Here is a 57,281-nt window from a genome sequence, read left to right as displayed (position 1 = left end):
TGTGGCGTCCGCTGCCGACCTCTTCGTCGTCGAGCAGGAAACGCGCGCCGGCGTTGGGGCCACGCATCGCGATCAGCAAAGCGGTGCCCGGGCGCAGCGCATCGACCATCGCCTGGTCGGACTGCGAAAGACGCAACTCGCCGACGAACTCAGCCGGCACGACAGCGTCGCCGCCGACGGTGAAGCGCGCGGTGGCGTCACCGGCCGGCTGGCCGTTGCCTGGGTACTGCTGATCGTTCATCCTCGAAGCCTAATCGATCGAAGGAATGTGCTCAGTTGAGCGACGATTTGTACGCCTCGACGTCCTGCAGGTCGTTCACGGACGAAGCGTCGGCGAGCCTCAGCTCGTACATCCAGCCCTCACCGTACGGGTCGGAGTTGACCAGCTCCGGCGTGGCGTCCAACTGCTCGTTGACCGCCGTGACCTCACCCTCGACCGGGGCGTACAGATCGCTCACCGACTTCGTCGACTCGACCTCGCCGCACGAGTCACCTGCGGTGACGGTGTCGCCGACACCCGGCAGGCTCACGTAGACGACGTCGCCCAGTGCGTCCTGTGCGAAAGCGGTGATGCCGATGCGCACGACGCCGTTGCCCTGGTCCTTCACCCACTCGTGGTCGCTGGTGTAACGCAGGTCGGCGGGGTACTCGAGGTCGCTCATCATGCTCCTTGTGGACAGCGCACTGGGTTTACTCGGATGTTTCCGGCTGAGCGTATCCAGGCTCGCTCGCGGGCCGCAATGCGGTCACCGCAATTGACGTCTTCCTCTGCACTGTGGCGGGAATTCCCAACTGCCGCAACGTCTCCAGGACACCTCCGGGGATCGCCAACGCGGTGGACACGGTGTGCGGATCGCCGATGGCGCGCACGACGTACGGGGCCGCGATCGTCTTGCCGTCGACGATCAGCTGACCCTCCATCGACAGCCCGAACCAGGTGCTCGCGACCACGCGGACGTCGTTGATCTGGATCGCCTCCGCGCCGGCGTCGCGCAGCTCCTGGACGGTGTCGAGGATGTTGTTGGGCTGGATCCGGCGTTCGGAGTCGGGGATCCTCATCTCGATGCCCGGCCCCGTGGCGGGAACCGTGCCGGCCAGGATGCCCAGAGCCGCGAGGCGGTCCTCGGCGGCCTTGATCGCGGCCGCGTCGCCGCCACCGGCCCGCAGCGAGTCGCGAGTGCGGGTCAACCGGTTGATCTCCGTGCCGAGCTTGCCGCTCTGCTGGTTGACCCCGTCCAGGAGGGTGACGAGGTCCTCCTGGCGCAGGTTCTCCAGTCCGGACGCCCGGTACTGCTGCACCTGCGTCACCATGCCGAAACCGAGCAGGATCGCGAGCAGAGTGGCCAGCAGGTTCGCCTTCGTCAGGCGGGGACGTCCCATCCGCACCAGCCGGCCCCACCCCTGCAAGGGCTTGGTGACCGGACCTGGTGCGGTGGGTTCAGGTGTCTTGTCGGCGGGATCGCTCATGCGTGGAAGAGGTGTCGGCGGATGGAGGCGACGTTGCTGAAGATACGCAGTCCGAGGACGACCACGACGCCCGTGGACAGTTGCGAGCCGACCCCGAGCTGGTCACCGAGGAAGACGATGAACGACGCGACCAGCACGTTCGACAAGAACGACACGACGAACACCTTGTCGTCGAAGATGCCGTCGAGCACCGCACGGACTGCCCCGAAAACCGCGTCCAGCGCTGCGATGACCGCGATCGGCAGGTACGGCTGGAGCCAGAGCGGGACGTCCGGAGACAGCATGATGCCGATGACGAGACCGGCGACGAGGCCGAGTGCGGGAATCACTGGTTCTCCTTCAATGCACGTGCGTGGTTCAACGAGACCGACGGTGCCGCCGGAATCGTGATGCTCTTGTCGGTCTCGAACTTCGAGGTGATGCCGACCCCCTTGCTCAGGGTGGACAGGTAGTTGCCGCCGGCGTTCTTCTCGAAATCGGCCTTGATGCTGCCAGGGCCGATCACCGAGATCGCGTAGGGCGGCACCAGCGGCCGGAAATTGACCAGGATCGCTTGGCCGGCGAAGCGGACGGCGGTGAGTGAGGTGATCCGTTGACCGTTGATCGAGATGGCCTCCGCACCCGCCTGCCACAGGCCGTTGACCACGATCTGCAGGTCGCTGGAGGTCACGCGTCCGGTGTCGGAACCGGATGTACGCGGATCCCCTTGTGCATCCGTTCCGGCATTCTTGGCGTCGCTCACGGTCAGCACGAAGCCCGAGCCCTTGACGGCGACCGCTCCGGCGATCGCCTCGGCCTCGCGCAGGTCGTCGGTGGTGCCGGTGCGATTACCGCGCTGGAGGGCTGACTCCTGCAGCCGAGCGATATCGGCGTTGAGCGTCTTGACCGTGCCCGAGCGTTGGTCGATCAGCTTCTGGCCGGCGTTGATGCGGGTGACCAGTTCATCGTGCTGCTTCTCCGCGACGCCGAGTGGTACGCGCAGGGCCATGGCGCTGGTCGCGAGCCCGAACCCGATGAGGATCATCGTCAGGATCAGCAACGGCGAGCGATTCATCGGACGCGATTGCGCGCCCGACGCCCGCCGTTTGGCGGCCTCGGCCTCGTACGAGGGATCCAACGGATGCCGGATGACGTCGTTGATCAGGCTCATCGACGCAGCCGGGTCGCGCGGCGGCGCGGGCTCGTCGGGAGTGAGTTCGGGCAATTTGAGCTTGATCATGACCGCGCCGATTGTGGCGCATCGCGGCTGTCGCGCACCATCTGACGCACCTGGACCGCGTACATGATTCCCGCCACCCAGTACAGCGCGGTTCCCCACCAGACGAACGCCCAACCGAGCGGACGCGCCACGTCACCGACCGCGCCGGCCTGCTCCCCGAGCAGCACCAACGGGAAGGCGTAGATGAGGTTGAAGGTGGCCGATTTGCCGATGAATGACACCGGGGGCAGCGGCAGTCGGTGTCGCTGCAGGATCGGACCCAGGCACAGGATGAACAGTTCGCGTGCGAGCAGGATCCACACCAGCCACCACGGAATGATGTCGCGCATGGCGAGCGCGAGGATCGTCGCGAGGATGTAGAGCCGGTCGGCCGCCGGGTCGAGCATCTGGCCGAGCTTGGAGGTCTGACCGAGCATCCGAGCGAGTTTGCCGTCGAGGTAGTCGGTTAAGCCCGCGATCATGAGCACTGCCAGCGCCCACCAGTCGTACTCGGCGAGGATCAGCCAGAAGAACAGCGGGACGCCGAGCAGTCGCAGCAGCGACAGTGCGTTGGGCACTGTCCAGATGCGGTTGCTCACCTCGGCCGTGGTCACGCGCAGAGCCTATGCCGCCGCACCGGCGCGGCCTGCTCAGGCCTGGTGAACCGGCGAGCTCGGGATGAGCACGCGCTCCGGGTGAGAGCAGATCGTGAGTCGCTCGCCGCGGTTGAACGCGATCAGCGTCACTCCGGTCTCCGCCGCTGCGTCGATGGCCAGCTGGGAAGGCGCCGACACACAACTGAGTATGCCGACGCCGGCCATCGCGGCCTTCTGCACGATCTCGAACGAGGCTCGCGACGACACCATGAGGACGTCGTCGGTCACATCGCGATCGTTGATCAACGCCCACCCCAGCACCTTGTCGACCGCGTTGTGCCGCCCGACATCCTCGCGGACCACCACGGTCTCGCCGGCCGCAGTGAACAGTCCGGCCGCGTGGGTGCCCCCGGTCCGACCGAAGGTCTGCTGCTCCTCCGTGAGCTTCTGTGGCAGTGAACGCACCACCCGGACGTCGACCTCGCCACGGATCTCAATCGCACCGACACTGGCGGTGACCGCGTCGATGCTGGCTTTACCGCACAGTCCGCAGCCACCGTGCATCACCAGCGTCCGTTGCGCGTTGATCGGCAGCGGCCGGGGGCCTTCGGCGAGCGTCACGTCGATGACATTCATGGTGTCGGTGTCGGCGCAGTAACGGGCGACGAGGAGGTCGTCCCGGTGGTGGATCAGGCCCTCGCCGAGCAGCAGGCCGTGCACCAGTTCCATGTCGTCGCCCGGCAGTCGCATCGTCACAGTGAGGCTCGTCCCTGCGACCCGGATCTCCAGCGGCTCCTCCACGGCGACCGTCTGCGCGCGCGTCCGGGTGCTGATCTGCTCATCCGCGAAGGACACCTGTGTCATCCGTCGGCGGTCGGTACGCCGTCCCATCAGTTCTCCACATCCAGCGGGTCCGCGACGGCCGAGAGCGCAGCTCGCCTTAGGGTCGAGAAAGTCATGGGGCGAGCGTACGTCGGTGGAGGTTGGCAATCGTGACCGAATTGGAGATCACCTGGCTGGCGGTCGCTGCAGCCATACTCGCGATCTCGGTCGTCATCGTCGCCTGGTTGCGATGGCGGCGCCGTGACCAGGAGTTCGTCGGTCTGACACCCGGCTTGTTCCCGTCCCCGGAACAACGCGTCGGTTCACGTCGCGTCCGCGGCGGGCAGCAGTGGAAGGGCACGGTCGCCGTGTCGTTCACTCCCCCGGCCGGCATCGGGCCCGCGGTCGCTGGAACGATCGTCGACGGCAAGGTGGACGGACGCGACCTGGCCGCCATGCTGGTAGACCTCTCGCTTCGGGGTTTCTTCGCGATCGAACCGATGCAGACCCCCGACGCCGCGCCACTGCCTCAGCCGAACACCGCGACGAGCACGGCGCCGCACCCACCGGCCGGCACGGCGAAGCCGAAGGACTGGCTCTTCGTCAAGAACCCGCAGCAGCCGGCCGACCACCGCCTTTCGCCCGCCGAGCGTCGCATGCTCACTGCTGTTTTCGCCCACGGTTCCACCGTGCGAATGTCCGATCTGAAGGTCAACCTCGGGTTCACGTTGAGGGAAGCGCAGATCGATCTCTACCGCGAGATGATCGATCGTGGGTGGTATCGCAAGCATCCTCGTTCGCGTGCTCGGTGGACCGCAGTTTTCGGCGTGCTGCTGGTGTTCGTCGCCGCGTTGCTGGCCCTCGGCGCGTACGACGCGTGGGAACGCCACAACAGCTTCGTGCCGTTCGCGATACCCGGAGCGATTCTGATCTCTGCCCTACTGCTGCTGTTCACCGGTCCGGGGCGAAGCCCACGGACGGCGGCGGGTACGGCGGCACGGATCCAGACTCTCGGCTTCGAGAAGTACCTGGCCACCGCCGAAGCAGACCAGATCAGACACGAGGAAGCCATCGGGCTGTTCACCCGGTACCTGCCGTTCGCGATCGTCTTCGGACTGGCCGATCGCTGGGCGAAGGTCGTCGGCGAGGCCATCCGCAGTTCGTACGTCCAGGACGGCCTGGACGTCGCCGCTGCGTTCGCCATGGACCCGTGGGCCTGGTACGCGATGAGCGAGATGACCGGGCTCGCTGCCGATGGCATCGGCGCACTGATCGACGCCGGCTCCGCAATGGACGTGTCCGGTGCCGGTCTGATGGACATCAGCGGCGCCTTCGAGGCATTCACCGATTCGGCGTCCGGGATCTTCGACGAAGCAACCGGTTGCCTGGACGGCTGCGACGGTTGCGACGCCGGCTGTTTCGATTTCTGAGCCGCGTGTTCAGAGCCAGCCGCGCCGGCGGAACGACCACCACATGAGTGCCGACCCCACGGCGATCGCGATGGTGCTCCCCCAGACTCCGACCGGTTGGGAGAACCCGGGGTAAGGGACGTTCTGGCCGAACCATCCGGTGATGGCGGTCGGTACGGCGATGATGGCAGCCCAGGCAGCGAGCTTGCGCATCGTCGTGTTCAGCCGTGCGTCCTGCAACGACAGGTTGGTCTCGAACAGCGAAATCACCATGTCACGCAGCGATTCGGTCCACTCTCCGGCCCGCAGGATGTGGTCGTACAGGTCGTCGTACCAGCCGTCGAGTTCGGTGTTGGTGCGTCCGCCGTGACGCAGCAGCCCGTTGACCACCTCACGCATCGGCAGCACGACCCGGCGCAGCGCGACCAGTTCTTTACGTAACGAGTACACCTGCCGCTGGAATGTGTGACCGGTGCGGTCCTGGTCGAACAACACGTCCTCGAGCGACTCGATGTCGTCGTCGAGTTGCTGGATCGTGGCGAAGTGCCCGTCGACGATCGTGTCCATCAGCCCGTAAACCAGAGCGCGCGGACCGAATTTGAGCAGATCGGGGTTCTGGTCCCAGGCGTGCAGCACGGGCGCCATGTCGAAGTCGGATCTACGGAAGGTGACCAGCGCTGCCGGCAGGACGAAGCCGGAGATGCGTTTGATCTGCAGCCGATCCTCGGTGCTGTCCCCCAGTGGCCCGATCAACTTCGCCGTGTTCGCGGTGAAGAACAGATGGTCACCGTGACGAGTCACCTTGGGACGCTCGTTGGGGGCGAATGCGTCCTCGATCTCGGTCGGCGGCAACCGCAGTGCGTCGATCAGTTCGGCGAGGTCGGCAGGGTGCGCATCGACGAAATCGATCCAGGCAAGCCGGTCGGGCTCGTGCAGCGCTTCGATGATCTCGCTGCGGTGGACGGTCTCGGCGATCAGTTCGCCGTCGTGCCAGATCCGGCAGTTGACCTGCTGGCCGTTGCTCGTCGTCACGGGCGTCAGCCTATGACCCACCCGCCGGGACCGTTGCTCCGGACCGCGCTCGTAGGCTCGCCACATGGACTACGAGATCCTCACAAGCACACCGGAGCAGGCACGCCGTCATCGCACCAGCGTGAAGTGGGTCGCGTTCGAACCCGACGTCCTGCCGTTGTGGGTTGCCGAGATGGACGCCGAGCCGTGCGGGGCGGTGGTGGAGGCCATCACCGCCGCCATGCGTCGCGGCGACACCGGGTACGGCTGGGGACCGCGGTACGCCGACGCCGTCGCCGCGTACGCCGCCGACACCTGGCAGTGGTCGATCGACACCGCACGGACCACAGTCGTCGCGGACGTCATGGTCGGCGTCGCCGAGGTCATGCGCGAGGTGACGGATGTCGACGGCTCGATCGTCGTGTCCTCCCCCTGTTACGACTCCTTCCACGGGTTCGTCGACATGCTCGGTCGCCGGCCTCTCGACGCACCGTTGGATTCCGCCGGTCGGCTGGACTTCGAGGCGCTCGGTGCCGCTTTCGAACAAGCGCGTGGCCGCCGAAGCGCCTACCTGCTGTCCAACCCTCAGAACCCGACCGGCACCGTCCACACCGCTGACGAACTCACCCGGCTGGCGGCACTGGCCGCCGAGCACGATGTGACGGTCGTCTCGGACGAGATCCACGCACCGTTGGTGCACCACGGCTCGTACACCCCGTACCTGTCAGTGGACCGTGGGCAGCGCGGGTTCGCCGTGCTGTCGGCGTCGAAGGCATGGAACCTTGCTGCGCTGAAGGCGGCCGCCGTCGTCGCCGGATCGGAGGCAGCGTTCGCACAACTGCACGAGGTGCACACACACGCCGCAAGCCACTTCGGGATCATCGCCCATGTTGCGGCATTCACCGAGGGACGTGACTGGCTCGGTCGGCTGAACCGCGAGCTGGACGCCAATCGCCGATTGCTCGAGGTGCTGATCGCCGAGCATCTTCCGACTATTCGGTACACACCGCCGGCTGCCACGTATCTGGCTTGGTTGGACTGTCGTGCAACTGGATTGGGCGACGATCCGGCCGCCGTGTGGCGGCGTGAAGCGAAGGTGGGCCTGTCCAGCGGCACCAACTACGGACCGGAGACAGGCCGCGGTTTCGCACGGCTCAACTTTGCCACCTCACCGCAGATCCTCACCGAGGCGATCGAGCGGATGGCTTCACTGGATCGGGTCTGACACGCCGGGCAGCATGGACGCGCCTCGTGAGCCAAAAGGGCCCTAGTCTCAGGCGACATCCCTTTGGCCGGAAGGTTCCACATGTACGGGCGAGTCGTTGTAGGGCTCGCGGGCGTATTGCTGGTCGCGAGTACCTCCGGGTGCTCTCTCGGGAGCTCCTCAAGCGCTGCCACGTCGAGCAGGTCGTCGTCCGGCGCCTCCACGCAATCCACCGCGCCGAGACCTACTGCGAGCACGAGCAACACACCGCTGGCCTCGCGGATGGCGTCCGACCTCACGACGATGGTCGAGACGAGGACGATCGGTGGCGCAATCACACCGAAGTCCGTCGTGACCAGCGGTCACGGACTCGCCGTCGCGAACAACATGATGTATTCGCACTCGGCGACGTTCTACGACACACGAACGGGCACCCTCGCGGCAACCGTGGCCGACGACGTCGATCTCTCCACCTTCGGCTTCCCGGAGTTCCCCGGTCGCACGAAGGGTGCTCCGGTGGAGGCCGCCTGGAGCCCTGACGGCCGCTACGCGTATGTCTCGAACTACGTCATGTCCGGTCCGAACCATCGCGATTCCGCCCAGGATTTCTGCGGGCCCGAGAACGGGTACGTCGATTCCTTCGTCTATCGGATCGACACGCAGAAGTCGTTCGCCGTCGATCAAGTGATCCGCGTCGGCGCTGTGCCGAAGTACCTGACGGTGACGCCGGACGGCAGGACCCTGCTGGTCAACAACTGGTGCAGCTGGACGATGAGCGTGATCGACCTGGCCACCGGTCGACAGGTCAAGCAGATTCCATTGCCGAAGAATCCCCGCGGAATGGTTGTCCTGCCCGACTCCAAGACCGCGTACGTCGCCGCGTTCAGCACCCCGAACATCTATCGGGTCGACCTGGACGCAGGCACCTACACGCTGTTCGCGCATGTAGGCCAGGCGGCGCGCCACATCACCATGTCGCCGGACGCGAAGTTCCTCTACGTGGTCTCGTCGCGTGCCAATCACGTCACGAAGGTCGACCGGGATACCGGCGTCGTCCTGGCGACCACACCCACCGAGCGCGAACCCCGGACGATGGCCATCTCCCCCGACGGCAAGGCGCTCTACGTCGTCGACCACTGGGCGAACGTCGCGCAGAAGATCCGCACCAGTGACATGCGGGTGATCCAGACGGTGAAGACCTTCGCGAACCCGATCGGTGTCTCCTACGACTCGGTCACCGGCACCGTGTGGATCGCGAATTACTCCGGCCGGATCCAGGTGTTCGACGACACCTCCCCCGCTGCAGCGGCGTCCTCGGCAGCGCCAGACGCGACGAACTGAAGTAGGACATCTGCCTGAAAGGTCGGCGAAGTCGGGTCCGATTCGGCTCTCCCGCGACGGTCGGCTAGGATTCCGGAGGTTCGGAAACGAGCCGATCGGGCTGTGGCGCAGTTTGGTAGCGCACTTGACTGGGGGTCAAGGGGCCGCAGGTTCAAATCCTGTCAGCCCGACAACGCAAAGGACACCTATGTGTCCCGGAAATCCGGGACACATAGGTGTCCTGTTGCTTTCTCCACCGGTGTCTTTGAGTTGTGGGCCCGAGTGTTGTGGGCCCACAACCGGGCCCACAACGACCTCGGAGGTGCGTGTTGAACCGCGACGAGCCCACAACGACGCCGTCCGACGCGCGACGCCTGCGCCTTGACGGACACGACGGTCCGACGGTGGAGCGGTTTCGGTGGCGAGGTGTCGGACGGGACTCGTCGCACCGTCCGCCCATGAGTAACCAGACACCTTCCAAGAGCGTCATCCTCGCGACGATAGCTCGACTCCAAGAAGACCTTGAGCGAGTCACCAGCATGGTCGTGGCTTCCGTTCCAGACGAGACCGTTGGACCTCCGATCATCCCCCTGACCGACCCGGCGTACACCCTCGCTGATGCGTCAGCCCTCCTCGGCGTTTCCGAGCCGACCTTGCGTCGGCTGATCTCAGAGGGAGAAATCAGTCGCACCCAGGTCGGCCACTCCCCCCGGATTCTGCGATCGGACATTGAGGAATACCTCGAGCGCCACCGCGTCCCGTCCATCGGCCAGGCAAGCTGATGGCCCGCCCGATCAACCCCGAGGGGACATGGACGGTCACCGCCAACAAGAAGCGTCGCCTGAAGCAGTCGTTCCGCCTCGCCGATGGACAGACCGTGCGCAAGAGCTTCACGGCCACAACCAAAGATGCGTGCCGGGACCTGCGCGATGAATGGATGCTCGCCAATGGACTCGACCCGGTCCGACCGACGGCCCCGGCTCGGTCGATGCCGACGCTGGACCAGTGGATCGTCGAGGTCCGACGTACTGACGACCTGAACAACCTGGAGGCGGCTACCGTCTCAGCCGCAGCCAGCTTGTACCGGAACCACCTGAAGTCACAGCTCGGCAATCGTTTGATCGACACCATCACTGCGACAGACGTCGTCGAGCTGCAAATCCACCTCAAGGCCAAAGGCATGTCCGCCAGCACCGTTCGTGCAGTGCACGTCCAGCTCGCAAAGGCGCTCAACCTCGCCGTGCGCCGCGGACACCTCACACGAAATGTCGCGGCCGACGTCGCCAAACCGGCACCCGCCCAGCGTTCACCTCAGCCCTTCTCTCAGACGGAGTTGCTTGCCGTCTGGAACGTCGTCATTCGACACCGAGACTCCGCTCGTTGGGCCGCTCAGCTGATGACCGGGGGCCGCCAGTCCGAATGTCTCGGGTTGGCATGGGGCGACTTCAATCTCGAAGAGAACCGTCTGATCATCAAACGATCTCTGAAGCGAGTCCAGTGGCTGCACGGATGCGACCCGAAGGAGCAGGATCAGCACACCCCCGCGCAATGCCCCCACAAGACGAAGGCCAGCCAGTTCGGAAAGACCAAGTCGGCGGCTGGCGTTCGGGCGATCTGGCTTCCTGATCAGCTCGTTGAAGTGCTGCGAGACTGGCGCGTTGACTGGGAGCGAGCGGCAAAACGCGGAATCTTCGACACCTCGATCCTGTCCGAGCACGGTGGCCTGGTGTTTCCGTCGAGCACTACCGGTGGCGCCCGTGACCATCGCGCCGATGCTCGTCAGTGGCAGGCGATTCTGCACGAAGCCGAAGTGCTGCACCGCGGAACTCACTCCTCGCGTCACACGGTGGCGACACAGTTATTGACCGAAGGAATCGACCCGCGCATCGTGCAGGAGGCACTGGGCTGGTCTGACGGCTCTCAACTTCCCCGGTACCAGCACGTCACCACGTCGCTGACAAAGAAGGCCGGTAAGGCAATCGAAAACCAGTGGGATCAGATCATCGGCCGCGACGCCGACGTCCTGCCGATCCGTCGCGCCGGAACGACCGACGACTGACGGACCGACAAGCAGCGCCCCTCCGGGATTCCGGAAGGGCGCCGCTCTGTTGTCTGGAACGTCAGGCGGTCAGCAAGCCCATACGCCGCGCGATCTCGTAGGTGGTGACCGCGTCGGAGACGACGTACTCGCGCAGCTGCTTCCCGGTGAGCAGGTGCATCTTGGTGCGATCGACCTCTACGGGGTCCAGCCCGTACTCGCTGCGCGCGTGCATCTTGAGCGAGCACCAGCGGCCGGTCCGTTCGCGGGTGAGGAGGGCTACATCGACGTGGTTGGCGCCCAGACCTCGCACGTCGTAACCACCGAGGTAGCCCGGCGTCGGTTCGTACTTGACGGGGATGTCCGGGTTGTGGACCAGCGTCCACGGTGTCTGGATGCCAGGCAGGCCCATCCGCGCGTCAAGGAACGGGAAGTCGAACGCGGAGCCGTTCCAGGTGAGGACCGTGTCGGCGTCGCTGGTGCGCAGCCAGTCCGCCAGGTCGATCAGGAGTGACCTCTCCTCGCCAGACAAGACATGACTGTCGGTGCCGTCGTACATGCTGACGGCGGTGACGGCGGTGATGGCCGGGTCCAGTCCTCGAGAGGTGTAGCCGGCGGCTTTCTCCTTGTCGGTCAGCGGGGATGTGTCGGTCTCGATGTCGAGCGCAATCGCGTTTGCCATATGGGTACGGTGCGACGCACCTCACGATCGAACGAACCTCGGGAGGGTCCGTGCGACGGGATCGGATCTGCGGCAAGGTATGCGTCATGCCGTGCACGAACCAGCAGCCCTCTCTCCCCCGATCGGGAAGGAGGGGCCGGCGCCGGAACGCGACCCGGCCCGAACGACGGTTCGTCCCTGGACAGACCGTGCTGTGGCACTGCCAGCACCAGCGGTGGATCCGCAACTACCGCGCGCACTGATCCGTACCGGCCGTCGGCGAACCAAAGCGACGCTCAGCGGCCTGGCCGGCGCGCTCGAGGTTGAGGGGTGATCCGCCCGGACGGACTACGTCGCACCGTTGCGGTATGGCCGACAACACCAGCTCCGCGTATTACGAACAGGCTGCCGTCGAGGCGCTGGACCGCAACGACTTCGAGCGCGCGAACATCTACGCGCAACTCTCCCAGTCAGCTGCAGTCCGTGAACAGGCCGTGCGACTGATCCCTGTGCTGCGGGACATCCGACTCACCTTGCAGAATCTGCGATGAGTGCCACGATCACCGATGAGCGGCTCCTGGTGTTCTCCTACGCCAAGATCGCGCAGGACACCATCCGCGAGGACATGGTTCAGCGCCACGACCTTCCGTTGTCGGTGCTACTCATCGCGGGACAGGTCGCGCAACTACTCGCCTACGAGAACGACCTGTTCGGTCTCTACCCGAAGCGCGTGGCGCCGACCGGGGACCTGAACACCGTCGCCGACTATCTGCGCTCGGCCTGCGTCGACGCCCTGTTCGATGAGTCGCACCTGACCCACACCGCGATGGACGCCGTCCTTCGCCGCACAGAGGAGTTGATCGAGCATGGCCGCCCGTAACATCCCGATTCCTGAGCCGTACCTTCTCGCGCATTACGGTCGGGCCGTCGTCCTCGGACTGATCGGTGCTTCGGTCGCCCTGTCGCGCGTGCGCTGAGCAACCCGTCGCACCGTCACCGTCATGCGAACCATTCCGCTTCCGGACACCCTCGACGTCCCCATCCCCTACATCACCGAACGACAGGTCAACTGGTCGACATCGTTCAGTGATGGCGCGGCCTACCTGGCGACCTCGCCGATCGCCTGGGCTGTCGCTGTCGTCGTGACACTGGCCTTCTACCGGCTGCTGCGGTCCTGGTTCCGCTGGGCCCGCATGGTTCGTGCGCTGGTTGCTACCGCCATCTCGCTCGCCACGATGGCCGGCTACCTCGGAGTCACGTCGACGGTCGGCGACGGCATCGGCGTCCAGCCCTTCTCCTGGTCCACCGGCACACCCAAGATCAAACACACAGTCAACCAACCAGCCTTGGAGTACCGCGTGATCTCAGCCGCGCGTACCGGCTATGGCGACCGGGTCTTCGACGCCAAGGGCAACTTCAAGAAGGGCTGCACGCTCAAGACCATCGACACCGTCGGACGGAAGGAGGGCGTCGCGCAGGCGTTCAAGATCGCCGCCTACTGCGACGGCAAGCAGGTGCCGCCCAAAGGGTGACCCGGTGCCGTCGCACCGTTTCGGTATGTCCGAGTCTCGCCCCGCTCCCGCCACTCCTACGGGCATGTCTATTCGAACCCATGCCCCTCGCTCCGGCCAGCCGCCTCAGCGCACGACAAGCCGCGCCATCGACCGTGCCCGGCACGACGACGGACGCTTCGCGCCCGAGGTGAAGTCCGAGTCGTCCGCCGACCTCGACTACGGCCAGCCGATGTTGGACGACAGCTGGTCGGACGACAACTACGACTACAACGCCACCCTGCCCAGGTGGCCCTTCGTGAACCCCAAGGACGCCCCGTTCTGACAGCGGCACCACTCAGGCCTAGGTGTTCTGTCCGGAGAGGTTAGGCACGCGGTCGATGGGTGATTGGCCCTTGAGGCTGGTGTGGCCGCGGTGGTGATTGTAGTGATGGAGCCGTTCGGGGTAGGTCGTGTCCCGCGTCAAGAACACGGCCTTGCTCCCCGCCAGGCTTGAGCGCGGGATCCCAGGCGGATGGGCGCGTTCGGCCTGTGGAGATCGGGCGCTATTTCAACAGGACGAGGGCCCAGTGGACGGAGGCCAGGCTGCTGTGCCATTCTCACCGACGATGCTCTCCGACACCGGTGCCCGGGCCACCCCCCGCTCCCGACTCTTGCGTCACCCCGCGCAGACCGTGGTCGCGGCATTCGCGGTGGGCAACACCATCGGCACCCTGCTCCTCATGCTCCCGATGGCACGAACCGGTGATGGAGGCGCACCATTCGTCACCGCACTTTTCACCTCCACAAGTGCAGTGTGTGTCACCGGCCTCGTCACCGTGGACACAGCGACCTACTGGACCGGTTTCGGCCAGGCCGTCATCCTCGGACTCATCCAGGTCGGCGGGTTCGGATTCATGACGATGACCACTTTGCTGGTGCTGTTCATCGGCCGGCGGCTAGGTCTGCGCAGCCGAATCGCAGCGGCTGCCGAAACAAAGAGCGGGGTCGGCGACGTTCGCACCGTCCTAGTGGGAGTCTTCAGAATCACCGTCATCGTCGAGGCAGTCGTCGCTCTTGCCCTGACACTCAGGTTCTGGCTCGGCCACGGCTTCGGCTTCTTGGAGTCTCTGCGACTCGGCGGATTCCACGCAGTGTCGGCCTTCAACAACGCCGGGTTCGCGCTGTTCAGCGACAGCCTCATGAGTTACCTCACCGACCCCTGGATTCAACTCCCGATCGTCGTGGCCATCGTCATCGGCGGCCTCGGATTCCCCGTCCTGCTCGAACTCCTGCGTCGCCGTGCACGCAGGCACTGGTCGTTGCACACCCAACTCACACTTTTCATGACCACGATCCTTCTCGTCGGCGGAACCGTGTTCATGACGCTCAGCGAATGGGGTAATGACGCGACGATCGGAACACTGAATCCAGCGCAGAAGCTGCTGGCCGGCTTCGTCCACGCCGTGCAGCCGCGTACCGCGGGTTTCAATGCCTGGGACTACGGGCAGGCCACCGACGAGACGTTGCTCGGCACAATCATGCTGATGTTCGTCGGAGGTGGATCGGCCGGCACCGCCGGTGGACTGAAGGTCACCACGTTCGTCGTCCTATTCTTCGTCATCGTTGCCGAGGTTCGTGGCGAGCATGATGTGGTCGCGTTCGGCCGGCGGATCGGCGATCGCACTGTGCGGCAGGCCATCACCGTGGCTCTACTGGGGGTTGCTGCCGTTGTGGGATCGACCATGCTCCTCACTCAACTCACCGGTCTGCCCTTCCGCGACGTGCTTTTCGAGACGACGAGTGCCTTCTCGACGGTCGGGTTGTCCACCGGAATCACTGCCCAGGTGCCGGAATCGGGTCAGTTTGTATTGGCTGCCCTGATGTTCCTGGGGAGGTTGGGGCCGGTGACCCTAGTGTCGGCTCTGGCGTTGCGCAAGCGCGGACGCCGATACACCTACCCGGAAGGATGGCCCCTCATTGGCTAAGCGCATCGGAGCTGGCGGCGGAGTCGTCGTCATCGGACTCGGCCGTTTCGGCAAATCTCTTGCGCTGGAGCTAGAGAGTGATGGCATCGAAGTCCTGGGCATCGACGCAGACCCGCGCCCTGTCCAAGCTGTTGCAGGCAGGCTCACCCACGTCGTTCAGGCCGACGCGACCGACGCAGAAGCCATGCGCCAGCTGTCTGTGCATGAGTTCGACCGGGCCGTCGTTGCCATCGGGTCCAGCCTTGAGGCAAGTGTGCTCGCAGCCTTCGTCCTGCGCGGTCTGCACGTACCGCATATCTGGGCCAAGGCAACCACCAAGGCCCAAGCGCAGATCCTCGAGCAGGTCGGGGTTGAGCACGTCGTGCGCCCCGAACATGAAATGGGCCGTCGTACAGCTCACCTCGTGCGCGGCAAGATGCTGGACTACATCGAGTTCGACGATGGATTCGCCATCGTTCGTACACGCCCACCGCGCAGCATTCTCGGCAAGACTCTCGCGGAGGCAGCAGTCCGTTCGAAATGGGGCGTCACGGTCGTCGGCGTCAAGGCCACCGGCAAGGACTTCACCCACGCGACCGCCGAGACGGTGGTCGAGGACGGGCATCTCATCATCGTCTCCGGCGAGCGCCGCAAGGTCGAAGCGTTCTCCAACCAGTAGTGACCGCGAACAATGGACCCTCGCACATCACGTCTTTTCTCAGGTGGCGATGAGGAAAACGCCCGTGTCTGTGCTGTGACCTGCTGATTTGTCGTGGCAGTCGCGATCCGGCGTCCATTGCGCACCCCGCCACTCGCATCCGACACGCCGTAACACTGCGACTGAAACCGGTAGCCAGGTAGCCATACGACGCGTGCGGTAGCCGCTGGAACCGCATATGTGCAAGACGTATCGTACGCGTAGTACGTTCGGCTCACGCCATCAGAACCGGTCAGCTGGACAGATCCCGGCTGCAGCGTAGGTGAGGTCCGACAGTTCGTATCGACCGACGCGCGGGACCATCGCGCCTACCTGGTAGTGACAGGTTTCCCGCAGGTCGGCGGCGACGTCCTCCGCATCGCCCATGCCGTATGGGCGGACTGCTGCTCATAATCGGCCTAGCTGTTCTGTCCGGAGAGGTTAGGCACGCGGTCGATGGGTGATTGGCCCTTGAGGCTGGTGTGGCCGCGGTGGTGATTGTAGTGATGGAGCCATTCGGGGTAGGTCGCACGGCGGTCGGCTTCTGAGGTGTAAGCGCACGCGTAAGCCCATTCCTCCAGCAGGGTCCGGTTGAAACGTTCGACCTTGCCGTTGGTTTGCGGCCGGTAGGGGCGGGTACGGCGGTGTTTGATGCGCGTGCCGAGCGTCTTGGCCCATAACCGGCTGCGGTAGCAGGCGCCGTTGTCGGTCAGGACCGCTTTGACGGTGATGCCATGGCGAGCGAAGAACTGTTGGGCACGCTTCCAGAACGCTGCGGCTGTCTCCTTGCGTTCATCGCTGAGGATCTCTGAGTAGGCCAGCCGGGAGTGGTCATCGACGGCGTGGTGAAGGTAGACGTAGCCACGCGAGGATGATGCGCCCTGACGTGCGGCACGGTCACGGGCCACGCCGGCACGTCGGTCCTGAGCCGAACCGCGTCCGGTGATGCGCCACCCACCGCCGTCGGGGATCTTCCCGAGTTTCTTGATGTCGACATGCACCAGGTCACCGGGTGCCTGGTGTTCATACCGTTGCTTGTCGCGTGAGGATGCCTTGATGCGGGTCCCGGTCGCGGGGTAGGTCCACTTCAGTCGCGGGCAGCCGTACCGGCGCAGCACGTGGTGCACGGTCGAGGGATTCAACCCCAGGTGGTAGGCGATACGGGCCGGACCCCACCGGCGTGTCACCCGCAGGTTGATAATCCGGCGTTCAGTGCGCCGCGGGAACTGGTGGGGACAGTGGTGTGGTCGTGAGGATCGGTCGGTCATCCCGGCCGGGCCATGTTCCCGGTACCGCAACGCCCAGCGGCGTGCGGTCGTGATGCTGACCGAAAACCGTTCAGCAGCATGCGCGTAGGACCACTGCTCATCGACGACGAGCTTGGCCAAGCGGAGCCGGCCAGCCGGTGTGAGCGTCGCGTTAGCGTGGGACATGAAGACCTCCGTGGTGAATGTGGGTGCGTGGTAGCTCCACACCTCACCCGGAGGTCTTCCTCACTTTCCAGTCGACTCGCCGTAACTAACGTCCGTGGACAGAACACCTAGGCGGCCCTTCGTGAACCCCAAGGACGCCCCGTTCTGAGCGACCCGTCGCACCGTTCGTCCATGCACACAAGCACGCGCAGCGTGCCCGGAATCATCATCGGCATCAACGGCAAGGCGTACGCGGGCAAGGACACGCTCGCCGAGCGGCTCATCGCCGCGCTCACTGCGCGCGGTCGGTCGGCTGTGCAGGTCGGCTTCTCCGACTCGATCCGAGTTGAGGCCCAAGCGGCCGTCGATCAGGCAGCTCGCGGTGATGCCGTCGTCGGTCTCAAACCGTCGCAGGCCGCTGAACTCGAACAGCTCATGTGGGCGGCGGCCCCGGACGACTTCGACCTGTCGGTCCGCACCGACTTCCAGCGTGCCGTTCTGCAGCGGTTCGGCATGGGATGGCGCCCTGACGGGTACTGGGCTGCCCGTGTGGTCGAAGACGCGCAGCGCCTGGCCGGTGCCGGGCAGGACGTCCTGCTCACCGGACTACGGTTCCCCGCGGAGACGAACCTGGCGATGGCTGCCGGAGCTACCACGATCCGGCTCGATATCTCCCCCGCTGAGCAAGACCGTCGGGCGGTTGCGCGCGACGGCAAGCCGATGACGGACGAAGCCCGCAATCACCTCGGCGAGATCATCCAGGACGGCCGCGACGATTGGACGTTGCGGATCGGCACCGACACCGCAGACGCCGATGCTGTCTTCCAGACAGCCTGGGCGTACATCGAGCCGATGATCACTGACCGCCGCTCGGCGTAAGCCGACGAACGAACGAACCGTCGCACCGTGGGGACATGATGAACACCACCCCCGCCTACCTCGGCCTCGAAGAATCCGTCGCCGACCTGCACCAAACCGAACACGCCGGCGCCGCCTCCTCCTGCTCCAAGCCGCTGTGCGAATCGTTCAGCGACCTCGCGGGGATGCTGAACGGCGACCGCCAAGACATCGACCGCGACACCCTCGAGTTGACCCTCGACGTCATGGGCTACATGCACCACGACTCCAAGGATCACGACGGAGCGGCCTGGTGCTGCACCGACGAGATCTGCCGGAACATCTCCGAGATTCGGCACAACGCCCTCCTGTGCGTCCCCGGACACCACGCCCTCGTCGCGTAAACGCACGACGAGGCCTACTCACCGCCTGATCTGAGCGGGTACATCCCCGCCATCGACGCGGCCCTGCAGATCAACGGCACCGCCGCGCTGGGTCGAATCGCGAAACAGGCCCAGGGGTAACAGAACAGGGAGCGGAGCGAACGGCACGTCGCACCGTCAAGACATGCCGATCCCTGCCGCACTCACCCTGTACCAAGCCGTCGACGACGTCCACGTCGCGCAGCACACGAACACCGCCGGCGCCTGCGGACACCCGCTGTGTGCCTTCATCGCCCGCCACACCGACTCTCTGGACGCCGTGCACCCGCGCCGATTCGGCGATGACCTGCCGTCGGGGCTGAAGCTCGAACACGTCGAGGTCGCGGTTGAGTCCCACCACGCCGAACAAGGTCACACCGGGGCCGACATGCACTGCATCGACGCCGTCTGCTCGAACCTCGAGGAGATCCGGTGGGTCATGTGGGCCTCGTCCCTGACAGGCGACCAGGACGACGATGCGGCCTGAGTCTCCGAGCCGACCATCTGCCCCATCGTCACCGGAGACTGCCATGACCGACACGAACCTTCTGCCCGAAGTGCTGTCCGCCGCCGTGCGGCGCATCACCGGTGGAGCCGCCGACCAGCCTCGCCCTCCCCAGGCCGACCTGTCCGATCGCATCCAGGACGCCATGCTGTCGGCGACCTCGGTCGCTGCGCAGGGTCCGACTCAAGTTCTCGGCGCAGCGCCCACCGGGTTGGGAAAGTCGCTTGCCTACCTCGCCCCAGCGCTGCTTGCTGCCGCCGAGCGCGGAGAACGCACCGTCATCTCGACCGAGTCTCTGTCGCTGCAGGCACAGGTCGTCGACCGTGACCTTCCGCTGATCGCGCACGCGGTGGAGGACGTCACCGGGTCGCTGCCGACCGGAGCCGTCTTGAAGGGGTGGGGTAACTACGTCTGCGCAGCGACCGTCTCCGCGACGATCGAGGAGATCTCCGACGTCGAGGCCACCACCCCTGAACAGCTCGCCAGCCTGCTTCCCGGTCTGCAGCGACTGACCGAGTTCGCTACCGGACGCAAGGGCATCATCGGCAAGGCGACCGTCCGGGCGTTCCTGCAGGGGCGCACGCCGACGGTGCGCGAGTCGGTCCGGGCCACCAAGGACGCACACGTCCTGATCGGCACAGAGAAGGTTCCCGCGCTGCCGTTGTTCCGGCTGCTGGAGCAAACCTGCGCCACCAACGATCCGGCGCACCACGACATTCACCATCTCGACGTCACCGCCGACCTGTGGGTCCATGCATCCATCACCGCATCCGGTTGCCCCGGCACCGCGAACTGCAACTTCGGCGAGGTCTGCGCACCGGCGGCCAGCCGTAAGGTCGCTGCCGATGCCGACGTCCTGGTGACCAACCACAAGCTGCTGGCGATCCAGGCCACCACCGGGGCTCCCGTGGTGCTGGGATCCAAGCGGTTCGGGATGATCGACCACCTGGTCGTCGATGAGGCCCACGAACTGCCCCGCATCGTCCGCGATACCGGGGCGATCTCAGTTTCCGGCCAGCGCATCCGCTCACTGTCCAAGCGGATCAACCGGATCGTCGTTGACTCCAGCGCCGGTGACGACGGGTTCGCCGTCGCCGAGTCGGTCGACCACGTACTCGCGCAGTACATCGCTGCGCGCGGTGGCCGCGGATCCGCGGTGGTCAATCTGACCGAAAACGACATGCCTCTACAGGACGTCACCGAGCTCATCATCGAGTGGGCGAAGTCCGCGCGAGGAAACCTGCCCGACCCGGCCACGATCAGTCGGCACGCCGAAGCTGCGAAGGTACGACACCTCGCCTCCGACCTGACCGAACTGATCGGGAATGTCGGCAGTGCGAACAAGACCGAGATCGGCACCGCCCGGTGGCTGGACGCCGAGAACCTCGCGGTCAAGATGTCGCCGATCGACGTCGGACCGATGCTGCGGGCCAATCTGTTCAAGGCGACCGCGCACGAACAATGGATCGACGACGGACTGATCGAGGATCACCGTCTCGACCTGGACGGCAGCTACCCGGTGTCGGTGACGATGGTGTCCGCCACCCTGCCCGACGGGTTCGCCCGCCAGGCTGGAATGTCGGTGGCACCGGTGGTCTACGACTCACCGTTCGAGGTGGCATTCGCTGCGTCGGCGCTGTTCGTGCCGGCCATCAACGCCGACGACCTGGCAGCACTCACCGGTCTTGGCGGACGGTTCGTCACCGGTCAGCACGCCGCTTGGGCTGCACCGAAGATCGCCGAGCTGGTCCTCGCCAACGACGGGTCCGCCCTCGTGCTGGCAACGACCAAGACGGCTGGTATCGCCTACGTCGAGCATCTGCGTGCCGCGTTGCGCACGGCGGGGGCCAACCACATCACAGTGCACAGTCAGTGGGACGGCGTTCCGGTTCGGCAGGCGCTCGACGACTGGCGCACCGACCACCACAGCGTCCTGGTCGGCACCCGGTCACTCATGACGGGCGTGGACGCTCCTGGGCAGACCTGCTCGCTGGTCATCATCGACCGCATCCCGCGCACCGCCGGCAACCCGGTCGACGACGCGCGCGTCGCCTCGATCATGGCCTCCAGCGGCATGTCGAAGTGGACGGCTGATGAGCTGGTCTACGTCTCGGACGCAAAGCTGTTGCTGCAGCAGGCAGCGGGCCGGTTGATTCGTCGGGCAACTGACACCGGGATGATCGCGGTGCTCGATCCTCGCCTACTCGGCGGCACTGCGATCGCTCAGAAGGCCAACATCCGGCAGACCTACCTGTCGGCCCTCACCCACATGCAGCACAAGCTGCGCTTTATGGACGAGGCGACAACGTGGCTGATCGAGCATCGCACCGGATTCGAAGCCGCCTAGTGCAATAACCTTGCAGCACAATGCAGCCCGCGTACCAACTCGGTACGCGGACTGCATGTTGCCAGAGGTGACCATTCAGGTCACTGCGTCGGTGCTCCGGCCAGCAGCAGATCGACGGGCATGTCGATCGCGTCCAGGGCGGGCGATGAACTCCACTTCGTACCCCACTTGCTCGCTGAGTTCGGTGGCATCCCCACCGACCCGAACGGGGCCGGCGCCAGAATGACCTCGGCAGGCATCCGGTCCAGCACGATCTTCGATCCCCGCGACGGACGGACGGTCAACTCCAGCCGGTCGTTGATGTAGTCGATGTCTGTCACCGTCGCGTTCACCACCGGGTCGCCGGGCTGCCCGACGATGCGTACCGCGTTCCCGGCCTTGATCTTGCACGCTGTGTGCTCGTCGGCCAGCGGAAGTACGAGGTTGCCGCTACGGTCCTGCGGCAGTTCGACCTCCACGCAGTGACCGGACTCGATCAGTTCCGCGCGTCCCGACGGGTCGAGCGACAGGGCAGCCGTCCAGTGCTCGGCCACCTGGCACGAGGCCCGGTACTGCTGAGCGGCTGCGTTGGTCGTTCGGGCGAACTTCACCTCGTCGAGCGAGCACAGTTCGATGCGAGCCATGTAATCCAGCAGCGCCTCCGTCCAGCTCTTGTACTTCACCTCGGAACCGGTGTCGCTGACGATCACGGTGCGGTTCGGGTCTTCCTGCGGCGACGGGGTGACCATCGCGGCCAACCGGGTCAGAGCGTCCGCGCTCGACACCCCGGGTGCGATACCGAGGATGGCGCGCCACACTGCGATGGTGTTCGGCGCCCCAGCCGGCAGCCAGTACGCCTGCTCCAAGGCGCGGGTCAGCACCACGCAGCGACTCGACACCGCGAACGACGTAGAGACGTTCACAATGTGCTCGAGTCCGTCCCGTCCGGACTTGTGCAGCCGGGCGCACAACGCCGCGACCTCGACGTTGCTGGGGAACACGAGCCGGATCGACTTCGGACCCGTCTCGGTGATGCTTTCGGTGGCGGCCACTACGGACGGGTCGATGCCACGTCGCCCGATTTCAACGAGAATGTCTGTGCACCCCGTCGTCGTCTTGGTCGTTCCGCCGAACTCGGTGCGGCGCAAAGGCTTTCGCCCGGCAGCAACTTCGGCCAGAGACAGGTCGCGCATTTCTTCGGCGTAGGTGGAAGGCATGACCGTACGGTGCGACGCTGCGCGTCCGGCGGGGCGGCTCAGTCCTCAACAACCACGGTGTGCATCCAGTGCGGAGCCCCCTTCGCGTACCGCTCGGACGCCTTACCGATGAAGCACCCAACGACCGGGAACGGCGGTTCGTCGTTCGGCCACCCGGTGATTCCGTCGGTGCAGACGATCACCAGGGTCGGTGCCGGTGACAGTTCGCCGGCCACCGCTAGGCCCGCACTCATGTCCGTTCCACCGCGCCCCTGCACGATGTTCAGCGTGGCTGCACCGGCGTACGGGCGAGGCGGGTGAGCGTGTGAGTCCACGTCGATCACCAGCAGGTTCGGACCCTTGATGCCGACTGCCCTGGCGACACCTTCAACCTCGTTGCCGACCATCTGCAAATCCTCGACGGACATCGACCCGGAGGTGTCCCTGATGAGCGCGATACGCAGCACCGGCTTGACCGTGCCCGGAACGATGACTCGTTGACCGCCGAGCGTGATGTTGTTCCGGCGACGGTTCGGCCGGTTGGTGCTGCGACGACCGCGCCCACCGACGTGGATCGTGCGGCGCACGAAGGACGACAGTTCGGTGCGCCAGGGCACCTTCGGCGGTTCGAGCCGGTTGTCCATGAAGTCGCTCAACCCGCCGGGGATGCTTCCGCGGCCGTGGACCCGGACGTGCTTCTCGATTTCGTACGCCACCTGATCCAGGGTGTCGGACACGTCGGCCACTGAGGCCGCCTTCGACTCGGCACCCAGGGCTCCACCGTCGTCGGGTAGTTCGCACGGTGCGCCGTTACCGCTCACCGAACCGCACCCGGTGTAATCCTGCGGGGACTGCTCGCCGTTCGATCCGTTCGTCGTTGAGTCCTGCTGTCCCTCATCAGTCGAATCCGGCTGGTCACCACCGTTTCCAGGAGCATCCTGCGCCGGTTGTCCGGACTGCTGCTGCGGTGCCTGCTGTTTCTGCTGGGCGGCACGCTTGGCCCGGATCACCCCGTAATAGTGCTCGGCTTCCTGGTGGTTCGGCTGACTGATGAGGCTCGGCAGTAGGAAGTCCTTGATCTCGGTCAGACCGGCGTCCAGGAGGTCGTCGTTGATCGCCATGTCGGCCCCGGCGTTCCAGTCTTGGTGCTGCTGCGAGCCGGAAACGCCCAGCTCGCGGGCGCGTGCAGCGTGCTCGGACCACACGTGCCCGCACTCATGTAGCAACGCCGTGGCGAGCAGTTTCGGGGACCAGTCCTTGACGCGCTCGGTGTTGACGTAGCAGCGCAACCCCTCATCGACGGCGAACGAGTCCACCTCGTCGGTGACGATCGGGCGAAACTTGAACAGGATAGGGGACAAGTAGGGCATGAGGTCGGATGCTTGGTCACGCCAGAAGCCGAAGCGCAGGCGCTCCTCGGGGGTCATTGCACGGATGGTCATGCCCTCAACGGTGCGACGTCTATCGTCCGACGCTACTGTCCAACGCCGAGCGTCGCACCGTCCAGTTATGCCCATCGGAATCCGCGATCTTGACCTGCCCGACGTTGCCATCACGCACGACCCCGAGACCGAGACTGCCCAGCAGAACCCTTACGAACCGGTCAAGTTGGTCGCCGGAAGCGTCACCGCTCAGGTGCTCTACCAGTGCGCCGCCGGCACCCGTGCGATCGTCGTCAACTCCCCTCCCGGTGGAGGTAAGACGACGCTCATCACCCACCTCGCTTCCTACCTGCACGGCCGTCTCGGTCTGCCGGTGATGATCGCTGTCCCCCGCCGCGCTCAGGCCAAGGATCTCGCCCGGCGGCTGGCACTCCTGATCGACCCGAAGGACGTCGACCTGGAAATGCGCGGGGTCAAGCGGGAGGACTGGCTACCCGACGGCACGCCCTCCGTCCGCGCGGACAAGGTCGCCCCTGCCGGTTACGTCGACTCCAAAGGGCGCTCCGCCATGCGCGCACCGATCATCGTCAAGACCCTCGACAGTCTCAAGCTCACCAAGCACGGAGGCCGGTTGTTGATCGTCGACGAGTCGTACCAAGTCACCACCGAGTGCGGTGCCTCAGCCGCAGCCGGTTTCGATCAGATCATCGCGGTCGGTGACCCCGGACAGATCGGCCCGGTCGTCCCGGTGAACACCTATGCGTGGGGCGCCCTGGCACCGCATCGCTCGTTCGCTGCCCGGTTGCTGGAACGAGAGGACGTCTGGACGGCTTCACTGCCCTCGACGTACCGGCTCGGTCAGGACACCACCGATGCAATCGCTCCGCTCTACTCCTTCGACTTCACCTCGTGCCGCCCGGACGCTGGCATCGAGGGCCACGACGAACTCGAAGAACTGCTGGCCCACTCCCCGCAGTCACCGACCGACCCGATGCTGATGGACGCCACCGTGCGGGCCGCCAAGCGTCTAATCGGAAAGACCTACTCGGCCCCGGACGGAACCTCCCGCCCGATCGAAGCCAAGGACATCGTCGTCTGCGCCGCGACCCGCTCGCAGGTGACGGCCCTGACAGCACGGATGAACGTCGCCGGACTTGGCCGGTCCACCGTCGGAACCGCCGATGAGATTCAGGGTGGGCAGTGGCCGGCGACCGTCGCCGTCGACCCGCTGGCCGGTGGGCACGTCTCGGATCACCACGCCGATACCGGGCGGCTGTGCGTGATGCTGTCACGGCACATCGCTCACCTGACGTGGGTTCACGACGGCGGCTGGCGCGGCGACATGCCGCAGATCACCGCTCGTGAGCGTGACCTGCACCGGCGCGTTCGCTCGGCTGTCGTCGGTCACTGACCTACCCGCAGCACCCCTGGGGACGGTCCTCGTGCCGGGGATGCTGCGTCGCTGCGGCCCGACCAGGCAGCGTCGCACCGTTCAGCCATGCCTACCACCACCGCATCCCCAGTCACCCTGCCCGGCACCGTCCAGCAGCGCGTCGCCGCTGCAGCCGCCCGTGCCGGCGTCCCCGTCTGCTTCCAGTCCGACCCCGGACAGGGCAAGACCGCCACCATCACCGCGTGGCTGTCCGCCTGGGGTTACCAGGCCGAAATCCTGTCCCCTGCCAACCGTGAACCGGCCGACTTCCTGGGCCAGATGGTGCTCACGCAGGACGGCACCACCGGGCACGCCCCGCTGAGCTGGGCCAAGCGCCTGACGCAGACGACGCGGCACGCCGCCGTGCTGCTCGACGAGGCCAACCTGGGCGCCGAGGACACGATGAAAGCCCTCCACCGGGTCTTGGAGGAAAAAGTCGTCGGTGATCTCCCGTTGCCGAAGAACACGGCCATGATCTGCACGATCAACCCGCCGAGCAACGCGACCGGCGCGGTCGAACTTCCTGCCGCCGTCGCCAACCGAATGCTGCACCTGCAATGGGACATGGACTTCGATGCGTGGGCCGCTGGCCTGGTCGGCGGGTTCGACACCGCGGACGTCCCGACACTGGACTCGCTGGCACCGGGCGGATCGACCGACGACTTGCGCCGTGAGGCCCTGATGGTTTCGATGTTCCTGCGTCAGAAGCCCGAACTGCGCAACGCCTGCCCGGACACGATGGCGCAGGCCGCAGGTCCGTGGCCGTCCTACCGTTCGTGGACGAAGATGGTTCAGGTCTTGGCCTGGCTGCACGTCAGCGACGTCGACGCTCGTCTGGCTGCGATCAACGGCCTGGTCGGGGAGGGTGCTGGACGTTCCTACCGCGAGTTCTGCCGCACGCAGCGCCTGCTCGACCCGCATGCCGCGCTGGCCGACCCGTCCATCGTGGACTGGAAGAACACCGAGCCGGACGTGCTGTGGTCGCTCGGACTGGCCGTGTCCGCGCTGGCCGACGAGGACACCACCGGCAAGGTTCGCACCGCTGGACTTGCCCTGGCCGCTGCCGGAGCGAAAGCGGGATACACCGACAACGGATGGTTCATCGCTCGCCGGCTGCTGCTGAACATGCCTGCGGGCTACAAAGTTCCGGCCCAGGCCCGCCGCGAGTTCGCGGAACGCTTCGTCGCCGCGGGCATCCTCGCCGCTGCCTGATGAGGCACCACGACAACAGCGCCCCGACTCGTCCGGGGCGCTGTTGTCGTGGTGCTCGGCGACCGTGCGGTCAGAAGTTGTCGCCGAACTCCGGGACGTAGCCGGACGTGGCGTTGCTGAACGGGTCGTAGTCCGAACCGCTGTGATCCCACGGCAGGTCAGGCTCCGGCGCCGGTGCATCTTCGGGGACCTTGGGCTCGACCGGTTCCGGCGCGGGTTCTGGCTTCGGCTCGGGCTGCTGTTCAGCAACAGGCTTGGGTACGGCCTTCTTCTTCGGTGCCGGCTTCGCTGCTTTCGGTGCAGCCTGCGCGCCGCCCTGAGAAGCACGGAACTCGATGGCCTTGGCGGCTCCCCCGACGTCGCCGGACAGCACCTTCATGACAGCGGTACCGGTGGCGAAGTCGAAACGGGCGGCGCGGGCGAACACGTCGTTGAGCTCAAGGTCGGTGAGGTGCTCACCGTTCTGGTTCAGCGACTCCAGAGCGGCGTCCAGGTGTCCATCGAGCAGTTCGGCAAGCACGATGCCGTGCGCGAACGGGAGGTCTTCGACGAACTCCATCGTCGCGGTCGAGATCTTCTTCACGGGACAGTCCTTCGTACAGGTAGGTGGTCGTTACCCCTGCACGGTGCGACGTGATGGACGCGCAGACCCGTTGAGGACCGTGCTGTTCGTCGCACCGTGCAGGGATGCACTCCGCGTTCGCTGTTCTCGATGGCACCACCACTCATCCGGTGCTGGTACTGAATCATCCCGACGTTGCGCGCCGGTTCGAGGCGACCCAGCAGGGGCCAGCCACGTTCGTCGTCAACCACGGCCGCGACCTGTCTCAACAGATCCACAAGGCGGGACTGCAGGTCATCGGCGCCGACGGGCGGTTGATCGAGTACCTGGACGAAACCCCGCTGGTCGTTCCCGACGGTGATGACCGCGTCTGGGTGTACCCGCGACTGACGGGTCGCGAAGTCGTTGGTTTGACCCTCGGCACCGATGCTCAATGGGATGCCGAACGGGGTGCGTTCAGCACCGCCAATACGCGGGTCATTCCGATCCACTGGACGTGGTGGTTCGCCGGAGCTGCGGGTGACATCACGATGTCCGCATCGGCTGCCGAGCTGCCGGATGCGGAGGTCGCTGCCGACTACTTCCTCATCGACGGCACCATCGACTCGCTGCGCGGCGTGGCAACCGATGAGCTCACCTGCGTCGACCCGGTCTCTGCCATCGGTCTTGCCGGCATGGGCATGTCCAGCGTCTACGACCTGCTGCACACCGTCCCGCGCAACTACCTCGACCGCTCCAACCCGGTCCCGGTCACCGCGGACCTACTCGGCCAGAAGATCGCTTTCATCGGCACCGTCGACCAGATTCGTAAGCCGCCGCCGGGCAAATCGGTGTCCATCGTCAAGGTGACCGACACTGCCGCCCCGCACACCAAGGTCGACCTGACGTGGTTCAACGCTGCCTGGGTGACGCGACGATTCCGCCCCGGAGACATGCTGCTCATCTCCGGCACCCTGGATCAGTTCCGCACCACGCTGCAGATGCGCGGCCCGATCGTCGACGTCATCGCCGCCGACGCGACCACCGGAGACTCAGCCGTCATCCCGATATACCCCGCCTCCGAGAAGCACAAGATCAGCACCTGGGCGGTGCGCCGGGCTGTGGCCGAGGCTGTCACCAAGCTGCCGCCGATCCTGGACCCGGTTCCGCGTGGGTTCACCCTCGCGCGCGGCCTGCCCGAGCGGGACGTCGCGCTACGCGAACTGCATGTCGCGCCGACACCAGAACACGCATCGTCCGCTCGCCGCCGGTTGGCCTATGACGAACTGCTGCGCTGGCAGCTCATCCTGGCCGGCAACCGTGCCAGCGGACTAACGACGAAAGGTATCGCGCACGACGTCCCCGGATCTCTGGAGGCGCAACTGCTCGCGCGACTGCCCTACTCCTTCACCGGAGCACAGCGCCGGTGTGTGGATGAGATCGTCGCTGACCTGAAGCGGACCAACCCGATGAACCGTCTCCTGCAGGGCGAGGTGGGATCTGGCAAGACCCTGGTGGCACTCAGCGGCGCGCTGCACGCCATCGAAGCTGGATCGACCGTGGCGATCATGGCACCGATCGAAGCCTTGGCAAGCCAGCACTACGACGACTTCGCCGAACTGTGCGAGGGCATGACCGACCCCGGTGGCAAGCCGTTGCGGGTCGAGTTGCTGACCACCAAGATCACCGGCAAGCGACGCAAAGAGGTTCTCGCCGGCCTAGCTGACGGGTCGATTCACCTGGTCGTCGGCACGCAGGCACTGCTGTCCGAGCAGGTGCAGTTCGCACGGCTCGGGCTGGTCATCATTGACGAGCAGCACCGATTCGGGGTCGAACAGCGCAAGGTCTTAGCCGACAAGGCCGGAGGAGGTCCGCTGCCAGATGTGCTGGTCATGACAGCCACCCCGGTTCCTCGGACCGCGCTGATGACAGCATTCGGCGACCTGGACGTCTCACAGATCGACGAGTTGCCGCCGGGCCGCTCCCCCATCGTTACTCGAGCGGTCAACCCGATGCAGTTCGACGACCCTCACTCGCCCCTGTGGGAGCAGGTCCGTGAACAGATCGCCCAGAATCATCAGATCTTCGTCGTTGCACCGACCGTCGGGGATTCCGAGGCCAAGGCGGCCCGCGGTGCCGAGCAACTGTCCGAGCAGGTTGCTGCGATCCTGCCCGGCGCCCGGATCGGCACCGCGCACGGCAAGCAGAAGCGGGACGAGCGAGAAGTCACGCTCAACGCGTTCCGTTCCGGCACCCTCGACGTGCTGGTCGCGACCTCCATCATCGAGGTCGGCGTCAACGTGCCGAACTCGACCGTCATCGTCATTACCGGAGCCAATAACTTCGGAATCACCCAGCTGCACCAGTTGCGCGGACGCGTCGGGCGAGGACAGTGGGCCGGGACGTGCTGGCTGGTTCCGACAGCGCCACGCGCCGACCTGGCCGAGCACGCCATCTCCAAGATCGAAGCACTCGTGGCGTCCACCGACGGCTTCGAGCTTGCCGCGCGCGACCTGCAGATCCGTGGGGCCGGGTCGCTGACCGGAACCCGACAGTCCGGGCGTGCAACCGACCTGAGCGTGGCTGACCTGCTGACCGACATGGACCTCATCGAAGCCAGCCGCGAAGACGCCTCCGCCATCATTTCGCGCGACCCGCACCTGGCGAAGCACCCGATGCTCGCGCACGAGATCGCCGCAGCACTCGGCGATGATGCCGTGGCGTGGCTGACGGTGCGCTGACGTGACTTCTCCCCCGCCTGAAGGCGGGGGCTTCTTCAAGCAGCCCGGGTGGGTTGCTCGGGGACCAGTCCAGTCCCCACACACAGAATCGTTTGTGCCGCGTTGATGTCGGCGTCGTCGTAGTGTCCGCAGCCGGTGCAGTAGAACACCTTGCCCGACCGGCTGGCCGGGTCCGTGCGTTGGCATTGGACACAGGTTTGTGACGTGTAGGCGGGGTTCACCACGATGACCTGACGACCGGCGCATGCTGCCTTGTCTTTCAGGATGGCAATGAACTGTCCCCAACCCGCGTCAAGGATGGATCGGTTGAGCCCGGCTTTGGCGCGAGCCCCGTTCGGTAGGAACGCCCCCGGAGCGTCGGGGTCAGGTTTGGCTTTCGCTCGCCGGGTCATGGACGCCACCGGCAATCCTTCGATGCAGATGATGTCGTAGCTGGCGACCAGTCGCGCGGCGACCTGGTGATGGTGGTCGTAGCGTTGCCGGGCGATTTTGGCGTGCGCCCGAGCCAACTGCCGGGTCAGGTCGCGGTAGGGCATCGAGCCACGCCTGGTCTTAGATCGTTGCTGCTGCAACCGGGTCAACCGTTGCGCAGCGTGCTTGTGCGGTTGCAGGTTGTCGATCCGGTCGCCGTGACTGGTGTAGGCCAGTCCGTTGTCGCCGGTGGCCATGTCGATCCCGATCACCCGGCTGGTGCGCGGCAGCACCTTCAGGGGGACGTTGTTGCAGGTGACGATGACGACCCAACGGGTATGGGCGCGGTGGTCACCCTGGCGCTTGACCCGGATGGTGGCTACCGTGCCCCTGATGGGTCGGTGGGTGCTGGTCTTGATGTGCCCGACGCCTTGCAGGTACACCCGGCGGGAGTCATCGCGGCCGGTCGGGACCGAGTCCCACCGGGCGCCGTCACCGTCACGGAACTCGACGGAGTCCCACCGTTTCTCGGGTTTGAAGCGCGGGTATCCGGGGGTCTGACCCTCCCGACACCGTCTGTAGAAGCCGGCGAAGGACTTGTTCAGTTTCCGCAGAGTCTGCTGCTGGCCGGTGGCTGACCACCGAGCCTGGTCGGGGTCACTGGCGCGGATGGCCGGCAACTGCGCGGACTGGATCGCGAACCCGATTTTGCCGAACTGGTCCTTAGGATCGGTGATGCCGCGCTTGGTACGGGTGTCCCAGGCATCCCGGCGTTCCTGCAGCGCGGCGTTGTACAGGTGACGGTGGTCGTTCAGCATCGCCCGCAACAGCACCTGTTGCTTGGCGGTAGGGCGCAGCCGGAACACGAACGCGCGCGTCGTGCTCACCATCCCTCACCACCTTCCACCATGGACCGAACCTGTCACTCCTCACGGTGCGACGGCGCGGACGCTCCACTGCACAGAGCCGCCCGAGACCCAGCGCGATTCACCTCCGCCCTGAAGGACGGAGCACCCTCGCGCAACGTCAAGGGTGGCGCCCGGAAGTCGAAGTCACCGCTAGTCGCCCGTGCACCGACAGCCGGGCGGCTGACGGTGCCCTGAGGTCGCCCTGCACCCGGCGTCGCACCGTGTCGATATGGCAGTGAAGGCGGCAGCAATGTGGTTCGAGCCGAACGCGGACAAGCGTGTCGGTGTCGACACTGACGCCGCCCGTCTGGTCACCGCGTCGGCGCTGGCACGCGCCATCATGCGCAAGATCAAGGCGACCCGCTGGTCTGAGGTTCTCGAGTCCGGCGTACCCGAGCCGATCCACCTGACTGCCGCACAGATCCGGCTTCTTGACGAGCACGGCTCGGTCCTGGCCTATCTCGGACCGAAGAGCAAGATCCTCGCCTGCCCCGAGTGCGGCCGCTGGATGATCGCCGCCGGCACGATGCCGAAGAAGTGCTCATCCAGCCTGGACTGCGCAGCGGAACTGATCAAGATGGTCGATTTCAAGCTGGCGAAGGTGCCGCCGGACCTCGATCTCTAAGTCGCCACCCCTGATTCTGTGGTGGGTCCGGTCGTAGCACGGCCCCGCCATTCCACCCGGCATGACTACCCATGCCTTTGATGAAACCCAGCACCCCCGCAACCCCGACGGAACGTTCGGCAGCAAGCCGGCCGGCGAGTCCGATCAGACACTCGACGACCTCGCCGCCAAGATCGACCCCAACGTGGTGGCCAAGACCGCTGCGTGGCGCGAGCAGATGGCCGCTGAGAAGGCCGCACAGCTGATCAGCGATGAGCAGGTCGAAGTGTCGCGCGAGTCGATCAACTCCGCCGTTCACCGGTACTACCACGTCCACCGCGGCGACCAGGAGTACGCCGACCGCGCCGCCGACGCGATGGTCTCCTTCTACGAAGCGGTCGATGCCGCCCACGCCAAGAACAAGCCGATCGCCTCGTTGTCGAAGTACGCCGCGACGATCACCGCAAACCAGGCCGGTGCCATGTGGAGTGGCGCGTCGAACCGTCGTGGACCGGACATGCGCGCCGGCTCGATCTTCCGGATCGAGAAGGACACCATCGAGACCGACCGCGGCTACGCCATGTCCGAATGGGAGGAGGCCAAGCTCGCCCAGGACATCTCCGACCGCATGGTCTCCTCCGGTGAACAGGCACCGCTGAAGAACTACCACCTGACCCAGCGCAACCGGGACATCCTGTTCTCCGACCTGCGTGGAGGCGATGATGAGGACGGCGCAGCGGTCGCCGAGCGCATCCTCGCCAACCGTGAGCAGGAGAACGTCGTCGAACTCGCCCCCGCAGCAGGGCAGCTCAAGGTGCGTCGCGCCAAGTCGGTAATGAACGCCGGCGGCGGTGTTCGCGCGCTGTCCAAGACGCTCCTGGCCGGCGAGGGAACCGCTGAGCAGCGCAAGGCGATCCTGTTGCCGTGGAACGACGAGCTCGACCCGGCGACCGAGCAGGTCATCCTGGAGTCGTTCAGCTCGTTCGAGGGCGACCGTGGTGCCCGCAACGCGACCGAGACCTGGGACCAGTGCGCGGCGAAGCCGGACCTGGCTGACCGCTACGCGCAGACGGCTCGGAGCAAGGCTCGTGAGCAGCACCTGATCGGCGAAAAGGTTCCCCCGGTGACCAAGCGCCGGATGACCAGCGGGTCAGCTGCGCGGTGCCGTGACCTGATCGTGAAGGCCGGTGGATCCGCAAGCGCTGCCCGCTCGTTCAAAGAGGGAACCCTGGACGACAAGACCTCCGCTGCGCTGCTGGCTCCGTGGGGTGGTGCAGACTGTCGTGCAAGGGACGCTTCGGCGATCGCGGCGTGGCTCTCTCAGCAGAGCAGCGACACCTGCTGGAATGTCCACCTGAACAGCATCACGTCCGAGGCGGTGGCCCGGCCGACCAAGGAAGCATCTGCGACGCCGTGACTCATCAAGCGCGAGACAGCCTCGGACGCTACGCCAGCACGGGTGCTAGCGAATCGTCCGAGGTCCTCGCGGAACCAACCGCCACCGACAGCATGAACGCTGCCAACCCTGAAGGGTTCGGCGGCGTCGATGAGCGTGTGCTGGCTGACTATCAACTCACCCGGCGCGACGATCTGAGCCCGGATGAGCTCTCGAGGCTTTCTGATCCGTCGACTCAGCCGTCGGTGGTCCGCCTCGGTGTTGCCACGTCAGACACGAACGGTGCGGCTGGGTGGGTGGACAGAGACCCCAGCAGCACCGTTCGTGCCTTGTCAGCCGCGGTCCGCGGCGTTGCTCCGCAGGATCGGGCCTCCGCCCGAGTGGCTCACCTGCTCTTCGGTCTGCGAGCCGCCCGACTCGTCTGACCGAACGTTCTGTGTCTCGATACACCGGCACGCCGTGTGTGCGTTGACCATCGCCTTCGGGTTCAACACTGACATTCGCGTCCGCGGTACCCCGCGCTGGGTGGGCTTAATCCGGTACATGCTGGTCGCTCCCCTCGTTCCACGGCATCCCTGCCGCGCCTTCCGAGGCCCCCTGCGGCGCCGGTTGGTGTATCCCTGAGGCGGCACTGCCGCCCGTCATATGTTGACCATAGTCACCGCCTCCGACGACTCGCTTCCGCTTTGAGTCAGCAGAAGGTAAGAAGTTTGTAAAGTCCGCCTAGATTGCCGGGGCCCACCGATACGGACGTTCGACTAAGTATTGACTATAGTCATAGTCTATTGACTATAGTCACGAGATGAGAGGATGGACCCCGATAATCCGCAAGAAGACAAGGAAGCACAGATGGACACAGCACACACCGCAGGAGATTCACCCGTCGCATGGTCCGGGGACGCATCCGGGCGCGGGTGGTCATCACTCCCCGATCTCGCTGAACGGGTGAACCGTCTGTTTGAGACCTCATTGACTGTCGACCCGGGCACCGGCCGAGTCAGGCACCACAGCAACGACGACGTGTCGTCAGCGCTGGTCCTCAAGGGAATCCGGTGCTCACCCAGCAACCTGTCCCTCATCCGGTCAGGACGGCGCGACAACCCCACCGCCGCCCTGATTGCCGGCCTGGCCGAGTTCTTCCAGGTCACCCCGATGTACTTCTTCGACCCCGTTGTTGCCACGCAGGTCGAGGCCTACCTGGATCTGCGCAACGAGAACCTGATCGCACAAGCTCGTGCGACCAGGGCCGTCTAAGCGGTAATCAGAGCTCGACGGGGAAAGCGACCGCGAGCATGAACACGCTCTGCAGCGCCGTGTCGTCCCGTCCGACCCGGCTTCGGGTCAGCGCGCGGTACTTGTCGAGCACCTCTTCTAGATCTGAACCGAGCTGATCGAGCTCCTGCGCATTCAGCGTCAACAGGGAGTCGTCGCTGAAGGAGTTGTCACGCCAGTCCTTGCTCCAGTTCGCCGAGGAGTCAGACCAACCCCGAAGCCGGTCAATGCGGCGCTGCACCAGAACGCGATTCACTGTGGCAACCGTCAGCCGCCAGGTGTCGTCGTCGTACTCGTCGGCATCCCAGGTGATCGGCACGACCTTGGCCGTGTAACGGCCCTCGGAGTCCTGCTCGATGAACTGCTGGTCGACCAGGATGCGCAGGTGATGTGTCAGACCCCCGGACACCCGTGGGATCGCCTTGGTGATCTGTCCAGCCGTCGCCGGCCCGCCCGCGCGCAACACCTCCAAGATGTCGAGTCGCGCGGGGTTGGCGACGGCCCGAAGGCGCGCCAACTTAGCTTCCATGTCCATACCTGAACTCTATTCCGAGTGCAGCGGGCGCCGCCACGGTTGTTCTTGTATTCGAGGTGTCGCTCACGTCTTGAACACACGACCAACTGCGGCGAGTCACGGACGAAAACCTCGTCAACACAGTAGTCTTGGACAGGCACGTCGCCCGATGTGTCTGGGTGGAGAGAAGAGAACTATGGACCCGGCTCTGTTGGCAAAGCTGATCTCGATGGGTGTCGAAGTTCCGCCCATTCTGGTTCAGACATCGGCGATCGGCGGAAACTGCAGCTTCCGTTGATGTATCGCGTCCTCCCGCCGGCTCACGGTTTCCGTTGGGTCGTGGGCGGGCCGAACAACACGTTGCGCGTGCCGCAGCACCTGTTCGACGGTAACGTCCCACCGCCCGTGGTCGTCACCGCGATCGAGCAAGTTGCTGCGGCACGTTCTGCGTCACGCGTGTTCTCGGCCACCGCGCTCACCAGCCAGGACTGCAACCTGCGCTGCCCCTACTGCATCCAGAACACATCAAGCTCCCCGGTGCAGCGCGTCTCCGACATACGCATGACCCCCGAACGAGCCACCAAGGTCGCCCAGTACATCTGTGCAGCCGCTGCACGCGGCGAAGCTGACCAGATCACCCTGTTGCTGTTCGGTGGGGAGCCCCTCATGGCACCTGAAGCGTGCCAGGTGCTCCTGGAGAACGTCCGGCCCACGAACGCCTCCGTCTGGACCAACGGGGCGCTGCTCACCGCAAGCAGAATCGACCCGCTCGTCGATCGCGGACTCGACACCATCTTCGTCACCTTCGACGGCGGCCGTACCACCCACGACCTGACGCGCTCCAACCTCGCCGGCCGAGGAACCTACGACCTGGTGCTCGCCAACGTCCTCGAGACTGCCAAGCGGCACCCGCACCTGAACTGGGTGGTCCGGTCCAGCCTCATGCCGCAGACGGCGGACACACAACATGCGCTGGTCGCCGACCTGTCACAGCTGCCGAAACGAGCCGCGACGGCCAGCCTCATCCTCGGCCTCGTCGACGACATCGGCATCGGGTTCGACAACGTCACCCCGTACAGCCCGGACGTGGCCGCAGAGATGGTGTCGATCAACCGGGCGGCACGAGCTGCCGGATTCCACACCAGCCTGCGCACGCCCATCTCCTCCTGCGTCTACTGCTCGGACCCGACGCTCGGCATCACCATCGACGCCGACGGCACCCTCTACTCGTGCTGGCAGACCGCGGGACGCACCGAATGGTCCATCGGTTCGCTCAAGGACGGCATCGACCCCGCACAACTCCCCCAGCGCTGGGTCGCCTGCGACGTCAACGCCGCTCCACACGGCAACACCGCCGAACGGGACAACTTCTGGAACCTCGTCGACCAAGACATCCTCGATGCCTCGATCGGACTGGACCCGAACGACGAGTAGACGACTCGGCCCCAAGTGGAACCTCGTCGACCAAGACATCCTCGATGCCTCGATCGGACTGGACCCGAACGACGAGTAGACGACTCGGCCCCAAGTGGAACCTCGTCGACCAAGACATCCTCGATGCCTCGATCGGACTGGACCCGGACGACGAGTAGACGACTCGGCCCCAAGTGGAACCTCGTCGACGACATCGGTATCGAGGACTGACTCGGTTTCGCACACAGGAACGCCGCCCCGATCATCCGGGGCAGCGTTCCTGTGTGTCAGGTCAGCGTCGGCTGCGCTTGGCAGCCACACCGACGCCACCAAGCAGCATCAGACCAGCGATGCCGACACCGCCGGCGGCCAAGCTCATACCCATCGGGTCGAAGCCGGTGTACGGCAGCTCCGTCGGGCTCGCGGACGGGGATGCGGTGCCGGTCTGTCCGGATGAACCCGAGGAGGGCGGCGGAGCGGTCTGCGTTCCGCCAACATTCGCGGTGTAGTTCGACGGCGACGACACAGTGGTGTCCGTGGACGTCTGCTTCGGCTTGGTCACACAGCCGGTGCCACCCTCGCCGGAGCGAGTGTCGAACTGGTGCTGCCACGTCGCTGCCTGCGACAGCTTGTAGCCGGAGTCGGCGACGGTGAAGACCTCGACAAACGACTTGGCCGGGTTCACGACGCGAACACCGGCGTTCAGCTTCACACCCTCGACGTAGTACGAGACACCCTGCGTCGCGGGAATCGTGTAGGTGTCGCTGCTGGCGCCACAGGCATCCATGAACGCCGGCGGGGCCGGGTTGACGATCTTGTCGGCGGCGTGCGCTGCGGGAACGAGCGCGAAGGACGACCCGGCCAGAGCCAGGCCGGCGGCCACGCGCAGGGATGAGGTGAGCTTCATGATGTGGTTCTGCTTCCTTGGGTTGGGGTCGGTAGGAGGAATGGCGGCTACAGCGAGACGCCGTACGTTGTGTTCGAGACGAGCCACTTGGCGCCGACCTTGCTGACCTCCACGTTGTATGTGGTCGGAGATTCAGACACCGTGCGCTTGCCGCTCTCGCTGCGGACCATGTGGTAGATCACGGTGAATGTCTGCATCGTGGGACTTCCGTCACCGGACTTCTCCACCTGCAACTTCGATGTACCGATCGAGACCTTGTTCTCCTTGCGGCGCAGCCACTCCGGGTCTTCGGTAGAGGCGGCGCCCATGATCGGGTCGAGGTTCTTCGCCGCAAACTCCGGCGTCACCCACGCAGCCGTTCGAGTGACCCACGCCACCGGAGACGGGTCAGCGTAGGACTGCGAGTTGTACTCGGTGACGTACCGCACCGCGCTGTAACCCGCCGTTCCCGGAGCCCACGTCGAGGGCGAGCGATACTCCGGCGGGCGGGTCGGTATCTCATCCGTCGTCGTTGAGCTTGAGCTCGCCTCCGTGGTGGACGTGTCGGTCTCGCTCGGCAGCGGAGGCTGGCCGCCCGGAGGATTGGCCGGGTCGATGGTTGCATTCGGCCGCGGAACCGACACCGACGTTCCCGAGCCGGCCTCGACGGTCTTCTGGTTGTTCTGCTTGACGACGATGAGCCCGACCATCGCAACAATGACGGCAGCCATCACCGCGATCAGAGCCTTGCCCCTATCCATGCCCACGTCCGATCCTCGTGCCGGTCTGTGCGCACAGTCCGGCTTTCAGCCGTGACGGTGCGACGACGCTGACGTTTCGCATCAGGCTGCTGCCTGCGCGGTGAACCCCGGAGGCATTCCGCCGCCGACAAAGTTCTTGTTGTAAGCGATGTACTGGGTGAGGTCGACGACCTTCACCGTTGTCGACGGGTTCGGCGCGTGGACCATCAAGTCGTTGCCCATATACATCCCGACGTGACCGACGTACTCCGGGCCGCGAGGTCGGAAGAACAGCAGAGCCCCCGGCTTGAGCGACTTGTAGTTCATCGTCAAACCCGTGCCTCGGTCGCGCACCAACTGCATCTGCGGCGACGCGGTGTACGGAAGCTGCATGCCAGCCCCCTTGTACCAGGAGTAGCGCATCAGACGCGCACAGTCGAAACCGACGACGTTCCGGCTGTCGATACCGTCGGCGAAGATGCCGCGGGTCGGTCCGTTGATGTCACCACCGCCGTAGGAGTACGGCGTACCGACGACCTTCAGGGCCTCAGCGACGCACGAGCTGCAGCCACCGGCGGGGATCTTGTAGTTGCCCACGTCGATCGCCGAGGAGTCACCGGAGCCAGCCGTGCACACCGCTCCGCTCATCGAAGCGATGATCGTCTTGGCGGCCTGCTCCCACTGGTCGTACAGGTCGGCGTGAGCCGACTGCTGAACGGTCTGTGCGACGACACCCGGCGGGCGAGTCTCGTAGTCCGGCACCCGGACCGTCATGCCCTGTGCAGTCTGTCCAGGCAGCTTGCCGAGGAAGGACAGCGTGGACTTCGACACGTCCATTGCCTGCTGGTAGTTACCCCAGCCGTAGGTACCCGAGCCGTCGGTGCCGACCTGCTGCTGGAACAGGCCAACGGAGGTTCCATCGGTACCGACCTTGTCGTGCGGCAGCGACATGGACGGCGGCACCTTGGAGTTGGCGTGCATCGACAGACGCGACTCCTGCAAGGCCGTCATGAACGTCGACAAGATGCCGTTCGGGGTGACCCCTGCCGACTTGGCGATGCCGTAGATCGTGGCGGCGTAACCCATCCGCTTCTGATCCATGACGACCGCGTCACTGGGCCTCGTTGCGGAACGAACAGTAAAGGTCTGGCCGGCGGGCGGAGCACACACCATGCCGGACGACCCTCCACCAGGGCTTGCACTCTTACCCAGGTACCACGCAAGCGCCGTCTCGTAGACCTCGCTCGCGGATCCCTCTGTGAGACCACCGAGTTCGAGACGATTCATCCCGGTTGCCCACGACGTCGCAACTTCCCGAGCTTCGGTGCTTTCCGTGCTGATGTACCGCTTGCCGGTCCCCTGTTCACGGCGAAGTCCGGTAGACATCGCCATCCGGGAAGACAGCTTGGGATCACTCTTCATGGTGTCGCGCAGCGTGCGCGCAACATACAGGGTTGCTGCGTTCTCATTCTTCGCGAACTCGGCCTTCTGAGCGGCAGTGAGCTTCGCCTCCGGGATACGCCACGCGGAGATGTAGGTGTCGCCCTCGTCGTGGTCGGTCCCGTGCTCGTCGGTCGTCGGGCTAGGCGACGCCGTCCCCGACGGGTTCGAGGACGGGCTTGCCGACGGCGAGGCGATGGTGGTCGCCTGAGCAGCCGTCGGGATGCAGTCGTTCGGGGTCGTGGTGATGAGACCACCGGAGGTCCCCGTGTACGGGTCAACCCCGTGCGCGCGCAGCCACAGGATCGGGTCCATTGAGCGGTGGGTGCGGTACATCCAGTCGACGGGCGAATCCATCGGAATGCCCACGGACGTCTCGAAGTGAAGGTGTGCGCCCCCGGGCGCCGTTCCGGACTTCGCCACGATCGTCTTGACCGATACCTTCTGCCCCTTCGACACAAGGATCTCCGACAGGTGCAGGTATCGCACTTCCGAGCCGTCCGGGAGGCGAAGAACAACCACGTTGCCAGCGGTTCCGCCGGGGGCACCGGTGTAGACGACGGTCCCCTCACCCACCGCAACCATCGGTGTTCCGACCGGGATGCCGACGTCGATGCCCTGGTGGTACTTGGAGGCCCACGGCATGTTCGTCAGGTTTCGAGGACCCCACCCCGACGTGATGATGACCGGAGACTTCGTCGACGGGTGAACGTACTTCGGGTTCGACGCGTCGTTGGTCTCACCCGTTGGTGGAGGACTGGAGCTCGGGCTGCCGGGCGTCGATGTGGACGACGCGGTGGCTAGCTGAACGTTCGGGTCGCACTGCGTCGCCCCGCCCGTCTGAGCGCTGGTCTGCTGCTTGTAGAGCGCAGCGAGGATCTGCCACGGAACACCGGTACGGCTTTGGGCGTCCACGAATGACGCGTACTCCTCTTGCGTCAAACCATCCTTCTTCGCCGTCGTGATCGAATCGCGAATCGCGTTCGCGCCCGACCCCTGAGTCACTCCGGCGCCGAGAATCATTGCCAACACCATGACCATGCCGAACGCCATCGCCGGGGCCAGGAACGGCAGAAACAAGAGCAGGAGCGTCTTGCGGTTGCCCTTCGTGAACACGGTGCGTGCACCTTCAAGCGCGGCTCCCTGAACGCCGCCACCGACGGCCTTGGACATCTTCGTTCCGCCGGCCGCGCCAGCGGCTGCGGCGGACGCGGTCTTGGCAGCTCCGGCCGTCAGACCGTTCTTGCCGGCGAGCTTTTGCTCGACCTTGGCCTTCAGGGCAGCACCGGGATCGGTGGCACCGCCGCCGTTTAGCTTGTCGAGAGCCTTCTTGGCCGGGTCGTGCGATGGCTGCTGGCCGGGCTTGTCCGACGACTGCCCACTGGCACCGCTGTTGTTGGTCACCACAGGTCGCTCACTCCGTTGCCCAGTTGTGGGGGCCGTACATCTGCTCCAGCTCGATGGCGTCGTTCGAGGTAGCGATGCGCTCGAGGTAGCTAGCGGTCCGCACCTCGCGGTCGTGCGCATCCAGGTCGTAGTTCGCGTGGAAGCTGCGCAGGTGGTACTTGTCGGCGATCCCGCCAACCGTGTCGATGACGTTGCCCGGCAGCCGAACCTGCTGCGACAGCACGCGCTGCTGCCCCTCCACAGGCAGCTGAGCGACCATCACGGCCATCCCCCGGATCCGCGCCAGCGGACGGATCTGGTCACGGAAGATCGGGGGGCGCATGCTCGAGTAGCTCTGCACCGCGTTGGCGCGGTATCCATCCCAGGTCGCACCGTCGCGCTCGTTGCCCGGCCGCGGGTTCTCCTTCTCCCAGGCGGAGACCTTCTCGTTGGTCCACTGACGCCAGTGCCGCACGTAGTTCGACTCGAACGCCTGACAGGTGTCGTCCTCGATCTCGACGTTGGACCACCAGTTGACGTACTCGTCGGTGTCGGAGATCTCCGGTGGGAAGCGGTAGGAGCCGGTAGCTGGACCGGCCAAGGACAGCGGAGCTTCGGCCCGGTACATGGGCGCGAACTGACCGCCCATCGCCGTTCCAGCGGGCTGACGTGCAGGCTGCATCGCTCCTCCTCCTTTGGTCTCCTACCCGTTTCATGGGCAAGTTCCGTTCGGCCAGGGTCGGTTTTTCCCGCTGGCTCTTACCGGGAGGAATGGCGGGCAACCGCTGCGCGGTCTTTCGCACAGCCGCTGGCTCTTGGTCGGCACCAGGTGACGGGCAGGCTCTCCGACCTGCGATCGTCCGTTCAGCCCTACTGGTCGACCACGTAAGACGGACCGTCCGGAAGCACCGGCGGGTAGTACGAGGACTGCTGCAGGCGCATCTGCCACTCGGGATCCAGGCCGTCACTCTCGATCTCCAAGGCGTCGTCTGACTCGGCGTGGGTCGTAGCGGCGAACTGTCCTGCACCGGGAACCCCGGCCGGTTGGCGCGGCTGCATCTGTCTCTCCTTCACTCGCCACAAGTGGCGATCGCGTCTGTCCTGTGGAATGGCGGGCACGTGGTTCCGCTAGGTGGCGGGCGAGTGCTGTGATTCCCTGACCCGCGGACTACTCCCCTCGGCCACCGAACCGGCGCAGACGGTCACGCAGCTCGCGGCGGGACGAGGGCACCGGTGACTCGCGCTCGACCGACGGAGGCGCCTCACGCTCTACGGACGGTGCCTCCGTCGACGCGGCTCTGCGGGTCTCACGACGGGTGCTGGGCTGGTCGGTCGTTGGTGCCGACGTAGGTGCCGACGTAGGTGCCGGGGTCGACTGCGCACGCCCCGAAGCTGAACGTTCTGCCGGGCGGGACTGCTGCTCGGATCGTGCCTCGACGCGCGCCGAGCGATCCGGCCCACCGCCGTTCGCCACAGACGGGTTCGAGTTCGCCGGACGGCTCTGCTGAATCGGGGCAGGGGCTGCGTTCGACGGTGCCGGGCTCGCCGGACGCCGAGTCTGATCGCGGCTGGACGGAGCCGGTGCTGGCTGAGCCTGGCTTCCACCACCGGACGGCGGCGTCTGTCGGTCCTCCTGAACAGGAGTCGGAGCAGGAGCGGGCTGGGTTGCGTTCGAGGACGCCGGACGGTTGCCGGTGTCCACTGGTTGCTGTGTCTGGTCACGGTTCGACGGCTGCCGCGGCTTAGCCGGTCCCGGCTGCGACTGCGGCGTGTTCGACGGTGCTGGCCTGCTCTCTTGAACCGGAGCCGGAGCCGACGGGGCTTGCCGGTCCTCTTGCGTGGATTCCGGAGCCGAGGTCGAGGTCGCCGGACGCTGGGCCTGGTCGCGGTTGGACGGAGCCGGAGTCAGGCTCGGCGATGTTGCGTTCGAAGGCGCCGGACGGTTGCCGGTGTCCATCGGACGTTGTGTCTGGTCACGGTTCGACGGCTGCTGCGGCTGAACCGGTCCCGGCTGCGACTGGCTGCCACCTCCGGTGGTCGGAGCCGGACGGCTGTCCGGTGCCGGTGCTGCATGCGACTGGGGACGACCGTGCGCAGCCAGGCCAACTGCACCGGCGCCAGCCGCTGCGTTCGACCAGTCCTGTCCGTTGCCGGTGTCGATCGGAGCAGACTGCGGTGAGTTGCGCGGTGCGTCCTGCCCCTGTGCACTGCCCTGGTCGAACGTGGCCGGTGCCGGGGTGTTGGCTGCTGCGCCGCCGCTCGGTGTCCGCGGCTGCGTCGGAGCGGGAGTGCCGCCACCGCCGTTGCCCGAAGGTCCGTTGCTGCTCGGACCAGCCTCCGGTCCCGCGTTGCCCGGAGTCGGGCCGTCACCGTCTGGTGAAGCACCATCCGTGCGGTCGCTGGTCGGTGCAGACGAGGTCGACCCACCGGTCGGAACATTGGCTGCAGTCGGACGAACGTCAGCCCCTGCGGTCGGAGCGCTGCCGGTCGCCCGCGTCACCGCACCAGCCGCGAATCCGGCAGCTGCCGAGGTCGCCAACGAGCCACCGCCAGCATTACCCGGAGTCGGAACACCACCGGTGCGGCCACTGCTCGGTGCAGGTGCGCTCTGTCCGTCCTGAGCACTGCCCTGGTCGAACGTGGCCGGTGCCGGGGTGTTGGCTGCTGCGCCGCCGCTCGGTGTCCGCGGCTGCGTCGGAGCGGGAGTGCCGCCACCGCCGTTGCCCGAAGGTCCGTTGCTGCTCGGACCAGCCTCCGGTCCCGCGTTGCCCGGAGTCGGGCCGTCACCGTCTGGTGAAGCACCATCCGTGCGGTCGCTGGTCGGTGCAGACGAGGCCGACCCACCGGTCGGAACATTGGCTGCAGTCGGACGAACGTCAGCCCCTGCGGTCGGAGCGCTACCGGTCGCCCGCGTCACCGCACCAGCCGCGAATCCGGCAGCTGCCGAGGTCGCCGACGAGGGAACGCTGCCTCCGTCGGAGTTCTGAGCGATCGGAGATCGGTACGCCGTGTCGCCCGTTGTGAGCGGAGTGTCAGCCGAGGTCGAGGTGTTCGCAGCGTCCGTGGTGACTGCGCTGTACGCCGGCACCTGTCCGTCGGAACGGTCAGCAGCCGGTCCAGCCGCGCCTGCGTAGCCCGATCCAGCCGAGTCGGCGCCGAGACGCTCGTTGATCCGGTCCTGCAAGACCGAACGGCTGCGCTCACGGGAGTCCACCGGGGTCGCCCCGTCGCCTGCTGCCGAAACATCGGCACCCACCGGTGCTGCGGCATCGGCCGGCTGCGGCGCGCCTGCGGTGTCCGCGCCGACCGGCGTAGACCCACCGTCGCCAGCGAACTGCGCGCCGTCGATCGGGCGGATCGAACCGTCCGTGCCGACAGCGGGCTCCTGACCCGCAGCACCAGACAGTGCGTTCAGGTGGTCCGGGGTTCCGGAGGTTGCAGTGGTTCGGTCCGGAGCCGAGGACGCTGTGGCATCGGTAACGGGCGACTGCACGTCGGCGAGATCGTCGGTCCGGGGAGCCGTCGCGGTCGACGCCACACCACCGACCGCCGCCTTCGCCGCGGTTTCGGCCTTGGCACGAGCAGCGTTCTGCTTCTGCATCTCAGCGAAGTACGCCATCTTCTCGCGGTTGTTCTGCGCCCGGCGGCTCGCTCGGATGTCGCGCTGCTTACCCGAGACGGTGCGCGCAGCAACGACCGTGCCCGCAACACCGGCGAGAGCGAACGCTGCCGGCATCGCCGAGACGGCGGCCACGCCGGCGGCTGCGGTGCCCGCGGCAGCCCATGCGCCACGGTTACCGACCGTCGAACGGATCGGGCTGTTGCGCAGCGCGTTCCAGGCGTCGCGACGCTTGACCGCCGCATAGCCCTTGGCGAACTGAGTGGTGTTGGCACGGGCATCTGCCGCCTTGCCTCGCCAGCGCTGAACCGCACCGGTCTGCGACGCCTTGCGGGCGACAGCTCCCGCGTACATTCCGGCTGGGGTTGCTGCCAGACCGCTGCCCAGGGCGGACGCTTTGGCGCCCATCCAGCGCTTCGGAGCGCCAGCGAGACGTCCAGCTGCCGCACCCGTGGCACCGGCACCGGCAACGGTTGCGGTAGCGCCGCGGCCCAGACGGCTTTTGCGTAGCGCCTGACCACGCTGACTCGTCGCGAACTTCGACGCGCCCGCACCGACGAGAGCAGCGCCGGAGTCACCCTTGCGGTTCAGCCAGGTGGCGGCCTGACGCGGACGGGTGTTGCCCGCCTGTGCGGCGTACCACGCGCGGCGCTGTGCCGCACCGGTACGCGCCGCGTGACGCATGGCGCGTCGGTCGTGCTTGTTCCCCACACGGCTGTAGTTGTAGCCACCCGAGGTGAGACCACCGACCGTGCCGCCACCGGCGGAACCCCGACGTCCGCGCATAGCAGCGATGGACGCAGCGCCCGCTGCACCGGCGACACCGGTTGCGGCGAGGGCCGAGCCGTCAGGGTTCTTCTCGCCCTTGGCGAGCGAGACGCCACCGGCAGCAGTTTCACCATCGGCACCGGCGGACCCGTCAGCCAGTGGCGACTGACCACCCTCGCGCTCCGTCCCAGGCGAGCTCTGACCGATCGCGCCGAGGTCACCACCGGTTCCACCCGGTCCAGCACCACCGGGGATCGGGGCACCTCCACCGGAACCGCTGCGGCGGGTGAAGTCACGACCGCGCGACATCATGCCGGCGATCGAACCGCCCACCATGCCACCGACCATGCCTGAGGCAGCCGATGAGGTGTACGCCTTCGCGCCAGCGAAACTGAAGGGGTCCGGGACCCCGGACATGGCCTTCTTCCAGATGAGCTTCATCGCGATGATGGCGATGAGCGGAGCCGCGCCGGTCCAGATGATCTGCGGCATGCCAGCCAGACCCATTGCGGTCCCGATCTCCAGGATGAACCCGGTGAGCGCGATCATCACAGCGAGCAGGAAGTTGTACCCGAACGCGACGAGAATGAAGCCGAGGGTGCTCTTGGCGTACTTCGCGAGCTGCGATCCGCGGTTCTGTCCAGGGACCATGTCAACGAGCGCGACGAAGAACACGAACAGACCGGTTGCCAGCAGGAGCGTCTTCAGAACGAAGATGACGCCGGCGAGCAGAACGAAGACCAGCATGTTGAAGATCGAGAAGAAGGCGTAGGCCATCGCGGCCGTGCTCGCGGCACCGGTCGAGGTGCCGTGCAGGACGTTGAGGTAGTCACGCGGGTTGTAACCCGCCGCGATGTCCGCGTCAGAGACCTTTGAGGTTCCGGCGTGAACAGCGTCGGCGTCGTCCTGCCAGTTGAAGAACATGTCTTCCGGGCTGCCCTTGGCATTCCAGTAGTCCGAGCACTGCTTATCGGTGAGCTTCTTGTCGTCGGTGTGCTTGTTCTCGATCGCGTTCCAGCCGCGCTGCACCTTCCAGCCACCCTGGTACTTGCACGCCGCAGCCCAGATCATCGTCTCGTCGCGCTGAGTGTTGTTCGCAGCGGACCACACCTGAGCCTCCTTCTTCGGAGCAGGCAGGTTCATACTGCGTCCGGCAGCCCCAGACGGGATCCGGGTCATGCCCTCAAGAGAACCGATCGAGGCCATGTCGTAGGTGTTGTTCGTGTTGGGCTGGTAGGCGTACCGGGTGCCGGCCTGCAGGTCCAGGCCACGGCAGAAGCTTGCCCATCCGTAGACGTTGTTGGTTCCGTACTGGGTGCGCACGTAGCTGGACAGACCGGACAGCTGCCACATCGAATCCATCGCCAGCGGAACGGCCGCGCCGGACTCACCGACCGGTGACGCGGTGTTGTACTTCTGGCGCAGCACGCTGAGGTAGTTGATGCAGGACGCCCGGTTGGTCGACGCGTCCGTCCGGGCCGCTGGTTCACCGAAGTTGTTACCGATGGTCTGGTAGATCATCGGTGCGGTCATCGTGCTGGAAACACTGGAGATCACCGCGGACGCACGCGAGACGAGCCATCCGGGGCTCATCGTTCCGTAGACACCAGCGCTGGAGGCCAACGCGCCGTTCATCATGATGCCGAACGCGGCGATCGTCAGGATGGGACGGATGAGCGCACGGCTGAAGGCTTGCCCACCCTGGCGCAGCTTCACCACAACCGTTGCCAGTCCCGCAAGGAACAGCATCGCGATGAGGGTGACCTGCCCACCTCGTCCGTCGCCCCAGAAGATCTTGGCGAGGTTTCCGGCGGCGCGGTCGATTTTGGTCCCGATGGAGTCGGCGATGCAGTAGTTGTTCGCCAGCGTCACCGAGTTGACCGCCACCGACCACATGGTGTTTCCGATGCTGAGCATCGAGGAGTCCACCGAGTTTCGCTGGATCTTGCTGGTCGCGTCGTTCCAGAAATCAGCGTCGAGCCGAGTGTGCAAGTTCGAAGTCGAGTCGCCCCATCGGTTCACCGTCAACAGGTCGGACTGTGACATACCCGCGTCGCCAGTGGCCTCGCACACGTTGAAGGTTCCGCCACCACTGTCGTCGTCCTTGGGGACCGCCGTGTTCAACGAGTAGGCGAACGACTCCACAGATGTCGCCGGACGGGAGATCGCCACCATCTGACCCGAGGAATCCACGGTCGTCGAAACAGCGGCCAAAGACGCCGGGGCTGTTGCGGCAATGGTGATGAAGACCAGCGTGAAGACGGCGAAAAACGCCGACGTCCATCCGGCGATGGTCCGTAGGGCGACGGTGGGTGAACTCACTAGGCGGCCTTCCAGGGTGGGTGATGGAACTCCTACTCGTTTTCATGGGCAGATCCGGTTGAGTCAGGGTCGGCTTTCCGATACGACCCCGGACATGTCGGCCGCGCCAACGAGTACGAGACGTCGCTCCACACGCCGACGCCTACTGGTGGGAATGGCGGGACGCGAGATCGAGGCATCGGACCTGAACGGGTGACCCACGTATGGCCGCGGCATTCCAGGACACGAAACGGCGTCGCACGGTCACAGAAACGCGGCTGTGCTGGTGCAGTTGCGCTACTGTCCGAGCATGGAACGAGGGACATGGATCACTGCAACGGTCGCTGCGAGCATGCTGCTTTCCGGGTGCTCTGGCGGATCTGAAGCCAAAGGACCCACTGGCACTACCCCGACGATGACGTCGTCGGAGTCAAACAACGGTTCCGGAACGCAGACCCCGTCGGCCAACGGGACGACCAAGGCCGTTCCAACGCTCGAGCCCGGACAAACGGGGCCGGCCACCGCCGAGCTTGGCTCTCTCAACACGATGATGCACAACATTTCGGGCTACGACGGAGACCCAGCAGAAGTCGCCAAGCCTGCGTGTACGCGATTGTTCGGTCCAGATGCGGCGATCGGACCCGTTGTCGGTACCGCAGTGGTTCTTGCGAACGCTGGACGAGGGATTCTGTCAAAACCTCCCACCGAGGTCCCAGGCCAGTCTGATTTGCAAAGATGGTCGCTGTCCTGCCTCTGGGTGGATAGCTCCACCCCGGATGCTGGGGTATCGATCCGGCTCGAAAACAACAAACTGACTCCGGGGCAAGTTGCCGAGGATGTTGACACGAAAGCCACCGAGGGTTGGGGTGTTGTGTGCCTCGTCGCCCCGACTCAATGGTCGGAAAAGCAACCACAGGGGAACCTGTTCTATGACGCCGACAAGAATGCGAAGTGGCCGGACGCCTGGGCGGGACAGAAGGATCAGAACGGCGTGACAGTTGGCTGCCGCGCCAACCACAGGTCGAGTGCTCAGTACGGCAACTCCAGCAAGACCAGGGGTCAGGCGATTGACGCGCGCGCGACGAAACTGCGCGACATCGGCCTGGCGAACCTGGCGAAGTAGTCTCGCTCCTACCGTTTGGCCCAATCGCCAGCGGCGGTGAGGCATTGGCACAGCGTGTGCGCGTTGTGCATCGTCTGGGGATCTAGAACAGAGAAGAACTCCTTGGCGCGCGCAACCCCGCGACGTCTGGGCTGGATCCTGTACCGCATGGCATTCTCGTTTCGCCTGACTTGGACCTCTGGGGTGTGATGGCGCGGGTTGGGTGAGTGTTTGTGCTGGTCAGGGTGCTGCGGCTTGTTTAGGTGACACACTAACGGCGTGGTTTTTCTGCGGAAGGTGCGGACGGCGTCGGGTGCGACAGCGGTTCAGATCGCGGTCCGGCGTGATCGCCGGGACGTGGTGATCGAGCACTTGGGGTCGGCGCATACCGAGGCGGAACTTGCTGCGTTGATGGAGGCCGGCCGGGCCAAGATCCACGCCGGCCAGGGCGAGCTGGACCTCGGCTTCGGCTCGAAACACGGCGCGGGTAGGGATCCGCGGCAGGCCGTGGTCACGGCCAAGACTTCCCGGTTGTTGCTGCAGGTGTTACGGGATGCGTGGGAGACGCTGGGATTCAACGCGATTGGTGATGAGGCGTTCTTTCAACTGGTTGCTGCCCGGTTGATCGAACCGACCTCGATGACTGACTCGGCTCGTGTCCTGGGCGAGGTCGGCCTGGCGCCGGTGCATCGCTCGAGCATGAAACGGGCCCTGACTCGCTGCGTGGGTCGCGGGTACCGGGACGTGGTCGCGGCCAAGTGTTTCGCGCATGCCGCGACTGCGGGGGATGTGACGTTGTGCCTGTACGACGTCACCACGTTGTATTTCGAGGCCGAGAAGGAGGACGACCTACGCAAGGTCGGGTACTCCAAGGAACGGCGGGTCGACCCGCAAATCGTGGTCGGGTTGCTCGTCGACCGGCACGGGTTCCCGTTGGAGATCGGCTGCTTCGAAGGCAACCGGGCCGAGACGACCACGATCATCCCGATCGTGCGGCAGTTCGCTGACCGGCACAACCTGGCCGATATCGCGATCGTTGCCGACGCGGGCATGCTGTCCGCGGCCAACCTGACCGCTTTGGACCAGGCCGGCCTGCGGTTCATCGTTGGGTCCCGCGTCACGAAGGCACCCGCGGATTTGGAGTCGCATTTCCGGTGGCACGGTGAGGCGTTCACCGACGGGCAGATCATCGACACGATCACCCCACGCACCGCCACCCAAGCAGCCCGAGCAGTCAACGACCCGAGGATCAAGACGGAGCCAGTGTGGGACCCGGACCTGCATGACCAGTCCTGGCGGGCGGTGTGGGCCTACTCAGCCAAACGCGCTGCCCGGGACAGCAAGACGTTGACGCTGCAGGAGAATCGGGCGATCGCCGTCATTCAGGGCGAGAAGGCTGCCCGGACACCCCGATTCGTCAAAACAACCAACGGCACGAGATCCCTCGATGAGGCGTCCCTGGCGCGGGCACGGCGCCTGGTCGGGCTGAAGGGGTACGTCACCAACATCCCCGCCGACCTCGCGACCGCCTCAGAGGTGATCGGGAACTATCACGACCTGTGGCGGGTCGAGCAATCATTCCGGATGTCCAAGACCGACCTACGCGCCCGGCCGATGTTCCACCACACCCGCGACGCGATCGAAGCCCACCTGACCATCGTGTTCGCTGCCCTCGCGGTCGCCCGCTACCTCCAGAACAAGACCGGGCTGAGCATCAAACGGATCATCCGCGCACTGCGGCCGCTGCAAGACGTTCAGATCGAACTCGCCGGCCATCCCGTCACCGCAACACCACAACTCAGCGACGAAGCACGAACGATCCTCGACGCGCTGACACACTAAAGAGGTCCAACTCGGGCGCATGGCATTCTCGTTTCGCTCGGACGACTCCATGCGCAACACGGTGCGACGCTGCCTGCCGATCGATCAGAACACTTCGATCGGGCGTTCCTTCCTATCGTCCGGTCGACGGACCGGGAGGCTGGCGGTCCGGAGCGTACGAACACGCATCTGATCCGGATGAATTTCGGTGTTACAGATCAGGAACTTGCCGGTGTTCGAGCTGGCCTTGTCGTACAGCGCCTTGTACTTGCGCTGGCGCAGGTCGTCACTGCTGCGCGACTCGAACATCAGGTAGACGAGGGCGTACAGCATGACGACCGGGACGGTCGCCCAAATGCCGATCATGTTGTAGCCGATACCGAGCACGACGAGCGCAGGGATGCTGGTCGCAACCATCAACCAGAACACGCGACGCGGCATGTCGAAGCCGCGCCAAGTGATGCGCCGGTCGGCGGACTTGTCGCGGGTCAGATGCGATAGGTCGTAGACAAAACCTTGCGAGGACACGGTGACTGACTCCTCTGACTGGGTAGGCGATTCTGCGCCGAGCCGCGTCGACTCGGCGCAGAATCATGGCCGTCCGTCCGAAAGGACGTCGACCTACTTGCTCGTGTTCCCCACCGATCCCAGGAAGTTGATGAAGCCGTCGGCCAGCTTCAGCACCAGCGGGAACAGCATGCCGGGCGCAGCGAACGCTGCTGCTGCGGCGAGCGTCCAGATGAGGACGGTGCTGTTGCCGCCGCCACCCTGGCGACGCTGCATCAGGTACTTGACGGCCGCGAACGCGACCAGCGCGAGTGCGATGATCGTGAGCAGGATCGGCAGCTGCGGAACGGATGCGGTGATCTTGCTCCACACACCGGCCCACGCGCCGGCCATGTTCGACTTGCTGTTCGCCGACTGAGCGACGAGGGGCCCTGAAATCATGATGTGTTGCTCCTTCGGACGGGTGGGGCTTTCTGCCCTCACCTGTTTCATGGGCAACTCGAGAGGGGTCAGGGTCGGCTTTTTGCCCGACCCTCATCCGTTTCAGTCGCCCACATTCGGTTGACGGCCGCGAGCCGGCGTGGCCCTGGTCGTCCGAAGGAATGGCGGGGGTCCGATAACAGGCCGTCGCTGAGGCGTGACCTTCGTCACTCGTGGCGCTTCAGTACTTCGGCAGCCGGGGCACGCCGGGCGGAAGTACGCACGCCGGCCATACGCCAGCCGCCAGCGGTACAGCATCGAAGGCATGTGGTTGGGCTTGCGCCGGTTGTGCGGGCCGCAGAGCATCGCGAGGTTCTCGATCGTCGTTGGACCACCGCGCGATCACGGGATCAGGTGGTCGCCCTGCGTGCCTGGCCGAGAGCACCGGCGCCACAACAACGACATCTGATCCGAGGGTTTTCACCCTCTGTCAGTAGTTGCCGAAAATGGCGGCTGACCTGCGGAAACGTCTTTCGACGTCTTCCAGCATCAGCCGCCATCTTTCGTTGGTGTGCGTACCCAGTGCACCCCACGAGCCCTTCTGGATGCTCGCTCATCGGGCACCGAATCCGGCGGGGGCAAGCTCCCTCTGATCGGCCCCGCTCTCCCGCCTCACGTCGCGCCGTTCGCGGTACTCGCGGACGCGGACCCGAGCGAGCAGGACGAGGCTGATGGGGCCGATCCAGAGCATCTTCAAGGCGTTCCAGATGAACAAGAGCACGAGCACGTTGAGCCAGCCCGGTCCCCCGTTGCCGATGAGTGTGGTGCAGATGCTCGCGGCATACAGGTACGGCCCGGCGAGGAGCATCGCGGGGACGCCCCACTTCAACCCTCGGCGCGTACGAATCGCGTCGAGGGCGATGTTGGTGGGCATGTACCGGCGCAGGTAGTGCCGGGTGTGTTCGCTGGCAGTCCAGATGAGTTGAAGCATGTGGCGGCAGTCCTCTCTCGGGTCTGGCGACGGAGAACCTTGAAGGACTGCCCGCTGTTGCTCCGGGCCGTCGTGCCACCGCGTCGGCGCGGTGGCGAACCTTTGATGTAGTCGCCTTGCCTACGACCATACGCCTGACCACGGACAGAATGAAGCGGCCCGTGCGTGGACTGGCTTGTCGGGCGCACCTACCGGGCATGAAACTCCCCGTTCGATCCCACGACGAGTTGATCGCGGCGCCTCCCGCACCTGCTCGGGTTCAAGCCCGAGGAGTCGATGGTCATCGTGCCGGTGCATTCGAGCCTCCCGCATGTCCGGGCCGATCTGCCGACCACACCGGCAGAGCGTGAGCAGGCTTGGGCCTCCATCGGTCCCGCGCTCAGTCGTACGCCCATCCCGGTTCCAGCGTGGCGATCATCTGTCTGAGCGCCGACCGCCAGCACGCGGACCGTGAGAGCCGGGAACTCGCGACCAGGCTCGACGGCATCGGTATCGACACCGGCATCCGGCTGTGGGCGGGCGAGTCCGAGTGGTACGACTTCGACAGCGGTGACTCCGGTCCTCAGACCGAAGCAGCCCGCGAATACGTGGCCGCGGTGATGGCTCCGACCGGCCGCACACCCCTCGCCAGCCGGGAGGCGTTGGAGTCGTCACTGGTCGGTGACAGGACGCCGATCGCGGAGCTCTTGCCCGAGGCTCGGGAGGCCGCTGGCCGCCGTACGCCGGGGAGCGAGGCACAGTGGGCTGCCGTCCGGCTCCAGAAGTTTCACACCAGCGGCCGCCCCTTGACTGATCGTGACGCGGCCCGGCTGCTCGTCGCGCTCGACTGCATCCCGGTCCGCGACCGCTTGTGGGACGACATGAGCCCTGAGACCGCCGCCTCACACGTCACCATGTGGACGGACTTGACCAAGCGTGCCCCTGACGACGTGCGTGCCGCACCGGCCTCCCTCCTGGCCTTCGCGAGCTGGCTGAGCGGAGACGGAGCCAAAGCACAGTGCGCGTTGGATCAAGTGCCCCGCGACAGCCGCTACTTCCTCGCCGGCCTGGTGGCCGCCGCCATCGAGACTACCATGCACCCGCGCGAGTGGGAGTCCATCAAGAGGATCGGCCAAGACACCGACTTCGCTGCGCACCAGCCAGGGCCGCAGGCTCGTCCGGCTCGATCAGCACCGGGACTCTGAGGCGCGTCCGTGATGAAGGTCCCACGTCGCCGACGGCCATCGAGTCGTCTGGAGCGGCTACTGGCACGGCGCGTGAAGCCTCGCGCTCGGCACCGCGATGCGGCCTTCGCTATCGACTTCATCCGCGGCCCCGCTGTCGTGATCGCACCAACCAGCCACGGGGACGAGGGCCTGGCTGACCCCACCGTACGCACCTGACCGGTGATCCTTCGAGCGAGAGGAACCGATGATGGTGTCGATAGCCGAGCAGGTGGCTGGCGAGCGCATGGCACGGATGGTGCTGTCGATGATCGCCGAGCCTGACGATCAGGTGACCGGGCATGTGCTGGCGCAGACGGGCGGGGTGGAAACCCTGCGGCTGTTGGAGGGCGACGACCCGATCCCGAAGATGAGCAGCGGCGGCGCGCTGCTGTGGCGCGAGCGCCTGGCCGGACACCTCACCCCTGACCTGCTCGACCGAGTGGCATCAGCGGAGAAACAAGGGATCGGGACACTGATCCCGGCCGACCGTGAGTGGCCGGCCGGTCTCAACGATCTCGGCATCCGTGCCCCGTATGTGCTGTGGACTCGTGGCGCGGCCTCGTTCCTGACCTACCCGTTGCGTGATCGCGTCACCATCACGGGCGCCCGGTCAGCGACTCCATACGGTATGGAGGTCGCCGGAGACTTGGCCGCGAACCTGGCCGATGACGAACGGATCATCGTCGCGGGCGGGGCGTTCGGGATCGAAGGAGCAACCCACCGTGGCGCGCTCGCTCAAGGTGGGCACACGGTTGCGGTCCTCGCGTGCGGCGTCGACCGCGCATATCCGTCGGCTCACCGTGAGCTGTTGGAGCAGATCGGCGATGCCGGCCTGCTGGCCAGCGAGCTCCCGCCAGGCACCGCGCCGAGTCGGGAACGGTTCCTGGCGCGTGGTCGTCTGTTGGCGGCGCTGTCGGGTGTCACGGTGATCCCCGAGGCCGGCGTCCGATCCGGCGCAATGCCGATCGCGGCCCACGCACATGCGTTGCGCTGTGGCGTGGGCGCGGTACCCGGCCCGGTCACCAGTGTCGCGAGCGCAGGGCCACACGAGCTCATCAAGCGTGGCGTGGCGTCGATCGTGACCACGACCAGCGATGTCACGGTGCTGCTCGACAGCGGACCAGCCGGGAAGCGCGCCCCGCGCCGGTCAGGGCTGGGACCGGAGTTCGGCTCTCGGCGCCCCTCAGCACGGGAGGAGCCCGGTCGTTCGCTCTGACCAACGGACGCCGAACAGCGGCGAGAGACCGGCGTATGCCCCCGGGGCGTAGCGTGGAGGGGTGGGAATCGATTCGTGGGCGAGCAGCCCCCACTCCGCGAAGGTGATGCGCGGGAATCGATCGCGCGACACGAAGCCGGAACTCGCGGTCAGACGTCTTCTGCATGCCGAGGGGTTGCGCTATCGCGTCAACGTTCGTCCTCTGCCGTCGCTACGACGGACCGCCGACATCGTGCTCGCTTCCAAGCGCATCGCGGTCTTCATCGATGGTTGCTACTGGCATGGCTGCCCCGAGCACTACGTGGCTTCCAAGTCGAACCGCGACTACTGGGACGTCAAGATCGAAACCAACGCGGCCCGAGACGCCCAGACCAACGCGGCGCTATCGGATGCTGGCTGGACGGTGCTGCGTTACTGGAGCCACGATCGGCCCGAGAACATTGCGGCTTCCATCCAAGACTCAGTTCGCGTTTTCACACGCCGGGACGATGCTGCGCGTTAGCCAGCCTGTGCTTCTGTCGGCTTCTCTGCGGGCGTTGGCACCGTTGGCTTTCTCGTCCTCGTGGCAGGGAGCTCCTCTGCAAGGGCGTCGACTACAGCTTGCGCTGTGGTCCGCGATAGTGCCAGGAGAGTTTCCTCCCCTAGGGGACTTGCCGCGCGGAGCGCGACCGGCGCGTGCCCGAGCGACGCAAGTAGAGCGCGAGCCGCTGCGCGCGCCAGCGGTGGTGGAACGCTGTTTCCAACCTGGCGGTGGCCGTGCCAGTTCGTCGTGTGGAACCGGAACCAGTCGGGATAGCCGTGGAGACGAGCCGCCTCGCGAACAGTGACCACACGGTCCTCGCGGGGATGGATCGGTCGAGGCGATGTATGGGAGCCACGTTCGGAACCGGTGCCAGCACGCAGCGTGCGGGACGGACCGTCGAGCGGGAGTCGATACAGACGGCTCTTCGGCTCGACGGCACCCAGCTCCGTCGCAGCGAACCGCTCGACGGTCTCTTCGGTGTGGGTGGTGCGGCGCGAGCCTGTCAGGTAAGACGGGTCCCAAAGGCGTGGTCTGGACTTGTCGCCAGGAAGCGGGTCGATCCCCGCCAGCGTGCGGGCGTAGGCACTCTTGATCGAGGAACGACGTGCGATGTCCGCCGTCCGCAACTCGACTTCGTCGGACGTCAGCAGTTGCACGTACGCTGACGGCGAGGGAAGCCCCTCAAATGCTTCTTCGACCGAGACTTGTCCGTCACTCTGAGCCGGCCGGGCGGGCGCGGTCTCGCCAAGCGCGCCCAGCACGATGACTCGTCGGCGTGACTGCGGTACGCCGAAGTTGAGACTATTGAGTGGCTTGTCGGTTCCAGAGAGCGCGTAGCCCGCGGCTCTGAGTCGTCTGAACGCCTTCTCCCGGATCGCGTCGAACTTGGTCTCCAACAGCCCTGCGACGTTCTCTAGGCAGAACGTCTGCGGCTTGATCTCTTCGACCAGGCGCACAAAGTGCAACAGGAGGTCGTTGCGCTCGTCGTCTTGCTCTCGCTTACCCCCGGATGAGAACCCCTGGCAGGGAGGCCCGCCTATGAGAGCGTCCAGTTGGTCAGGCCAAGGAACTCCCGGATGGAGTCTCTTGAAGCCGCGCTCGGCTGCGCCGAGTACGTCGGCGGCTGATAACTTCGAAGCGTCGCGGCACAGGACCTCGCACTGCGGGAAGTTGAACGCGTGGGTCGCAGCGTGCACGGGGTCGTACTCCACAGCGGCGACCACATCGAAACCCGCTTGCTCGAACCCCAGGCTCATGCCGCCCGCCCCGGCGAAGAGGTCAACCGCGACAGGCCTGGTCAGGCGGACGCTAGCAGAAGGAATCGACACACTCAGACGATCGCACATCCCATCCCCCCACGCACGCACCGGGTACCAAAGTCCCGTCCAGCGGGCGCAGGTCGGGCATCATGGGCACATGGTGACATCTGCCTCCGACACAACAGTCGATGCAGGCGCCGAGAAGCGCTTCTTCATCGAGATGCTGACCAAGGACATCGAGCTCCTACCCGCGATCGTCGACCTAGTGGACAACAGCGTGGACGGAGCACGGGGCCTTCATCCCGACGGGGACCTTTCCGGACAGTGGGTGAAGATCGAGTTCGGCGACGACTCGTTCACGATCTCGGACAACTCCGGAGGCATCTCGGTAGATGTCGCAAGACACTACGCGTTCCGCTTCGGCCGGTCGAAGGACTTCACTGGTGTGAAGCGTTCAGTGGGGCAGTTCGGCGTCGGAATGAAGCGGGCGATCTTCAAGATCGGACGGGCTTTCGCCGTACAGTCTGCACATCGTGGCGAAGCCAGCGCCGACGACGGGTCTCGCTTCTCGTTGAACGTGGATGTCGAACAGTGGGCTGTCCAGCAGGAGTGGACGTTTCAGTTCGAGCGTGTCGAGGAAGGCGTCGCGCTGGCCACCGACGAGGAGGCCGGCACGGTCATCTCAGTGACCAA

Annotated in this window: 54 protein-coding genes and 1 tRNA gene (2 of these 55 cut by a window edge); 30 read left to right on the top strand and 25 right to left on the bottom strand. The window is 65.7% G+C overall.

The features are described from left to right. The 7 genes in view from FB459_RS10825 to fdhD are tightly spaced (at most 36 nt apart) and all read right to left on the bottom strand, a layout consistent with a single transcriptional unit that may run on beyond the window. On the bottom strand, positions 1–241 hold the 5' portion of the coding sequence (locus tag FB459_RS10825; protein ID WP_129623859.1) for an FHA domain-containing protein. The gene continues 215 nt to the left of window position 1, outside the view; 241 of the gene's 456 nt are visible here — the first part of the coding sequence; the start codon lies at positions 239–241; the stop codon falls past the left edge of the window. A gap of 31 nt (positions 242–272) precedes the next feature. Further along, on the bottom strand, positions 273–662 hold the full coding sequence (gcvH, locus tag FB459_RS10820) for a glycine cleavage system protein GcvH (RefSeq protein ID WP_129623860.1): 390 nt from the start codon (positions 660–662) through the stop codon (positions 273–275). Positions 663–690: 28 nt separating this feature from the next. After that, positions 691–1,467 (bottom strand): DUF881 domain-containing protein, encoded by a 777-nt coding sequence (locus FB459_RS10815; protein WP_129623861.1) that lies wholly within the window; start codon positions 1,465–1,467, stop codon positions 691–693. Beyond that, the gene (locus FB459_RS10810) at positions 1,464–1,796 is read right to left on the bottom strand and encodes a small basic family protein (RefSeq protein ID WP_141928501.1); all 333 of its coding nucleotides are present in this window, start codon (positions 1,794–1,796) and stop codon (positions 1,464–1,466) included. The genes FB459_RS10815 and FB459_RS10810 overlap by 4 nt, the downstream gene beginning before the upstream one ends. After that, the gene (locus FB459_RS10805; RefSeq protein ID WP_141928500.1) at positions 1,793–2,686 is read right to left on the bottom strand and encodes a DUF881 domain-containing protein; all 894 of its coding nucleotides are present in this window, start codon (positions 2,684–2,686) and stop codon (positions 1,793–1,795) included. Before FB459_RS10805 ends, FB459_RS10810 begins: the two co-directional genes overlap by 4 nt. Beyond that, complete coding sequence (gene clsA, locus FB459_RS10800; RefSeq protein ID WP_211345179.1) at positions 2,683–3,279, bottom strand: cardiolipin synthase ClsA; 597 nt, start codon at positions 3,277–3,279, stop codon at positions 2,683–2,685. Before clsA ends, FB459_RS10805 begins: the two co-directional genes overlap by 4 nt. Positions 3,280–3,315: 36 nt before the next feature. After that, positions 3,316–4,152, bottom strand: coding sequence for a formate dehydrogenase accessory sulfurtransferase FdhD (fdhD, locus tag FB459_RS10795; protein ID WP_129623865.1), 837 nt, complete (start codon positions 4,150–4,152; stop codon positions 3,316–3,318). 101 nt (positions 4,153–4,253) lie between these two features. Here fdhD and FB459_RS10790 point away from each other — a divergent pair, with 101 nt between their 5' ends. Beyond that, the gene (locus FB459_RS10790; RefSeq protein ID WP_170221875.1) at positions 4,254–5,513 is read left to right on the top strand and encodes a DUF2207 family protein; all 1,260 of its coding nucleotides are present in this window, start codon (positions 4,254–4,256) and stop codon (positions 5,511–5,513) included. Positions 5,514–5,522: 9 nt separating this feature from the next. Here the strand turns inward: FB459_RS10790 and FB459_RS10785 are convergent, their stop codons facing one another. Next, positions 5,523–6,524 carry a magnesium transporter CorA family protein gene (locus FB459_RS10785; RefSeq protein ID WP_240795854.1) on the bottom strand — a complete coding sequence of 334 codons (1,002 nt, stop codon included), beginning with the start codon at positions 6,522–6,524 and terminating at the stop codon, positions 5,523–5,525. Between the two features lie 64 nt (positions 6,525–6,588). Between FB459_RS10785 and FB459_RS10780 the strand changes: the two genes are divergently transcribed. The 5 genes from FB459_RS10780 to FB459_RS10760 all read left to right on the top strand — a co-directional run bounded on the left by FB459_RS10780 (position 6,589) and on the right by FB459_RS10760 (position 11,086). Next, positions 6,589–7,728: a MalY/PatB family protein gene (locus FB459_RS10780; RefSeq protein ID WP_141928497.1), complete on the top strand. Its 1,140-nt coding sequence runs from the start codon at positions 6,589–6,591 to the stop codon at positions 7,726–7,728. A 261-nt stretch (positions 7,729–7,989) separates the two neighbouring features. Beyond that, the gene (locus tag FB459_RS10775; protein WP_170221874.1) at positions 7,990–9,048 is read left to right on the top strand and encodes a YncE family protein; all 1,059 of its coding nucleotides are present in this window, start codon (positions 7,990–7,992) and stop codon (positions 9,046–9,048) included. 96 nt (positions 9,049–9,144) lie between these two features. Next, positions 9,145–9,218, top strand: a tRNA-Pro gene (locus FB459_RS10770). Between the two features lie 267 nt (positions 9,219–9,485). Beyond that, a complete protein-coding gene (locus FB459_RS10765) occupies positions 9,486–9,809 on the top strand; it encodes a helix-turn-helix domain-containing protein (RefSeq protein ID WP_129623870.1) in 324 nt (107 codons plus the stop codon). Beyond that, positions 9,809–11,086, top strand: a complete 1,278-nt coding sequence (locus tag FB459_RS10760) for a tyrosine-type recombinase/integrase (protein WP_141928495.1) — start codon at positions 9,809–9,811, stop codon at positions 11,084–11,086. Before FB459_RS10765 ends, FB459_RS10760 begins: the two co-directional genes overlap by 1 nt. A 61-nt stretch (positions 11,087–11,147) precedes the next feature. Here the strand turns inward: FB459_RS10760 and FB459_RS10755 are convergent, their stop codons facing one another. Beyond that, entirely contained in the window at positions 11,148–11,747 is a 600-nt protein-coding gene (locus FB459_RS10755) for a 3'-5' exonuclease (protein ID WP_141928494.1), read from the bottom strand. A gap of 347 nt (positions 11,748–12,094) precedes the next feature. Between FB459_RS10755 and FB459_RS10750 the strand changes: the two genes are divergently transcribed. The 6 genes from FB459_RS10750 to FB459_RS10720 all read left to right on the top strand — a co-directional run bounded on the left by FB459_RS10750 (position 12,095) and on the right by FB459_RS10720 (position 15,862). Further along, positions 12,095–12,277: a hypothetical protein gene (locus tag FB459_RS10750; RefSeq protein WP_141928493.1), complete on the top strand. Its 183-nt coding sequence runs from the start codon at positions 12,095–12,097 to the stop codon at positions 12,275–12,277. After that, positions 12,274–12,606: a hypothetical protein gene (locus FB459_RS10745; RefSeq protein ID WP_141928492.1), complete on the top strand. Its 333-nt coding sequence runs from the start codon at positions 12,274–12,276 to the stop codon at positions 12,604–12,606. Before FB459_RS10750 ends, FB459_RS10745 begins: the two co-directional genes overlap by 4 nt. Before the next feature lie 121 nt (positions 12,607–12,727). Then, complete coding sequence (locus FB459_RS10740; RefSeq protein WP_141928491.1) at positions 12,728–13,258, top strand: hypothetical protein; 531 nt, start codon at positions 12,728–12,730, stop codon at positions 13,256–13,258. A 64-nt stretch (positions 13,259–13,322) separates the two neighbouring features. Beyond that, complete coding sequence (locus FB459_RS10735; protein ID WP_141928490.1) at positions 13,323–13,562, top strand: hypothetical protein; 240 nt, start codon at positions 13,323–13,325, stop codon at positions 13,560–13,562. A gap of 283 nt (positions 13,563–13,845) precedes the next feature. Next, complete coding sequence (locus FB459_RS10725) at positions 13,846–15,204, top strand: TrkH family potassium uptake protein (protein WP_129627508.1); 1,359 nt, start codon at positions 13,846–13,848, stop codon at positions 15,202–15,204. Beyond that, a complete protein-coding gene (locus tag FB459_RS10720) occupies positions 15,197–15,862 on the top strand; it encodes a potassium channel family protein (RefSeq protein ID WP_205744811.1) in 666 nt (221 codons plus the stop codon). The genes FB459_RS10725 and FB459_RS10720 overlap by 8 nt, the downstream gene beginning before the upstream one ends. 437 nt (positions 15,863–16,299) lie before the next feature. On the opposite strand, the gene FB459_RS10715 is transcribed toward FB459_RS10720, so the two are convergent. Further along, on the bottom strand, positions 16,300–17,313 hold the full coding sequence (locus FB459_RS10715) for an IS481 family transposase (protein WP_141928489.1): 1,014 nt from the start codon (positions 17,311–17,313) through the stop codon (positions 16,300–16,302). Positions 17,314–17,484: 171 nt separating this feature from the next. Between FB459_RS10715 and FB459_RS10710 the strand changes: the two genes are divergently transcribed. From FB459_RS10710 to FB459_RS10695, 4 genes are all read left to right on the top strand, one after another. Next, a complete protein-coding gene (locus tag FB459_RS10710; protein ID WP_141928488.1) occupies positions 17,485–18,171 on the top strand; it encodes a P-loop NTPase family protein in 687 nt (228 codons plus the stop codon). Between the two features lie 35 nt (positions 18,172–18,206). Further along, the gene (locus tag FB459_RS10705; RefSeq protein ID WP_141928487.1) at positions 18,207–18,533 is read left to right on the top strand and encodes a hypothetical protein; all 327 of its coding nucleotides are present in this window, start codon (positions 18,207–18,209) and stop codon (positions 18,531–18,533) included. Between the two features lie 163 nt (positions 18,534–18,696). Beyond that, the gene (locus tag FB459_RS10700) at positions 18,697–19,038 is read left to right on the top strand and encodes a hypothetical protein (protein ID WP_141928486.1); all 342 of its coding nucleotides are present in this window, start codon (positions 18,697–18,699) and stop codon (positions 19,036–19,038) included. 43 nt (positions 19,039–19,081) lie between these two features. Beyond that, complete coding sequence (locus tag FB459_RS10695; protein WP_170221872.1) at positions 19,082–21,403, top strand: ATP-dependent DNA helicase; 2,322 nt, start codon at positions 19,082–19,084, stop codon at positions 21,401–21,403. Between the two features lie 80 nt (positions 21,404–21,483). On the opposite strand, the gene FB459_RS10690 is transcribed toward FB459_RS10695, so the two are convergent. Together FB459_RS10690 and FB459_RS10685 are read right to left on the bottom strand one after the other, a co-directional pair. Further along, on the bottom strand, positions 21,484–22,599 hold the full coding sequence (locus tag FB459_RS10690) for a hypothetical protein (protein ID WP_141928484.1): 1,116 nt from the start codon (positions 22,597–22,599) through the stop codon (positions 21,484–21,486). Between the two features lie 38 nt (positions 22,600–22,637). After that, positions 22,638–24,020, bottom strand: coding sequence for a vWA domain-containing protein (locus FB459_RS10685; protein ID WP_170221871.1), 1,383 nt, complete (start codon positions 24,018–24,020; stop codon positions 22,638–22,640). Positions 24,021–24,087: 67 nt separating this feature from the next. On the opposite strand from FB459_RS10685, the gene FB459_RS10680 reads away from it, so the two are divergent. Together FB459_RS10680 and FB459_RS10675 are read left to right on the top strand one after the other, a co-directional pair. Then, the gene (locus FB459_RS10680) at positions 24,088–25,371 is read left to right on the top strand and encodes an AAA family ATPase (protein ID WP_170221869.1); all 1,284 of its coding nucleotides are present in this window, start codon (positions 24,088–24,090) and stop codon (positions 25,369–25,371) included. A gap of 87 nt (positions 25,372–25,458) precedes the next feature. Further along, positions 25,459–26,604, top strand: a complete 1,146-nt coding sequence (locus FB459_RS10675) for a P-loop NTPase family protein (RefSeq protein ID WP_141928481.1) — start codon at positions 25,459–25,461, stop codon at positions 26,602–26,604. A gap of 70 nt (positions 26,605–26,674) precedes the next feature. Here the strand turns inward: FB459_RS10675 and FB459_RS10670 are convergent, their stop codons facing one another. After that, a complete protein-coding gene (locus tag FB459_RS10670) occupies positions 26,675–27,187 on the bottom strand; it encodes a hypothetical protein (RefSeq protein ID WP_141928480.1) in 513 nt (170 codons plus the stop codon). Between the two features lie 104 nt (positions 27,188–27,291). On the opposite strand from FB459_RS10670, the gene FB459_RS10665 reads away from it, so the two are divergent. Beyond that, on the top strand, positions 27,292–29,886 hold the full coding sequence (locus FB459_RS10665; protein ID WP_141928479.1) for an ATP-dependent DNA helicase RecG: 2,595 nt from the start codon (positions 27,292–27,294) through the stop codon (positions 29,884–29,886). A gap of 35 nt (positions 29,887–29,921) precedes the next feature. Here the strand turns inward: FB459_RS10665 and FB459_RS10660 are convergent, their stop codons facing one another. Further along, complete coding sequence (locus FB459_RS10660) at positions 29,922–31,187, bottom strand: RNA-guided endonuclease InsQ/TnpB family protein (protein ID WP_141928321.1); 1,266 nt, start codon at positions 31,185–31,187, stop codon at positions 29,922–29,924. 247 nt (positions 31,188–31,434) lie between these two features. Between FB459_RS10660 and FB459_RS10655 the strand changes: the two genes are divergently transcribed. The 3 genes from FB459_RS10655 (at position 31,435) to FB459_RS10645 (ending at position 34,459) form a co-directional block, all read left to right on the top strand. After that, a complete protein-coding gene (locus FB459_RS10655) occupies positions 31,435–31,830 on the top strand; it encodes a hypothetical protein (protein ID WP_141928478.1) in 396 nt (131 codons plus the stop codon). 61 nt (positions 31,831–31,891) lie between these two features. After that, positions 31,892–33,226, top strand: coding sequence for a hypothetical protein (locus FB459_RS10650; protein ID WP_141928477.1), 1,335 nt, complete (start codon positions 31,892–31,894; stop codon positions 33,224–33,226). A gap of 924 nt (positions 33,227–34,150) precedes the next feature. Beyond that, positions 34,151–34,459, top strand: coding sequence for a hypothetical protein (locus FB459_RS10645; protein ID WP_141928476.1), 309 nt, complete (start codon positions 34,151–34,153; stop codon positions 34,457–34,459). Between the two features lie 7 nt (positions 34,460–34,466). On the opposite strand, the gene FB459_RS10640 is transcribed toward FB459_RS10645, so the two are convergent. Continuing rightward, positions 34,467–35,012 carry a winged helix-turn-helix domain-containing protein gene (locus FB459_RS10640; protein ID WP_141928475.1) on the bottom strand — a complete coding sequence of 182 codons (546 nt, stop codon included), beginning with the start codon at positions 35,010–35,012 and terminating at the stop codon, positions 34,467–34,469. A gap of 276 nt (positions 35,013–35,288) precedes the next feature. Between FB459_RS10640 and FB459_RS10635 the strand changes: the two genes are divergently transcribed. Next, complete coding sequence (locus tag FB459_RS10635) at positions 35,289–36,425, top strand: radical SAM protein (RefSeq protein ID WP_141928474.1); 1,137 nt, start codon at positions 35,289–35,291, stop codon at positions 36,423–36,425. 271 nt (positions 36,426–36,696) lie between these two features. On the opposite strand, the gene FB459_RS10630 is transcribed toward FB459_RS10635, so the two are convergent. The 6 genes from FB459_RS10630 to FB459_RS10605 all read right to left on the bottom strand — a co-directional run bounded on the left by FB459_RS10630 (position 36,697) and on the right by FB459_RS10605 (position 47,565). Continuing rightward, positions 36,697–37,311 carry a hypothetical protein gene (locus FB459_RS10630; protein WP_141928473.1) on the bottom strand — a complete coding sequence of 205 codons (615 nt, stop codon included), beginning with the start codon at positions 37,309–37,311 and terminating at the stop codon, positions 36,697–36,699. A 47-nt stretch (positions 37,312–37,358) separates the two neighbouring features. Then, complete coding sequence (locus FB459_RS10625; protein ID WP_141928472.1) at positions 37,359–38,057, bottom strand: hypothetical protein; 699 nt, start codon at positions 38,055–38,057, stop codon at positions 37,359–37,361. Between the two features lie 75 nt (positions 38,058–38,132). Next, positions 38,133–40,874, bottom strand: a complete 2,742-nt coding sequence (locus FB459_RS10620) for a peptidoglycan DD-metalloendopeptidase family protein (RefSeq protein ID WP_170221867.1) — start codon at positions 40,872–40,874, stop codon at positions 38,133–38,135. Between the two features lie 10 nt (positions 40,875–40,884). Then, positions 40,885–41,538: a hypothetical protein gene (locus FB459_RS10615; RefSeq protein ID WP_141928470.1), complete on the bottom strand. Its 654-nt coding sequence runs from the start codon at positions 41,536–41,538 to the stop codon at positions 40,885–40,887. A 188-nt stretch (positions 41,539–41,726) separates the two neighbouring features. Further along, on the bottom strand, positions 41,727–41,915 hold the full coding sequence (locus tag FB459_RS10610) for a hypothetical protein (RefSeq protein WP_141928469.1): 189 nt from the start codon (positions 41,913–41,915) through the stop codon (positions 41,727–41,729). Positions 41,916–42,024: 109 nt separating this feature from the next. Next, on the bottom strand, positions 42,025–47,565 hold the full coding sequence (locus FB459_RS10605) for a hypothetical protein (protein WP_141928468.1): 5,541 nt from the start codon (positions 47,563–47,565) through the stop codon (positions 42,025–42,027). A gap of 394 nt (positions 47,566–47,959) precedes the next feature. Here FB459_RS10605 and FB459_RS10600 point away from each other — a divergent pair, with 394 nt between their 5' ends. Further along, positions 47,960–48,667, top strand: a complete 708-nt coding sequence (locus FB459_RS10600; protein WP_141928467.1) for a hypothetical protein — start codon at positions 47,960–47,962, stop codon at positions 48,665–48,667. A 258-nt stretch (positions 48,668–48,925) separates the two neighbouring features. After that, positions 48,926–50,488 carry an IS1634 family transposase gene (locus FB459_RS10595; protein WP_141928466.1) on the top strand — a complete coding sequence of 521 codons (1,563 nt, stop codon included), beginning with the start codon at positions 48,926–48,928 and terminating at the stop codon, positions 50,486–50,488. A gap of 84 nt (positions 50,489–50,572) precedes the next feature. Here FB459_RS10595 and FB459_RS10590 read toward each other — a convergent pair whose 3' ends face one another. The 3 genes from FB459_RS10590 to FB459_RS10580 all read right to left on the bottom strand — a co-directional run bounded on the left by FB459_RS10590 (position 50,573) and on the right by FB459_RS10580 (position 52,385). Further along, complete coding sequence (locus tag FB459_RS10590; protein ID WP_141928465.1) at positions 50,573–50,995, bottom strand: hypothetical protein; 423 nt, start codon at positions 50,993–50,995, stop codon at positions 50,573–50,575. A gap of 93 nt (positions 50,996–51,088) precedes the next feature. Then, a complete protein-coding gene (locus FB459_RS10585) occupies positions 51,089–51,415 on the bottom strand; it encodes a hypothetical protein (protein ID WP_141928464.1) in 327 nt (108 codons plus the stop codon). Between the two features lie 592 nt (positions 51,416–52,007). Continuing rightward, complete coding sequence (locus FB459_RS10580) at positions 52,008–52,385, bottom strand: sulfate permease (RefSeq protein ID WP_141928463.1); 378 nt, start codon at positions 52,383–52,385, stop codon at positions 52,008–52,010. Between the two features lie 249 nt (positions 52,386–52,634). Between FB459_RS10580 and FB459_RS18250 the strand changes: the two genes are divergently transcribed. The 4 genes from FB459_RS18250 to FB459_RS10560 all read left to right on the top strand — a co-directional run bounded on the left by FB459_RS18250 (position 52,635) and on the right by FB459_RS10560 (position 55,308). Next, the gene (locus FB459_RS18250; protein ID WP_425472380.1) at positions 52,635–52,811 is read left to right on the top strand and encodes a hypothetical protein; all 177 of its coding nucleotides are present in this window, start codon (positions 52,635–52,637) and stop codon (positions 52,809–52,811) included. Then, positions 52,793–53,569: a DUF4192 domain-containing protein gene (locus tag FB459_RS10570; RefSeq protein ID WP_170221866.1), complete on the top strand. Its 777-nt coding sequence runs from the start codon at positions 52,793–52,795 to the stop codon at positions 53,567–53,569. The genes FB459_RS18250 and FB459_RS10570 overlap by 19 nt, the downstream gene beginning before the upstream one ends. Positions 53,570–53,798: 229 nt before the next feature. Then, entirely contained in the window at positions 53,799–54,806 is a 1,008-nt protein-coding gene (locus tag FB459_RS10565) for a DNA-processing protein DprA (protein WP_141928460.1), read from the top strand. A 61-nt stretch (positions 54,807–54,867) separates the two neighbouring features. Continuing rightward, complete coding sequence (locus tag FB459_RS10560; protein ID WP_246092409.1) at positions 54,868–55,308, top strand: very short patch repair endonuclease; 441 nt, start codon at positions 54,868–54,870, stop codon at positions 55,306–55,308. On the opposite strand, the gene FB459_RS10555 is transcribed toward FB459_RS10560, so the two are convergent. Continuing rightward, positions 55,305–56,675, bottom strand: coding sequence for a DNA cytosine methyltransferase (locus tag FB459_RS10555; protein ID WP_141928459.1), 1,371 nt, complete (start codon positions 56,673–56,675; stop codon positions 55,305–55,307). The two genes, FB459_RS10560 and FB459_RS10555, sit on opposite strands and share 4 nt — an antisense overlap. A gap of 70 nt (positions 56,676–56,745) precedes the next feature. Here FB459_RS10555 and FB459_RS10550 point away from each other — a divergent pair, with 70 nt between their 5' ends. Next, a protein-coding gene (locus FB459_RS10550) for an ATP-binding protein (protein WP_211345177.1) crosses the window boundary here: on the top strand, positions 56,746–57,281 show its start. Its footprint extends 880 nt past the window's final position; the window shows 536 of its 1,416 coding nt (coding positions 1–536); the start codon lies at positions 56,746–56,748; its stop codon lies beyond the right edge, outside the window.

It is taken from the genome of Yimella lutea (assembly GCF_006715095.1).
GTDB classification, from domain to species: domain Bacteria; phylum Actinomycetota; class Actinomycetes; order Actinomycetales; family Dermatophilaceae; genus Yimella; species Yimella lutea.
The sequence above is the reverse complement of the archived record's forward strand: the minus strand, read 5'-3'. Positions and strand labels throughout refer to the sequence as shown.

Bases quoted from the DNA above. Each gene is read 5' to 3' on its own strand.
- FB459_RS10705 (WP_141928487.1), top strand. From the start codon at position 18,207: ATGATGAACACCACCCCCGCCTACCTCGGCCTCGAAGAATCCGTCGCC.
- FB459_RS10735 (WP_141928490.1), top strand. From the start codon at position 13,323: ATGTCTATTCGAACCCATGCCCCTCGCTCCGGCCAGCCGCCTCAGCGC.
- FB459_RS10660 (WP_141928321.1), bottom strand. From the start codon at position 31,187: ATGGTGAGCACGACGCGCGCGTTCGTGTTCCGGCTGCGCCCTACCGCC.
- FB459_RS10615 (WP_141928470.1), bottom strand. From the start codon at position 41,538: ATGCAGCCTGCACGTCAGCCCGCTGGAACGGCGATGGGCGGTCAGTTC.
- gcvH (WP_129623860.1), bottom strand. From the start codon at position 662: ATGAGCGACCTCGAGTACCCCGCCGACCTGCGTTACACCAGCGACCAC.
- FB459_RS10775 (WP_170221874.1), top strand. From the start codon at position 7,990: ATGGCGTCCGACCTCACGACGATGGTCGAGACGAGGACGATCGGTGGC.
- FB459_RS10610 (WP_141928469.1), bottom strand. From the start codon at position 41,915: ATGCAGCCGCGCCAACCGGCCGGGGTTCCCGGTGCAGGACAGTTCGCC.
- FB459_RS10655 (WP_141928478.1), top strand. From the start codon at position 31,435: ATGGCAGTGAAGGCGGCAGCAATGTGGTTCGAGCCGAACGCGGACAAG.
- FB459_RS10695 (WP_170221872.1), top strand. From the start codon at position 19,082: ATGACCGACACGAACCTTCTGCCCGAAGTGCTGTCCGCCGCCGTGCGG.
- FB459_RS10630 (WP_141928473.1), bottom strand. From the start codon at position 37,311: ATGAAGCTCACCTCATCCCTGCGCGTGGCCGCCGGCCTGGCTCTGGCC.
- FB459_RS10760 (WP_141928495.1), top strand. From the start codon at position 9,809: ATGGCCCGCCCGATCAACCCCGAGGGGACATGGACGGTCACCGCCAAC.
- FB459_RS10690 (WP_141928484.1), bottom strand. From the start codon at position 22,599: ATGCCTTCCACCTACGCCGAAGAAATGCGCGACCTGTCTCTGGCCGAA.
- FB459_RS10725 (WP_129627508.1), top strand. From the start codon at position 13,846: ATGCTCTCCGACACCGGTGCCCGGGCCACCCCCCGCTCCCGACTCTTG.
- FB459_RS10675 (WP_141928481.1), top strand. From the start codon at position 25,459: ATGCCTACCACCACCGCATCCCCAGTCACCCTGCCCGGCACCGTCCAG.
- fdhD (WP_129623865.1), bottom strand. From the start codon at position 4,152: ATGGGACGGCGTACCGACCGCCGACGGATGACACAGGTGTCCTTCGCG.
- FB459_RS10635 (WP_141928474.1), top strand. From the start codon at position 35,289: ATGTATCGCGTCCTCCCGCCGGCTCACGGTTTCCGTTGGGTCGTGGGC.
- FB459_RS10710 (WP_141928488.1), top strand. From the start codon at position 17,485: ATGCACACAAGCACGCGCAGCGTGCCCGGAATCATCATCGGCATCAAC.
- FB459_RS10600 (WP_141928467.1), top strand. From the start codon at position 47,960: ATGACGTCGTCGGAGTCAAACAACGGTTCCGGAACGCAGACCCCGTCG.
- FB459_RS10815 (WP_129623861.1), bottom strand. From the start codon at position 1,467: ATGAGCGATCCCGCCGACAAGACACCTGAACCCACCGCACCAGGTCCG.
- FB459_RS10650 (WP_141928477.1), top strand. From the start codon at position 31,892: ATGACTACCCATGCCTTTGATGAAACCCAGCACCCCCGCAACCCCGAC.
- FB459_RS10715 (WP_141928489.1), bottom strand. From the start codon at position 17,313: ATGTCCCACGCTAACGCGACGCTCACACCGGCTGGCCGGCTCCGCTTG.
- FB459_RS10555 (WP_141928459.1), bottom strand. From the start codon at position 56,675: ATGTGCGATCGTCTGAGTGTGTCGATTCCTTCTGCTAGCGTCCGCCTG.
- FB459_RS10565 (WP_141928460.1), top strand. From the start codon at position 53,799: ATGGTGTCGATAGCCGAGCAGGTGGCTGGCGAGCGCATGGCACGGATG.
- FB459_RS10700 (WP_141928486.1), top strand. From the start codon at position 18,697: ATGCCGATCCCTGCCGCACTCACCCTGTACCAAGCCGTCGACGACGTC.
- FB459_RS10780 (WP_141928497.1), top strand. From the start codon at position 6,589: ATGGACTACGAGATCCTCACAAGCACACCGGAGCAGGCACGCCGTCAT.
- FB459_RS10745 (WP_141928492.1), top strand. From the start codon at position 12,274: ATGAGTGCCACGATCACCGATGAGCGGCTCCTGGTGTTCTCCTACGCC.
- FB459_RS10580 (WP_141928463.1), bottom strand. From the start codon at position 52,385: ATGCTTCAACTCATCTGGACTGCCAGCGAACACACCCGGCACTACCTG.
- FB459_RS10765 (WP_129623870.1), top strand. From the start codon at position 9,486: ATGAGTAACCAGACACCTTCCAAGAGCGTCATCCTCGCGACGATAGCT.
- FB459_RS10585 (WP_141928464.1), bottom strand. From the start codon at position 51,415: ATGATTTCAGGGCCCCTCGTCGCTCAGTCGGCGAACAGCAAGTCGAAC.
- FB459_RS10805 (WP_141928500.1), bottom strand. From the start codon at position 2,686: ATGATCAAGCTCAAATTGCCCGAACTCACTCCCGACGAGCCCGCGCCG.
- FB459_RS10740 (WP_141928491.1), top strand. From the start codon at position 12,728: ATGCGAACCATTCCGCTTCCGGACACCCTCGACGTCCCCATCCCCTAC.
- FB459_RS10750 (WP_141928493.1), top strand. From the start codon at position 12,095: ATGGCCGACAACACCAGCTCCGCGTATTACGAACAGGCTGCCGTCGAG.
- FB459_RS10680 (WP_170221869.1), top strand. From the start codon at position 24,088: ATGCCCATCGGAATCCGCGATCTTGACCTGCCCGACGTTGCCATCACG.
- FB459_RS10755 (WP_141928494.1), bottom strand. From the start codon at position 11,747: ATGGCAAACGCGATTGCGCTCGACATCGAGACCGACACATCCCCGCTG.
- FB459_RS10685 (WP_170221871.1), bottom strand. From the start codon at position 24,020: ATGACCATCCGTGCAATGACCCCCGAGGAGCGCCTGCGCTTCGGCTTC.
- FB459_RS10665 (WP_141928479.1), top strand. From the start codon at position 27,292: ATGCACTCCGCGTTCGCTGTTCTCGATGGCACCACCACTCATCCGGTG.
- FB459_RS10640 (WP_141928475.1), bottom strand. From the start codon at position 35,012: ATGGACATGGAAGCTAAGTTGGCGCGCCTTCGGGCCGTCGCCAACCCC.